The organism is Rarobacter faecitabidus (assembly GCF_006716265.1).
Classification (GTDB): Bacteria; Actinomycetota; Actinomycetes; order Actinomycetales; family Cellulomonadaceae; genus Rarobacter; species Rarobacter faecitabidus.
This window is the reverse complement of record NZ_VFOS01000002.1, coordinates 1-57,671: the sequence shown is the minus strand read 5'-3', so window position 1 is coordinate 57,671 and position 57,671 is coordinate 1. Positions and strand designations below refer to the sequence as shown.

44 protein-coding genes (1 of these 44 running past the window's edge) are annotated in these 57,671 nt (G+C 63.9%); 14 read left to right on the top strand and 30 right to left on the bottom strand.

The annotated features are described in order from the left end of the window. Window positions 1-546, bottom strand: partial view of a hypothetical protein gene (locus FB461_RS08265; RefSeq protein WP_142120995.1) — the 5' portion only. Its footprint begins 108 nt before the window's first position; only the first 546 of its 654 coding nucleotides appear in the window; it begins with the start codon at window positions 544-546; its stop codon lies off the left edge, out of view. A gap of 194 nt (window positions 547-740) precedes the next feature. On the opposite strand from FB461_RS08265, the gene FB461_RS08260 reads away from it, so the two are divergent. From FB461_RS08260 to FB461_RS08250, 3 genes are all read left to right on the top strand, one after another. Next, window positions 741-1,553 (top strand): fructosamine kinase family protein, encoded by an 813-nt coding sequence (locus FB461_RS08260; RefSeq protein WP_142120992.1) that lies wholly within the window; start codon window positions 741-743, stop codon window positions 1,551-1,553. A 132-nt stretch (window positions 1,554-1,685) separates the two neighbouring features. After that, window positions 1,686-1,931 carry a helix-turn-helix domain-containing protein gene (locus FB461_RS08255; RefSeq protein WP_142120990.1) on the top strand — a complete coding sequence of 82 codons (246 nt, stop codon included), beginning with the start codon at window positions 1,686-1,688 and terminating at the stop codon, window positions 1,929-1,931. Then, complete coding sequence (locus tag FB461_RS08250) at window positions 1,915-3,141, top strand: type II toxin-antitoxin system HipA family toxin (RefSeq protein WP_142120988.1); 1,227 nt, start codon at window positions 1,915-1,917, stop codon at window positions 3,139-3,141. Before FB461_RS08255 ends, FB461_RS08250 begins: the two co-directional genes overlap by 17 nt. Window positions 3,142-3,172: 31 nt before the next feature. Here the strand turns inward: FB461_RS08250 and FB461_RS08245 are convergent, their stop codons facing one another. Both FB461_RS08245 and FB461_RS08240 read right to left on the bottom strand, forming a co-directional pair. Next, window positions 3,173-3,712, bottom strand: coding sequence for a hypothetical protein (locus FB461_RS08245; protein ID WP_142120986.1), 540 nt, complete (start codon window positions 3,710-3,712; stop codon window positions 3,173-3,175). Between the two features lie 277 nt (window positions 3,713-3,989). Next, entirely contained in the window at window positions 3,990-4,730 is a 741-nt protein-coding gene (locus FB461_RS08240) for a hypothetical protein (RefSeq protein WP_142120984.1), read from the bottom strand. A 131-nt stretch (window positions 4,731-4,861) separates the two neighbouring features. Between FB461_RS08240 and FB461_RS08235 the strand changes: the two genes are divergently transcribed. Beyond that, a complete protein-coding gene (locus FB461_RS08235; RefSeq protein WP_142120982.1) occupies window positions 4,862-5,755 on the top strand; it encodes a hypothetical protein in 894 nt (297 codons plus the stop codon). Window positions 5,756-5,802: 47 nt separating this feature from the next. Here the strand turns inward: FB461_RS08235 and FB461_RS08230 are convergent, their stop codons facing one another. The 9 genes from FB461_RS08230 to FB461_RS12295 all read right to left on the bottom strand — a co-directional run bounded on the left by FB461_RS08230 (window position 5,803) and on the right by FB461_RS12295 (window position 14,274). Next, a complete protein-coding gene (locus tag FB461_RS08230; RefSeq protein ID WP_142120980.1) occupies window positions 5,803-6,693 on the bottom strand; it encodes an HNH endonuclease in 891 nt (296 codons plus the stop codon). 174 nt (window positions 6,694-6,867) lie between these two features. Continuing rightward, window positions 6,868-9,414, bottom strand: a complete 2,547-nt coding sequence (locus tag FB461_RS08225) for a serine hydrolase (protein ID WP_142120978.1) — start codon at window positions 9,412-9,414, stop codon at window positions 6,868-6,870. A gap of 459 nt (window positions 9,415-9,873) precedes the next feature. Beyond that, window positions 9,874-11,553 carry a hypothetical protein gene (locus FB461_RS08220; protein ID WP_142120977.1) on the bottom strand — a complete coding sequence of 560 codons (1,680 nt, stop codon included), beginning with the start codon at window positions 11,551-11,553 and terminating at the stop codon, window positions 9,874-9,876. Window positions 11,554-11,764: 211 nt separating this feature from the next. Further along, window positions 11,765-12,610, bottom strand: a complete 846-nt coding sequence (locus FB461_RS08215; RefSeq protein WP_142120975.1) for a GIY-YIG nuclease family protein — start codon at window positions 12,608-12,610, stop codon at window positions 11,765-11,767. Window positions 12,611-12,638: 28 nt separating this feature from the next. Then, window positions 12,639-12,938 (bottom strand): type II toxin-antitoxin system TacA family antitoxin, encoded by a 300-nt coding sequence (locus tag FB461_RS12005; protein ID WP_170222672.1) that lies wholly within the window; start codon window positions 12,936-12,938, stop codon window positions 12,639-12,641. A 137-nt stretch (window positions 12,939-13,075) separates the two neighbouring features. After that, window positions 13,076-13,303: a hypothetical protein gene (locus tag FB461_RS12000; RefSeq protein ID WP_170222671.1), complete on the bottom strand. Its 228-nt coding sequence runs from the start codon at window positions 13,301-13,303 to the stop codon at window positions 13,076-13,078. Continuing rightward, window positions 13,281-13,667: a HepT-like ribonuclease domain-containing protein gene (locus tag FB461_RS08205; protein ID WP_142120971.1), complete on the bottom strand. Its 387-nt coding sequence runs from the start codon at window positions 13,665-13,667 to the stop codon at window positions 13,281-13,283. Before FB461_RS08205 ends, FB461_RS12000 begins: the two co-directional genes overlap by 23 nt. After that, a complete protein-coding gene (locus FB461_RS08200) occupies window positions 13,667-14,137 on the bottom strand; it encodes a nucleotidyltransferase domain-containing protein (protein ID WP_142120969.1) in 471 nt (156 codons plus the stop codon). Before FB461_RS08200 ends, FB461_RS08205 begins: the two co-directional genes overlap by 1 nt. 32 nt (window positions 14,138-14,169) lie before the next feature. Beyond that, window positions 14,170-14,274, bottom strand: coding sequence for an ATP-binding domain-containing protein (locus FB461_RS12295; protein ID WP_246046153.1), 105 nt, complete (start codon window positions 14,272-14,274; stop codon window positions 14,170-14,172). A 404-nt stretch (window positions 14,275-14,678) separates the two neighbouring features. Here FB461_RS12295 and FB461_RS08195 point away from each other — a divergent pair, with 404 nt between their 5' ends. Then, complete coding sequence (locus FB461_RS08195) at window positions 14,679-15,992, top strand: ATP-binding protein (protein ID WP_142120967.1); 1,314 nt, start codon at window positions 14,679-14,681, stop codon at window positions 15,990-15,992. A gap of 51 nt (window positions 15,993-16,043) precedes the next feature. Here the strand turns inward: FB461_RS08195 and FB461_RS08190 are convergent, their stop codons facing one another. Both FB461_RS08190 and FB461_RS08185 read right to left on the bottom strand, forming a co-directional pair. Further along, complete coding sequence (locus FB461_RS08190) at window positions 16,044-16,268, bottom strand: DUF433 domain-containing protein (RefSeq protein ID WP_142120965.1); 225 nt, start codon at window positions 16,266-16,268, stop codon at window positions 16,044-16,046. Between the two features lie 55 nt (window positions 16,269-16,323). Further along, window positions 16,324-18,480 carry a nuclease-related domain-containing DEAD/DEAH box helicase gene (locus tag FB461_RS08185; RefSeq protein ID WP_142120962.1) on the bottom strand — a complete coding sequence of 719 codons (2,157 nt, stop codon included), beginning with the start codon at window positions 18,478-18,480 and terminating at the stop codon, window positions 16,324-16,326. A gap of 128 nt (window positions 18,481-18,608) precedes the next feature. Between FB461_RS08185 and FB461_RS08180 the strand changes: the two genes are divergently transcribed. Further along, complete coding sequence (locus FB461_RS08180; RefSeq protein ID WP_142120960.1) at window positions 18,609-19,115, top strand: hypothetical protein; 507 nt, start codon at window positions 18,609-18,611, stop codon at window positions 19,113-19,115. A 12-nt stretch (window positions 19,116-19,127) separates the two neighbouring features. On the opposite strand, the gene brxL is transcribed toward FB461_RS08180, so the two are convergent. The 8 genes from brxL to FB461_RS08140 form a co-directional block, all read right to left on the bottom strand. After that, entirely contained in the window at window positions 19,128-21,245 is a 2,118-nt protein-coding gene (brxL, locus tag FB461_RS08175; RefSeq protein WP_211349883.1) for a BREX system Lon protease-like protein BrxL, read from the bottom strand. Between the two features lie 4 nt (window positions 21,246-21,249). Then, entirely contained in the window at window positions 21,250-24,297 is a 3,048-nt protein-coding gene (locus FB461_RS08170; protein ID WP_142120958.1) for an RNA-directed DNA polymerase, read from the bottom strand. Between the two features lie 3 nt (window positions 24,298-24,300). Further along, window positions 24,301-26,796, bottom strand: a complete 2,496-nt coding sequence (gene pglZ, locus FB461_RS08165; protein WP_142120955.1) for a BREX-1 system phosphatase PglZ type A — start codon at window positions 26,794-26,796, stop codon at window positions 24,301-24,303. A gap of 123 nt (window positions 26,797-26,919) precedes the next feature. Continuing rightward, on the bottom strand, window positions 26,920-27,510 hold the full coding sequence (locus tag FB461_RS08160) for a hypothetical protein (RefSeq protein WP_142120953.1): 591 nt from the start codon (window positions 27,508-27,510) through the stop codon (window positions 26,920-26,922). Next, window positions 27,503-30,985 carry a BREX-1 system adenine-specific DNA-methyltransferase PglX gene (gene pglX, locus FB461_RS08155; RefSeq protein ID WP_142120951.1) on the bottom strand — a complete coding sequence of 1,161 codons (3,483 nt, stop codon included), beginning with the start codon at window positions 30,983-30,985 and terminating at the stop codon, window positions 27,503-27,505. The genes FB461_RS08160 and pglX overlap by 8 nt, the downstream gene beginning before the upstream one ends. Window positions 30,986-30,997: 12 nt before the next feature. Further along, on the bottom strand, window positions 30,998-34,510 hold the full coding sequence (gene brxC, locus FB461_RS08150; protein ID WP_142121348.1) for a BREX system P-loop protein BrxC: 3,513 nt from the start codon (window positions 34,508-34,510) through the stop codon (window positions 30,998-31,000). Window positions 34,511-34,515: 5 nt separating this feature from the next. Beyond that, entirely contained in the window at window positions 34,516-35,115 is a 600-nt protein-coding gene (locus FB461_RS08145; protein ID WP_142120949.1) for a DUF1788 domain-containing protein, read from the bottom strand. Next, window positions 35,112-35,732, bottom strand: a complete 621-nt coding sequence (locus FB461_RS08140) for a DUF1819 family protein (protein WP_142120947.1) — start codon at window positions 35,730-35,732, stop codon at window positions 35,112-35,114. Before FB461_RS08140 ends, FB461_RS08145 begins: the two co-directional genes overlap by 4 nt. A gap of 454 nt (window positions 35,733-36,186) precedes the next feature. Here FB461_RS08140 and FB461_RS08135 point away from each other — a divergent pair, with 454 nt between their 5' ends. After that, window positions 36,187-37,272: a DUF2075 domain-containing protein gene (locus FB461_RS08135; RefSeq protein WP_246046152.1), complete on the top strand. Its 1,086-nt coding sequence runs from the start codon at window positions 36,187-36,189 to the stop codon at window positions 37,270-37,272. 261 nt (window positions 37,273-37,533) lie between these two features. Here FB461_RS08135 and FB461_RS08130 read toward each other — a convergent pair whose 3' ends face one another. The 3 genes from FB461_RS08130 to FB461_RS08120 all read right to left on the bottom strand — a co-directional run bounded on the left by FB461_RS08130 (window position 37,534) and on the right by FB461_RS08120 (window position 41,046). Then, window positions 37,534-38,802, bottom strand: a complete 1,269-nt coding sequence (locus tag FB461_RS08130) for an ATP-binding protein (protein ID WP_142120942.1) — start codon at window positions 38,800-38,802, stop codon at window positions 37,534-37,536. Window positions 38,803-39,203: 401 nt separating this feature from the next. Further along, window positions 39,204-39,989: an SGNH/GDSL hydrolase family protein gene (locus tag FB461_RS08125; RefSeq protein WP_142120940.1), complete on the bottom strand. Its 786-nt coding sequence runs from the start codon at window positions 39,987-39,989 to the stop codon at window positions 39,204-39,206. Window positions 39,990-40,035: 46 nt separating this feature from the next. Then, window positions 40,036-41,046 (bottom strand): hypothetical protein, encoded by a 1,011-nt coding sequence (locus tag FB461_RS08120; RefSeq protein WP_142120938.1) that lies wholly within the window; start codon window positions 41,044-41,046, stop codon window positions 40,036-40,038. Between the two features lie 205 nt (window positions 41,047-41,251). On the opposite strand from FB461_RS08120, the gene FB461_RS08115 reads away from it, so the two are divergent. Then, window positions 41,252-42,640 carry a hypothetical protein gene (locus tag FB461_RS08115; protein ID WP_142120936.1) on the top strand — a complete coding sequence of 463 codons (1,389 nt, stop codon included), beginning with the start codon at window positions 41,252-41,254 and terminating at the stop codon, window positions 42,638-42,640. A 39-nt stretch (window positions 42,641-42,679) separates the two neighbouring features. Here FB461_RS08115 and FB461_RS08110 read toward each other — a convergent pair whose 3' ends face one another. Beyond that, window positions 42,680-43,054, bottom strand: coding sequence for a DoxX family protein (locus FB461_RS08110; protein ID WP_142120934.1), 375 nt, complete (start codon window positions 43,052-43,054; stop codon window positions 42,680-42,682). Window positions 43,055-43,193: 139 nt separating this feature from the next. Between FB461_RS08110 and FB461_RS08105 the strand changes: the two genes are divergently transcribed. Then, window positions 43,194-43,442, top strand: coding sequence for a hypothetical protein (locus tag FB461_RS08105; RefSeq protein WP_142120932.1), 249 nt, complete (start codon window positions 43,194-43,196; stop codon window positions 43,440-43,442). A gap of 218 nt (window positions 43,443-43,660) precedes the next feature. On the opposite strand, the gene FB461_RS08100 is transcribed toward FB461_RS08105, so the two are convergent. Then, window positions 43,661-46,189 carry a hypothetical protein gene (locus tag FB461_RS08100; protein ID WP_142120930.1) on the bottom strand — a complete coding sequence of 843 codons (2,529 nt, stop codon included), beginning with the start codon at window positions 46,187-46,189 and terminating at the stop codon, window positions 43,661-43,663. 180 nt (window positions 46,190-46,369) lie between these two features. Here FB461_RS08100 and FB461_RS08095 point away from each other — a divergent pair, with 180 nt between their 5' ends. Continuing rightward, window positions 46,370-47,767: a BTAD domain-containing putative transcriptional regulator gene (locus FB461_RS08095; protein WP_142120928.1), complete on the top strand. Its 1,398-nt coding sequence runs from the start codon at window positions 46,370-46,372 to the stop codon at window positions 47,765-47,767. A gap of 46 nt (window positions 47,768-47,813) precedes the next feature. Then, entirely contained in the window at window positions 47,814-50,225 is a 2,412-nt protein-coding gene (locus FB461_RS08090; RefSeq protein WP_142120926.1) for a GAF domain-containing sensor histidine kinase, read from the top strand. Between the two features lie 24 nt (window positions 50,226-50,249). Here the strand turns inward: FB461_RS08090 and FB461_RS08085 are convergent, their stop codons facing one another. After that, window positions 50,250-51,587, bottom strand: a complete 1,338-nt coding sequence (locus FB461_RS08085; protein WP_142120924.1) for a hypothetical protein — start codon at window positions 51,585-51,587, stop codon at window positions 50,250-50,252. A gap of 299 nt (window positions 51,588-51,886) precedes the next feature. Between FB461_RS08085 and FB461_RS08080 the strand changes: the two genes are divergently transcribed. The 3 genes from FB461_RS08080 to FB461_RS08070 all read left to right on the top strand — a co-directional run bounded on the left by FB461_RS08080 (window position 51,887) and on the right by FB461_RS08070 (window position 55,240). Further along, window positions 51,887-53,287, top strand: a complete 1,401-nt coding sequence (locus FB461_RS08080; protein ID WP_170222669.1) for an FAD-binding oxidoreductase — start codon at window positions 51,887-51,889, stop codon at window positions 53,285-53,287. Window positions 53,288-53,478: 191 nt separating this feature from the next. Beyond that, window positions 53,479-54,720 carry a PD40 domain-containing protein gene (locus tag FB461_RS08075; protein ID WP_170222668.1) on the top strand — a complete coding sequence of 414 codons (1,242 nt, stop codon included), beginning with the start codon at window positions 53,479-53,481 and terminating at the stop codon, window positions 54,718-54,720. 34 nt (window positions 54,721-54,754) lie between these two features. Continuing rightward, entirely contained in the window at window positions 54,755-55,240 is a 486-nt protein-coding gene (locus tag FB461_RS08070; protein WP_142120917.1) for a GNAT family N-acetyltransferase, read from the top strand. 93 nt (window positions 55,241-55,333) lie between these two features. On the opposite strand, the gene FB461_RS08065 is transcribed toward FB461_RS08070, so the two are convergent. Both FB461_RS08065 and FB461_RS08060 read right to left on the bottom strand, forming a co-directional pair. Further along, complete coding sequence (locus FB461_RS08065; protein WP_142120915.1) at window positions 55,334-56,590, bottom strand: MFS transporter; 1,257 nt, start codon at window positions 56,588-56,590, stop codon at window positions 55,334-55,336. A gap of 171 nt (window positions 56,591-56,761) precedes the next feature. After that, a partial coding sequence (locus tag FB461_RS08060; RefSeq protein ID WP_170222667.1) for a family 49 glycosyl hydrolase occupies window positions 56,762-57,671 on the bottom strand: 910 nt, incomplete at its 5' end.

Genomic DNA, 57,671 nt, shown 5'->3' with positions numbered 1-57,671 from the left:
CGTTGAGGTCTGCGCAAGATCCTCAATCGACGAACCGGCGACCGCCATGCAACTCGCCTGGCGAACCTTCTCGGAGTAATAGCCGTCTTTCACGCGTTTGCGTGCCGTCTTCAGGACATGTTTCTCGAGTTGCTTCACGGTCTTGGCACGCGATTCTTTCTCAATAGTCGCCTCTTCTTCCTTCCGCGCTACCTCAGCAGCGGCGACCCGTTCCTCCTCGGCGACTCTCTGAGCCTCGTCCACCCGCACTCGCTCGGCAGCGGCGATCCTTTCAGCCTCAGTCACCGCCGCTGCCGCAGCAATGGCTCGACGGTCAGAGCGATCGGACAGGATGATGTACGCGGTGGTACCGCAAAGCACAACGACAACGACGAAAGCAACGAGCGCGAGAGCCCTGCGTGGCGGCCTCTTGCGCGCAACGATGGGTGCCGGTTCACCTTCACCATGTGCAGGCACCGCTGGCGTCAACCATTCTTTGCCATCCCACAAGCGTGTTACCCCATCGGCGTTCGCGTACAAACCGGGAGGAATCTGTTCTGAGGTCACTGCCATCTCCATTCTGAATTGGCACCAAGGCGCCCTGTTGAGGTTTGGTATCTAACACGCACATAGTCACATCACCCTCTGACACGTGTGCTCGTGGTCGCGATTTGCCGCTGCGCTCAGGCCCTGCGCGCTCGCGCGGCCTACTATCGTGTGTGGGGGTGATCGCAGTGCCTAGCAGTCCCGAGGGCCGTTCGATGAGCAACGCGTTCGTCAAGCACGCTTCCGGGCCGGACGACAATCTGCCCGGTGAGGCCGCCGGGCTCACTTGGTTGCGAGACGCGCAGGCCGACGGCGGCGCACCCGTGGTGGACGTGCTGCGAGTGGGCGGCGGAGAACTCGTCCTTAACCGGCTCTCTCCCGGCCCGCCCAGCCCCGAGGCGGCCACACGATTCGGGCGCGCGCTCGCGCATACGCATGCGAGCGGTGCCCCGTGGTGGGGGTGTCCACCGCCGGAGTGGCCCGGGCCGATGTGGCAGGGCTCCTCGCATTCGCCGATGGCATCCCGGGACGAGGCGCCCGCCACCTTCGGCGAGTTCTACGCGCGGTATCGCGTCGAGCCCTTCGTGCGGCGCCTGTTCGACGAGGGCGCAATCGACTCGGGTTCGCGAAGAGCGTTCGACGTGCTGCTGGGACGATTGACGGCGGGAGAACTGGATCACGACCAGCCGGCGCTCGTCACCAAGAACGGTCATGCGGTAGCACGACTCCATGGCGACCTGTGGACAGGCAACGCTTTCTGGGCGCAGCGCGAGGGCGGAACCGAGGTCGTGCTCATCGATCCGATGGCGTACGGCGGTCATGCGGAGACGGACCTCGCGACACTGTCCGTGTTCGGCTTCGATCACTTGAGCGAGGTGTACGCGGGCTACCAGGAGGCCTCTCCCCTGGCGGACGGATGGCGCGAGCGGCTCGATCTTCACCGGCTCGCGATCGTTGTGCTGCACGCTGCAGTGTTCGGCGGTTCCTATGTGCCGAAGGCGGCGCGGCTGGCTTCGGCGTATCGGTGAGAGTGTGGGTTGTCGGTGATCGAGTGCCTTACCCGCATTCCATCGCCGATATTGCTATTTCACAATAGGTAGTGGCTATTGCGAAATAGCAATAATCATGCGGTATCGTGAAATCACGATAGGAGGTCAGCCATGGCCCAACGCACCGCCCGACTACGCACGCCCGCGGACTTCGGGCTCGCCATCCAGCAGGCACGCCTAGCCCAGGGTCTGTCACAAATGGAACTGGCAGAGGCCCTCGACATCCCGCAGAGCACCATTAGTCAGTTAGAAAGCGGGCACTCGACTATCTTTCTGCGCCGGTTTCTGACGATCGCACGGGAGTTAGGCCTCGATCTGGGCGCCACATGGGAGAGCAACGATGCGCCTCGCGATTGAGCTCTACGGGACGATCGTCCGGCACCTCGGTGGGGATCGACGCACCTTCGACTTCACGCCCTCAGCCGAAGGGATGGAACGCTTTGGCGGAAATAGCTCTGTCCTCTCAGTGGCGGTGCCGCTCCAGCACAACCTCCCACGTCACTTTGCGGGTCGGCGTCGCAATTGGTTCATCGAGTTGCTCCCCGAAGGGGACCAATACGAACACCTCCTGAGGCAAGGGAACCTACCTCGCGGCGACACACTTTCGTTTCTCGCGCGATACGGACGGGATGTAGCGGGTGCACTCCAGATTTGGGACGAGGACGATCCCACCGAACCTCCGACGCCGACGTTCGAACCGGTGACGGACGCGCAGATTCGAGAGCTTCTGGAAGATCCCATTGGCTCCCCGCTCGCCAACACCCCAGGCATGGGCAAGACGTCGCTGAACGGCGTGCAGCCCAAGATCGTTCTTGCCCACGATTCTCGCGGGTGGTCGCGGGCACTCGGCGGAGTTCCAAGCACGCACATCCTCAAGCCGCGGCTCGATGGCGCGCGAAGCACGATGGTCTTCGACGAGGAGTACGGCGCGCAGTTCGCCCGCGCGCTCGGACTCGCCGACTTCGACACCCGCATCGTCGACTTCGCTGGACTGCAAACCCTCATTGTCGAACGCTATGACCGCGTTGATGGTACGAGGGTGCACCAAGAGGACTTCAACCAGGCATTGGGTGCCGCGGCCGATCAGAAGTATCAGGAGATGGGCGGAGTTGTCTCGCTGCGGCGAATGGCCGCCGTCATCTCCGCTCACACCTCCGGAGAAGAACTACATCGGCTCGCCCGGCTTACGGTGCTCAATGTGGCACTCGGCAACCTGGACGCCCACACGAAAAACTTTGGACTCGTCCATCTGGCCGATGGCCAGATCACGTTGGCGCCCGCATACGATGTGGTCCCACTGGCCCACGTCGGGGATTCGGACGGGCGACTCGCTTTGAGCGTCAACGGCCAATATCAGCATGCTGCGGTCAGTCGAGATGACCTTGTGGCTGAGATTGCGAGCTGGGGTGTTCGGCGTGCCGAGGGCACGGTTGCGACCACACTCAGTGACATTCGGGAAGCCTTAGAAACGCTCTCACCGCTCGATGGGGCTCACGCCCACGTCGAAGACTTTGTCCGACGTTTCGCCACGAACCTCGCATCCGGACGCGCCGCTGGCGATGTCTAGTTCCTTAGCCCTTGTGGTACCTGCGCAACACCTATTCGCCGTCGCGTGGCGGGAACAGCACGGAGCCAATCTGAGCGCCCGGCTCCGAGGTTGGGGGATCTGAACACTCGCGCAATTCGACCCGTCCATTGCCGACTCGAATGTCCCAAAGGTGAACATGTTTCTCCGTGGGCCGAACGATCTCATCGCTTTCGCGGCTTTCGATCGCCTCGGCACGACGCAGGTCGCCTTCGATTCGGAGCCGAAGCGCAATCTGAGACTCGATCCGATCCGCTAGATCGTGGAAGCAAACATCGCCCGCAGCCCTGACCGCAACTTGGGCGGTGAGAACAGCCCGCTCAAGATCGCCGCATTCAATGACGACTTCAGCGCGACGCGCCTCGGCTTCCGCCACATCTGCCACGTGCCCGCGACCCGCGCGCATGGCTTGGACGAGTTCGTCGGCTATTTCGAGCGCCTCCTGACTAGGGATCAATTGTCTAGCCAACTCGCTGTAGAGACGAAGCGTAGAGGATTCGATGATGCCCGGAAACTCTCCATGATCGTGGGGCACCTGGCGAATGAGTTGCACTCCTCGTTGAAGGGCCAGGAGTCTAAGGTTGGGGTCAAGCTCTACCGGGGCATCAAGGTGAGCCATTCGCATGCCCGAATCAGATCGATGCGGACGACCTGCTCTTCGGTCGCCACCAGAATTTCTCGCACCTCGTGAGCCAAGTCATCGTCCATGACGCTCACCCTAGAGCGAGCATCGGACATGCCATCCCGAGACGAACCGGATGCCTGGCCGCCGGGAGGTGGAGGTCATGGCACCCGTCATTGCTGACGCCGGCATTGAAGGCGAGCCCGTTCTACTTCGAGTCGAGCGGCGAGGTGTAGTAATTCTGCGAATCTGGTCCCGCGGCCGTCTCTTTGAGACCCGACGCTGACGGCGGCACGAGGGCGAGCGACAACCAACTCGGCCATTCAGCCTTTGTCACGCGTGCGGAGTCAACGCAACTGGACTGTTCCGTGCTGGACTTGAACTGACTGTTTGTGCGTAAGTCGTCGCTGTTCTTCGGTTTGGTTTCCCTCTCACGGAGCGCTTTCAATCTCGCTGGCCGCACCTTGGCCGAGCCACTCCGTTTCGGGTTCTTACTCGCTTCGCCACGCTCTTTGGTTCGGGAGCGCCGATCTGGCGATGCCGGCACTCCTTGACTCACTTGCAGCGCCAGAATCTGAGCCCGACACGCGCGCAAGCCTCGCTCCAAATGGTCCAGGACCCGCAGGTCGACGATCACCGCTGAGTCTTGGCTGCCAGCAACCAGGTTCCGCACCTCGCACAGGTAGGTCAGAGCACGTTCAACGATCGGGCCGGACGCAATCTCACCAGTGCTGCCCCTCGATTCAATGGACGCAATCTGCGCCGACACACGAAGCCATTCAGCATTAATGAACCCGACATCATGCGCGCTGAGGTGTCCCTTTTCCGAACGGACCTCCACGTCAGGCAGCCCAGCCAAGCCGCGCCAGTAGCGCCGAACCGAGACTATGCACTTGCACTGCCGCCCATTCGGGCACTTATGCCAAACCGAAACAAACTCAATGGCCATTTCGCCACCTCCTTGTGGTCGACCTGTTTTAATCCTGGTTTCGATCGTCCCACGACGGTCTGACACGGATTAATCACCGTGCGCACGAGCGCGGAAGCCACGTGTCCGACAGCGCATCTAGAGTCGATTTCATGGATGAAGAACTGACTGAAGATCAGCGGCTGGTGTTCATGGCGCTGGACGCTTTCAAAGCCACAGGGCTGGCCTACACCGTCTTGATGCGTCATGGGCAGTACGGCATTCGCGTTGACTCGATTGGACTTGAACTTTGGCTCACGAGCTTGATTGAAGACGCGCTTGAGCTCCCGGAATCGGAGTGGCCGAACCGAATCGACTATTGGCTTGCGACGGTCGTGGAAGTCATCGAACACGGTCCGAACCCCAGGTATTCCGAGGATGAAGTCCGCACGGCTATCCGCACTCGCCTCTTCCGAGCTGACGAGGACCCTGAGGCCTTCTCCTACGCTCGACCATTTGCGGACGGACTAGTGCTCGGACTGGCGCTGGATTCGCCAAGGACTGTCGCCAACGTAACTAGCAAACTGCTCGGCACCCTGCCGCTGGGCGTTGACGCACTATTCGAGTTGGGGCAGGTCAACACGGATCAGGAGACGATTGACGATGCCTTCGAGATCGTCGAAGAGGAATGCCACGGTTTGATTGGCGACTCGCACTTTGTGGCGTCCCGAGCCGCCAACCTGCCATCGCTCCTGCGCGACTACATAGGCAATGCCCCCTATGGCGTTGCGTTCGGCGTTCCCAATCGTCATACGTTGCTCTATCGAACTCTCGACAAAGAGACCTGGCCCGGAGTCACTGGCATCGCGTCGCTCGTCGATGGAATCGCCCACCGCGAAGGTGACCCTAATCCAGGCGGAGTCCTGAGTTCCCATCTGTACTACTGGGCTCCTGAATGCACGATAGAAACTCTCGCTGGCCGGTTCACGGACGTCGACGGGAAAACGACGCTCACCATTCGCCCAGGCAACGCCTTCACTCAGTTCGTGATGCGCGGTTTCGGCTGAGGCACGCAACTCGGGCTGTGCGCGAGTTCATCACGCCAGCGGATTCTCTACGCCCGCGCCAAGAACCGTTCAAATCGCCACGCCAATCGGTCGCGATCCGGACGATTGCTTGCCCCGTGGGGGACCATAAGCGTCCGGCCGTGCATCTCCTGCAGGCCGTGCTTCAGCATCGGGCCGTCCCGCTCGGCCAGCAGATCGTCATCGACGACCACGCGAGAGTCCGCCGAGATCCCGATGAGGTCCTGGTCGTATGCGGCGTGATGGATCTTGCACAAGGCTAGGCCGTTGGCGACCGTCGGCGCGCCGGCTGGTTCGGAATCGGGGACGATGTGCGCCGCGTCAAGCAGCGACCCATGCGCGAGCGAGCAGATGGCGCACCGCTGCGCGTAGGCGACGAGGACACGAGTGCGGAACGCCGGCTGATGCAGGCGCACCTTCGCGAGGCGGCGTGCGTAGGCTCGTTGCGGTTCACTCAGGTGTCGCACGTCCGGAATGAACCGGAAGGCCTCGTCCAAAGCGATGAGGAAGACGCGGCTGTCCTCGTAATCGTCGACCACGTAGACCGGTGCGATCGGGGTAAGGATGTTCGCCTGCTCCTTGCGGAACAGGATCAGCGGGGCACCGCTCTCGATCGCGCTCCGTAGTTTAACGTTTGACCCGCCCCACGGGTCGCCGGATTGGTAGGCGTAGTGGAGCAGGCCGTCGTCCGATTCGGTGTCGTCGTACGGACCGTGCGCGGACTGGACGATCGACAGCGTGGAACTGAATTCCACCGGATTCCTGATCCCACGCGAATAATCGATAATCGGGAACCTGCGGTCGTCGATGTGGAAGTCGAGCAACTCGGCGCGATGAAGGAAACCGCCATTGGACTCCGCCCGGGCAGTCACCCACTCGATGATGCGCATGCGCAGGGCGTTCTCGACGGCGGATTCCACGTGGCCAGCTTCTCACAGGGTGGTTCGAGCGGGTAGGTGTGCGCGGACAGGATCAGCGGCACTGCCGATGCAAGATCAACCACGGCATGCTCTAACAAACGCACCCGGCACAAAGGACGAGGACCCCGCGCAATCGCGGAGCCCTCGTCCATGACAACCGGCGGACCGGGCTAGCTAGCCAACCCAGGTCACCGCGTGGAATGCCTGCGGCCCGAGGAAGAGCGACAGGATCTGGTTCGCGGACTGCTGCCCGTTGGCGCTGTTCCAGAAGATCGCGATGCTCTCGTTCCGCTCTGGGTAGGCGATGAAGAAGGCCTTGCGGTCCCCGTTGTCTCCCCAGTGCCATAGTGCCTTGCCGTTGGCGTTCGTCTGCAGGCCGACGCCCAGGCCCCACTTGATGTAGGGATTCGCCCCGTTGGTGGCGGAGCGCACCGCGTCCGAGGACTCCGTGGTCCACAGCGCGTGAGTCTCCGGCTTCAGACCCTCACCGCCCAGAAGGGCGTGCTGGATGAACTTGTCGTAGTCCGTGGCCGTGGTCTGCAGCGTGTAGGCGGTGTTGCCGTTGACGTAGTTACTAACCGAGCCGGCGACGCCTGCCGCGCTGTGACCGACGATCGTGCGGCTGAAGTTCTCCGGCAGCGTCACGAGCGTGGAGTTGGTCATCCCGAACGGCTCGAACACCTCCTCCTTCATGGTCTGAGCGAACGACTTGCCGTCCAGGTGCTCGATGGTCTGCTGCAGCAGGAAGAACCCATCGCCGGAGTAGCCGTACTTGGTGCCAGGCGTCCACTGCGGTACCAGCGGCGTATCGCTGCCTACGGCACCGGCCCAGTTCGGGAAGCCGGTCGTGTGGTTGAGCACCATACGCGCCGTCACCGTCTTGGCGAGCTCGTTCCCGGCGGTGCGGGGCGATTCGTAGTACTCCCACAGCGGGGTGTCGAGGTCGATGACTCCCTGATCCACGCGCTTGAGGAAGATGTACGAGCCGACGACCTTGCTCAGCGATGCGGCTTGGAAGATCGTGTCCTCCTCAACCGGGATGCCCGTGCGGGTGTTCTGGACGCCGTACTCATACTTCTCGGTGACGCCGTTCTTGGTGTAGACGACCTGGGCGCCGGGGATGGCGCGGCCCGCGAGGATTTCCGCGAGGGTCGATGCCTTGGACGAGACGCCCTCGAGTGCGTCCGCCTCCAGGCGCAGCGACTCGACCTCGGCGAGCAGGCCGTCGAGCTGTGTGGTGAGGCTCGCGACCTCGGTCGACAACCTAGTCTGCTTGTCGGTCAACGTCTTGAGTGAGGCCTGCGCCCGGGTGAGGGTGGTCCGGGCGGTCTTCGCAGCGGAGTCGGCCGTCTTCTGCGCGAGCTTGGCGACGAGCAGGGCCTTGCTCTTTTTGGCAGCCTTCTTCTTGGCCGTCTTCGCGGTCTTGTTCGCCTTGGTCAGTGCCTTCTTCGTCTTAGCCGTCTTCACGGCCGCGTACCGCTTCTTGGCCTTGGCGGCCTTCTTCGTGGCGGCGGCCTTCTTCTTGCTCGCCTTCTTCGCGGCGCTCTTCGCTTTGACTGTCTTCTTGGCCGCGGTCTTGGCCGCCTTTTCGGCATTTGTGGACGAGTTCTTCGCCGCCGTGAGAGCCGCCTGCGCGTCCTGCACGCGAGCCTCGGTGGCGATCAGGTCCTTGTTGAGGGCGGTCCGCTTGTCCTCGGCGGCAGTCGCCTCCGTGCGCTTCGCGGATTCCGATTCGCGCAACGCGGCGATCTTCTCGGCGTTCGTGGGTCCGGCCTCCGATAGGGGCGTCCGGGCGAAGTCATAGACGAAGGTGGCCGCCCGCTGGACGTAGACGTTCGCCTCGGCGAGTGTAAAGGGGGCGGAGAATGCAGTGGTCGCGGTCAGCGCGACCTCGCGACCGTCGATGAGGATGTAGCCGCTGTCGTGCGAGGCGTCACCCAGTTCGCCCGTCTTATTCGCAAGCACGTCGCGGGGGATGACAGCGCCGAACTTGGTGTTGACGAGCTGGCCCTTCATGAGGTCGATGATGTGCTCGCTCGAGGACGCGCTCAGGAAGTCGTGGTCGTACAGACGCACGAGGAAGTCCGTGACCTCGCTCGAGTTGAGCCAGTTCTCCTGCAGCGGTGGTACGGCCGTGTGGATCATCTTGCGGCCCAGCCACATGGTGTCGTAGCCGAGTCCGTCGATGTACTCGTTGATCGCGTCGAAGCCGCCGGCGCGATCGATGAGGACGTTCGTGGCCGTGTTGTCACTCACCTGAACCATCAGTTCCATGAGTTCGCGCACGGTGATGTCGAGCGGGAACTCGCGCAGGCGCAGCGTGCCGGACCCGCCGACGATGTTGCTCGAACCCGCAGGAATCGTGACCGACTCATCGAGCGAGAGCTGGCCCTTGTCGGCGAGGTCCATGAGGAGAGCGAGCAGCGGCAACTTGATGACGCTGGCAGCCTTGTACGGCTCCTGATCACCGACCGTGATGGTGTCGCCGCCTACGACATGGGCGAGATCCGTCACTGAGATGCCCATGCGGACGTTCTTGGTCGCGGCCTCGTCGACCAACCCCTGCAGGTCACGCTTGAGCAGTGTGAATGCCTGCTCGGGAGTCGGGTCGGCGGCGCGCGCGGGCACGGCACCTGCCAGCAGTGCAGCGATAAATGTCAGGGCCGTGAGAAGCGCAATGTGAGCGCGTCTGTCGCGGCCGATGATTCCGTGCAGGAACATTCGATCTCCTCAGTGGGTCATGGGATGTTTACGCGAGCCTGATAGTGCCCCGGTCTATCAAGGATTCGGATGCTCGGGAGACTCGCCCTCATCCAGGCAGATCTAAACGATTCGGCTGGATTGTTTTGAACACTATCGGCACATATTCACGTAGCCGTTGCTGAAGTGTTTCGTGCGGGTTTCGACCGAATCGGGACCGCTTGCGGGGCGGGGCATCGGCCGCCCGGTGGCTCCCGGCAGGCATAATTCGATCGCCGACGCGACTCGATGGCATAGCCGACCGCACCGACGACACAGCCGCGCCAGGGACGCCGCTGCTCCTACAGATAAGTTCCGCGTCGCACCGAGCCATGCACGCTCGACCACAACGATGGCGCGTGGAGCCAAACTATCCAACCCTCCAAATGAAAAGGCGGGTGGCCACCGGGATTCTTCCCAGTGGCCACCCGTCCCTCACCCTCAGCGGGCTTTCTTGGTGACTAGCACCTTCTTCACGCTCTGGTACCCAGCCTTCTTCCCCGTCATGGTCACCCGCAGTTTCTTGCCGCGGTCGCTTGCCTTGACCTTGTAGGTGGCCTTCTTGCCGCTCTTGACGGCCTTCCACTTTCCCTTGACCAGGTGGGCCCAGCGGTAGGTCAGGCGGGTGCCGCTCGTCCATGACTTGGTTTTCGCCGTCAGCTTCTTGCCGACGCGAACCTTGCCCTTCACCGTGACCTTCTTCGCCTTGAGCACGCCGAGTTTCACCTGCACGCCGGCGGACGTCTGTGATACCGCAGCGGCGTTCGTCGTCTGCCCAGTGACGGTCACCGAAATGGTCTTCTTCGCATCGGCGGCCTTGAGCAGGTAGGTGGCCTTCGTGGCACCCGCGATCGGCTTGCCCGCTCGCTTCCACTGGTAGGTCAGTTGTGTGGACGAGGGCTTCCACGTCCCTGGCTTGGCGGTCAGAGTGCTGCCCACTCGCGCCGTGCCAGCGATAGTCACCTTGCCCGGCGTGATGGTGACGACGGGCGGCTCGCTTGGCCCCTCCGGTGCGACCTCGATGGTTCCCAGGTCAATGACATCCGTTGAGGTGATAGGAATGACGGGAGCGTTCGCCTCCGTCGTGCCGCGGGCACCGCCAATGCCAACCCACGTGGTCGCCATGGGGACCGTGCGGTCAACGGTCTCACCAAAGGCCGCTCCGAGGTCGTCATAGAACTTGAGCTTCATCTCAGTGCCGGTCGTCACGCACTGCTTGTACTCACCCTGATCGTCGGTTCCGAACGGGCCCATTTGCGGTAGCTCGAACTCGCCGCTGCCCCTGTTCGTGTAGGGCACAGCACCCAGGAAGTCGACTGGCTTTCCTGCCGGATCCACCACGGTGGCGATGATGGAGGGGTTGTAGTGCTCAACCAGAGTTGAACCGGTCACGGTTTGTCCGGGCGTTAGCACGCCAAGATCGTTCTTCGGGGCCGCGTAGCATCGATCGTCCTCGTCATCCCACTCCCGGTAGAAGTCCAAGGAAACCCCGACACCCGAGGGCACCCCGCGGATCTCGAACGTGCCGTCCGGGGCAATCGGTGGCGAGGGATTGATGTTGGCGGATCCGCCGCCTGGGCGAGCCACATCCACGCTCACGTATCCGCCTGTGGCCGCGGTCCCGTCTGCGAGGGTGACCGATCCCTTCACCGTCGCGCCGATGCGGATGCTGTGGTCCTTCTGGACGCTCGCGCCGTCGCTCAGCGTGAACGTTTCCGCGTCGCCGATGTAGTGGGCGCCGCCGAGCCATTCTTCCGGGTAGTCACTGCACGAGGGAGTGGTGTACGGGCAGTAGTTGTAGAGCACCGAGAATCGGTCGTTGAGGCTGCCCCAGGTCGCGCCTGCGTCATTCGCGGGGATCGAGAACTTGCCATTGTCATCCGTCCACGCGGTCCCGACAGTGTGGTTGGTCGCCGCGTCGCGCAGTTCGATCGCCGCGTGGGCTAGGGGAGCGGTGTCGCCGTTCGCCGCCTTGCCCGTCAGCGTGCCGGTGACCGTGGCGGATGCGGCCTGCGCCGGCGGAGCCGCTGCGACCCCCGCGACAAGCAGCGACGCCGCGGCGGCGATACTCAGCGCGCGCGACCTGGAACGGACTCGTACGGGTGGACTGGTTTCTCGCATGGTGTTGCCCCTCCTGCAAAACGTGCGGCGGGCACGCGGCGCCTTGTGAGGCGCGAGCCCGTTGAGTCATCCAGGCTAGGCCCGCTTCGTGGGTGCCGCGACCGGACGCGTGGTCTCAGGGCGGGGTGCGCCGGTTTGAGGACGAGAGCCCTCGGCTTGGCACTCAAGCATCCCCCACCTGCGCATCGACCTAGGGTCGCCGTCGTACGCGCTAATTTCGATTCAGTCCGAACTGCCGGGTCAGCAACGCTCGCTTGAAGTGCACTTCCGCCATGTCCACCTCGGCTTGCGGCACGTGTGGACCGAATACGCGCAGCAAACTGAATTGGTACTGCTCAGGATGGGCTGGGTCGAGGCCTGCGGCGTCCCTCATAGCAGCGTTGTATCCGTGACCGGTGCGCGCGTAAGCGGCCCACCGCGCCCAGATCCTCTCTTGGCCATCTGCCTTACCGACATACAGTTGCCCAGTCCCCATGTGGGAGATCAGGTAGATGCCTTGCACCGCACTCAACGCAACCTGCCAGTCAACGTATCGGCTGTCGTTGATGATCTGCTTTAAGTCAGGGAAGGTGATAAGCACGTTGTCATAGCCAGGGAAGGGTACCCGTTCCCTATCCGCGATCTCGAGCACGGGGAAAGATGCTGCGGCGGTCCCTAACTTCGCCCAGTTCACCGGGTCCGGCGACCACCGAATCACCAGACGATCCTTGAGTGACCTTGCGGTGTGTGCCTCCGTTAACGCAAAGTACCGCAGCCGGTCGGTGCGTTCTTCGAGAACTTCACCTGCATTCCGGTACACGGCGATGAGTCGCGAACGAAGCCCGGCCTCGCCCAAGAACACGAACCACCATGGCGGCGGCGTGGCAGGAACCTTGTTCACAAGCGACTGCTCGCGCGTGTACCTCAAGAGCCGCTCTGGGGTGAGATCCGTCGGGCCCGTCAGACCCGTTGCGCTGTAGGTGTGTCTGACGACCAGCACCTCCTCCGGTCGCAGCCCCACTGCCCCGAGGATGTCGCCGAAGGTGAGCACATATTCGCCGTCGATGGCAGAAGTCATGCATTAACGGTAGCGGCCATCATTCGACTCACTGCACTCGCTGGCCGTTGGCCTTTCGGATCGCGGCAGCAAGTTCCGGAATCGCATGGGCAGGCGCGTCTAGTGCCGCATCGATCTGCTGCTCTTCCGCGGGGGTCAGCCGAAGGAGCAGATCCTCCATGAGCACGCTTCGCGCTCGATCCAAAGCCGCCCCGAGCACAAAGGAGGTTACGTCTTGCGACTGGGCAGCGGCAGCCTCTCGTAGCGTCTCTAGAGCCTCCGGAGTAATGCGCATGTTGAGGCGCGCGGAGCGGTCACTCACTGGTGACGGTGATGTGGGGGTGGTCACGGTGTCCTCTTTCATATGCGCCCTGTCATATGCGCCTTGTGCATTTTGGCGCCGCCATCTCGTTGTGCATCCACTGTGCGTACATTGGCGACCAGGAGTCAACTCGATTCCGTGAAGGTTGCGCGAAGATCCGCCGTTCACACCACTCCGACCCAGAGGCCGTCGCAGGCGCGGGTGATCGCGACGTAGAGTTCGCGCCTGAGCAGGGTCTCCTTCTCGCGGGTAGCCTCGTCCTTCGCGGTCTCGACCTTGGGCTCGTCGACCGCGGCGGATACGCCGGATTGAGGACGAGCGCCCCGTCCCAACCATTCCGCCCGCACATTGCCGAGCACCCACCTGTCATCACGTCGGTCGCGTATGGCCATCCGATGGAGTGCCAAGATCAAGCGCGGCGGCAGCCTGCGCGAACAGTGGGTTCAGCGCCGACGCCCACTGGGGAAGTGAAACTGACAGCGTCTGCCAGGTCACCTGACGATCGGTGATCGAGTAGTGGTGGGCGAGCTTCTCCCTATTCTTCGCCGCTTCGCTCCAGTTCACGCTATTTGGTGCTTCCAGCCCTCGAGCGGCAAGCGTCTTTGCGGCCTCACCGATCTTGATCATCAACGAGTCGCCAGCTTCCTGTGCGACTTCGTCGGCCTCGTATGCCTCTTTGCCTTTGGCGACGATCGATGCCGAGATTTCCAACCAATGCTGGATGTGTAGCAGTTCTTTCGCGACCCGAGTCTCCATCACAGCAACACCAGTTCACGGAGGATGTCGCGGTCGAGTCGCGAATCGAGCCCACCGTAACTCACTAGGTCGACCTCACGACCGAGGATGGTTTCGAAAGCCTCCTCCAGCCGGATCATCGCAAAGAGATCAGCGCCCGCCGGTGGCTGCACAAGCAGGTCCACGTCAGAATCCGCCTGATCATCGCCGCGCGCTGCCGAGCCAAAAACTGCAAGGTCTGTGAAACCGCGACTCTCGGCTACCTGGCGAAGGACCGCGCCGCCTGCTGCGATGAGATCACTCGGTCGCGCGCCATCCGTACGCTCGCGAGCAACCTGGTAGCTCACCGCGGGCTGCGTCACCCCTAGTTGTTTCGCGAGGTCGCGCTGCGACTGTCCCTCAAGGAGCATCGCGCGCGCAGCGAGCACGCGCCGCAGTCGCGCCCGTTCTGCGTCGCGCGTGGCTTCCTCATACTCCAGAAGCAGGGTCATAAAACGATTTTATCACTCGGTGCTATTGCCGCTCACACGACTCCGACCCACAGCCCGTCGCGGGCGCGGGTCATTGCGACGTAGAGTTCGCGGCGGAGCAGGGTTTCCTTCTCGCGGGTGGCCTCGTCCTTGGCCACCCGTCCGTGGGTGCGCCGGCCGCGGCGGGTGCGCCGTGTTGAGGACGAGCGCCCGGTCCGACCATTCCGCCCGCATCGGCGAGATCCTTGGGGTAGCCGCCCCGCCACTCATCACCAGTACTGCAACTACCGGCCGATCGCCTGCTCGGAATGCTGCAGTGACTGTTTTGCGAGTTGAGGTCTTCCAGAACCTTCAATTTGCAAGACAACGACCCTTGTTCACGCGCCAGGCCATACATGGAAAAGCGGGCAAGGCGTCAACGGCTCGCCGGTTGCGCCTCGCCGGTGAGGACGAGTTCTTCTCCACAGCCACGGAGAACTCGTCCTCGCTGCGCATGCGAAGCGACCGCCGCTCGAGGTGCGCGATGGCGCTGAGGCGATCGTGAAACTTCAAAACCGATAGCGTGAATCTGCAAATTGCGTGGCGTGAATCTGCATTGTGTCGATATGCTCGGCATGTGAATTCACCGCAGCCCTTCAGCCGCCACCTCGAGCCGCAGCTAAGCGAGGCGCTGGCGGATACGCCGGTGATAGTCATACAGGGTGCCCGACAGGTAGGCAAGAGCACGCTTGCGGGATGGCTGGCCGACCAGCGCGAGTCAGTTCTGGTCACACTCGACGACCCTGCGGTTCAGGCGGTCGCATTGTCTGACCCGGGATTCTTTGTCACGCAAGCTGATGAGCGGATGCTGGTGGTCGATGAAGCGCAGCGGGCACCGGGGATCATCTTGCCGCTCAAGGCTACCGTTGACCGCGATCGGCGGCCCGGTAGGTTTCTGTTGACCGGTTCTGCCGACCTGCTGCAAGTCAAGGGGATCGGCGACTCGCTCGCTGGCCGAGCAGAGGCATTCGATCTTTGGCCGCTAAGCCAAGGAGAGTTGGCCAGGCGTACAAACCCTGAAGATTTCGTCACTTGGCTACTCGAAACACCAGCGATTGCCGATTCTGAACGCCTTGTACCCGAGGTAGTCCTACGCGGCGGTTACCCCGAGGTCCAAGGGCGCTCTGAAACGCGGGCTCGCGCCTGGTTCGAATCATACGCAACTCGGCTCGCCGATCACGATGCGCGTGAACTCGCGGGTGGTGGCTACAGTGACCAACTCCGTGCACTGTTGTCGATTCTGGCGGCGAGTGGCCAGCACGAAGTAGTTCGAGCACGCCTCGCGCGGGAACTGAGCGTCGCCGAGAACACGGTTGCCGCCTATCTGCGAACTGCCACGATCATGCGCCTCATCACCCACGTTCCATCATGGGGGCGGAGCCTGCGCGGGCGTGCGGCGAAGCGCCCCAAGACTTCCCTCAACGACACCGGGTTCGCGGCCAGCTTGACTGGGTTCACCGCACGTCATTCGGTTTCGATCGGTGGCCGGGAGTTCTACGGCGCCCTGGTTGAGCAGTTCGTCGCCCTAGAGATTGCGAAGCAACGTGCCTGGAGTGCCACTTCCTACCGAATCCACCATTACCGGGACACCGATGGGCTTGAAGTCGACCTTATCCTCGAACTTGCCGACGGGCGCCTGGTGGCAATCGAGGTCAAGTCCGCTACCGACATCAACGAGAAGGCATGGCGCAATGTCGAGCGCTTTCGTGACCGTTTCCACGACAGAGAGGTCATCGGAGTGTGCCTATACGCCGGAGACCGATCTTGGCGGTTGCACGACTGGCTCCATGTCCTTCCGATCACCTCGCTGTGGCAACACGAAGGGGCTACTCCATGAGCGAACTGTTCCCCGGGGGAAGCAGTGCGTCGACGAGGAAACGCATCTGATTCAAGAAGCGCGCACTATGGTGTGATCGGCTTGCGCTGCGGCGTAGTGAAGGCAGGCGCGAACGTCCTCGCTGGTCAGGTAAGGATAGTCTTCGACGATCTCTTGCTCGGAGGCTCCTGCCGCCAGAAGCGACAGCACGTCCGATACCCTCATACGAGTTCCGTGAATAAACGGGCGCCCGTGTACCACCGCGGGGTCAACAACGATGCGATCCATGTGCGCCATCTGTCAAGCGTACCCATGTAATCCCTGCCTGGGTAGGTTATTGACAACCATCCCGTCACACCACGCCGACCCACAGCCCGTCGCGGGCGCGGGTCATCGCGACGTAGAGCTCGCGGCGGAGCAGGGTCTCCTTCTCGCGGGTGGCCTCGTCCTTCGGGCTCTCGTCCTTGGGTTCGCCGGAGGAGGCGGTTGCGCTCGTTTGTGGACGAGAACTCCCAGCCAACCATTTCGACCGCACATCGGCGAGCAGCACCTGCTTGAACTCAAGTCCTTTGGCCCGCTTGATCGTCCCCACCTTCACCGCGTCCGAACTGCTCCCGTCGTAGTCCAACAGGTCGGCCGAGGCGATCCCGGCACGGTGCAGATCCTCGCGCACGTCCGCAGCCGCACCGTTGCCCACACACAACACGGCCACATCCCCCAGGTTCGTGCCCACATCGCGAGTCACCGCCCGCACGCGCTCCACGACAGCGTTCCGCCGCGCCTTCCACGACCCGAATTGCACTACCTCCGGCACGGGCCCGCTGCGGGTAACCTGCCCGGCCACATCGGCGGCGTTCAGCACCGGCTGGGACGCTACCTCGTCGATGTCGGAGAACTCGTCCCCCACCACCATCCGCCCGGCGAACTCGATAATCTCGCGGGTGTTGCGGTAATTGATGTCGAGGACCGCGGCGCGCCCGGTCACGGCGATACCAAGCTCACTGAGCGTGTACCCGCCGGGGTAGATCGACTGCTGGCCGTCTCCGATGAGAGTGAGCCCGTCGGGCGCGTCCCCGACCAGTGAGTGCAGCATGCGCACGGCCGCGGCGGACAGGTCCTGGGCCTCGTCCACAATGACTGAGGCGTAGTCGCGGCATGGTTCGCGGACGAGTTCTGCCGCGGCGAGCAGGATCATGTCCTGCCAATCGCGCGTGCCGAAATGGCGCAGGTTGTCCTCGTAACTGCGGTACAGGTCCCACACCTCGCGTCGCTGTTCGAGGGTGAGTCGGTGGCGCCTGCCCGTGCGAGCGAGGTCAGCGTACTGGTCGAAGCGGGTGATGCCGCGGGCCTTGATGACGGACGTGACTTCCTCGCGCCAGTAGTCGGTGGTCACGCGCGCCTGGGCGAGGCCGGACTCACGGCCTCGATCGTTCCACGCCTTGTTCCAGGCGTTGTCGATCAAGGTCTTGTTGAGGTGGATGTCGATGCCGCGCTCGTCCAGGATGCGGCGCGCAAACTGGTGGACGCCGCTGAATTCCACGCAGTCTGCCACGTCGGGAGCCATGCGTTCCAGAAGCGACCCGAGTACTTTAGGCAGGGTCCGCACGTAGGTGGTGACCAGGACTTTGCTACCCGGGCGCGTGCGCGCCAGGTACGCGGCGCGGTGCAGGCCGACAACGGTTTTGCCGGTGCCCGCGGCCCCGCGGATGCGCGACGGGCCGTGGTAACTGCGGCGCACGATCTTCGCCTGGGCCGGGTGCAGGAATGTCATCCACTGTTCGATCGGGGCGGCCATCAGGCCCTCGAGCAGTGCGGCTTCGATTTCTTCTTCGCTGACGAGTTCTCCCTGCTCGATCGCTGCAGGTGGCGCCTCGATGACCGGCTCGGGTAGAGCCGCATTGACGGGCGCTGGGGCGCCGACCGGCGGGAGAAAATCAAGCGCTGCGGCCAGGACGGTGTTCACTTGGAGGTCTGTCAGCCGCTGGCCGCACGAGGCGATGTGGCGCAGGATGTCACCGTCGCCGACGACCTCGACCGGGCGTACGCGCGCACTAATCCCGGAGCGGCCCGCGAGCGCGATTGTCGCGTGGACCTCGCCCGGCGCAAGACCGACCTCCGCAAGAGCGCCCTCCACGTCGTTTGCGAGGTCAGCAAGCTTCATGACGTCGTCGGTGACGTCCGCCTGGCCGCGGTAGATGCGGTCGCCGGCGTTCCCCGAGACGATCTGCACTTCGGCCCACGCCTTGGTGTCAACGATGAACACCCCTCCCGGGCCGATCACGACGAGGTCCACCTGCGCACGGCGCGAGCCCAGCCACTGGCGGTCGGCGAGGAAGTGGTAGCCAGCGGCGGCGAGCGGGGCGAGTTTGCGGGCCGTCTCCTTCTCGGTCACTGCCGCAATGCCGTACTTGGCCGCGGTGGCGCGCGCCTGCGCGGCTGCCTGCTCGTGAGCGGCGGCAAGCGCGAGTTGGCGCTGCGCCTCAGTATCGGCTGACTGACCTGCGGACATGAGTTGGGGCCTCCCGTCTCCTGAGGTCGATACTATGGCGGGAGGGCGCGGCGGAGAAACTCGTCCACATCCAATCACCGACGGTTGAGCGCCGATCAAACCATTCGAATCCAATCGAGGTACTACCAATGTCACTCAACGAACGCGAAGTGATGAAACAACTCGGTATCGAGTCCTGGCGCAACTTGTCCAAGGACAAGATGCTCCGATTCGCGGCGCTGATGCCTGATATGGACACAGAGGTCGCCCTCAAGATCGTCGACAAATTCCCAGTGTTCAAGGATTTCGCGCTCGAAACCGTGGCAGAAATGGAAAGAGCACACGAATCGACACTCCAGTCAAATGACAAGAGCCAGGACCAGGTATACGAGGCGTTGCGAGAGATTCGCGAGATCCTCAAAGGTGAACTCGATAAGGATGATCTGAGTTGGGACCAACGAAAGTTCATCATCGAGCAGATCCAGGAGAACGGCCGACTCGTCTTCCAAAAGGATACTGAAGGCAAGCACTTCCTCAATACAGTGCTCGGCAAGGTTGCGGCTTACGGACTCGGTGCGCTCGCTCTCGGCGTTGTCTTCGTCGGAGGGAAGTTGCTGGCAGGACAGAAGGACGAGTCAGAGGAAACCGAGAAATAGAAGACCCAATGTTCAGCCTGCTTCGCGGACATAGGTGACACCGAAGGCGACGACTTGACGGAACTCCTGGCGGCGGGAACCAATGTCGAACTGGCTACCGGAACCCTTCTGGAAAATATCGAGGCCGCGGCCCAGCAGAATCCGCCAGCCGGCGTCGGTGCGGATGGACCGGTCGTGGATGGTCTCATCCCAGGTGACCGTGAAATGGATGCCCACGGTCGCAGCGCTGTCCTGGATATCCTTGAGCATCAGTAGGTGCTGCTGGGCGTACTCGCCGCGGTCTTCCTTGGTTACCAGCGTCACGGTTACCTCGTCGGCAGGGTCCTTGGCGGCGGCCAGCAGGGCCAACAGGTCAACGAGGTTGCGGCCCTGGTGCGGCAAACGAATATACGGGTCGACAATCGTGATCTCTGTGGCTCCACGCAGGTAGGGCATGAGCAACGTGTCATATGACACTCCCCTCTGGTTCTCTTGGAACTCTCGGTGACCTTCGAATAGCGGCACCGCCGCCTCAGTCACAGATGGCACCGCAACAGCGACTTCCGCTGCTCCCTGATCCGGCTCCGCGAGCAACTCGGTGACGCCGTCACCCTCACGGCGACGCGCATGATAGTAGGCGGGGTACTCGTCCTCTTCTAGCGTTGTGACACCGCGCCAGTCACCTGACCGGTCGGTATAGCCAAAATTGACTGCGGCCATTGTGGTGTCGATCCGGAGGATCTGGTCTTTGACGCGCTTACGTCCCTCGATAGCAAAGCGGAGCAGCTCCTCGATTTCCGCAGGCGTGGCCTCGCCACCCGGGTAGATAAGTTTCATCAGTCCCGAGAAGGTCTTGTGGATTCCGTCCCGGTCACGTGTGGAGATATCCGACCCGAGCGTGAAGTGCTGCTGGTAGCGATCGGAGTAGTCAGCATTGCGCAGGTACCGCAACACTTCAGCGATGTAATCGACCACGAAGCCATAGCCGCTCGAGAACATCTCGCTGCGGATCGTGTCTACCTCCCAGCCGGGGATGTAGAAATGCAGCCGGTCAAGGTAGGCAGCATCGTGGTATGCCTCCGGCAACTCATCAAACAGGTCCGAATGCTTCAGCATGTACGCAACGTTGTGCGAGGTATTGCCCACGAACACCATCGACGCTTCCGCCCCGAGCGTCTCGATTCCGCGGGAGAACGACTTGTTGGCCATGTAGTTCTTCATGATGTCGACCAGCGCCTTGTCGGTGCGCTTCTTCTTGCCGGCGAACTCATCAAACGCCACCACGTCCCAGTAGCCGACCAACCCGATGCGCCCATTGGAGTTGTTCACGAAGAGCTTGGGAACAGTGACCTCACCCCCGGAGATCAGCATGCCGTGGGGGGAAAACTCTGAGTAAATGTGCGACTTGCCGGTGCCTTTGGGCCCGAGTTCCACCAGGTTGTAGTTCCTTTCAACGAATGGAATGAGGCGAACGAGCTGCAGCAGCTTAGCCCGTCGTCCGAAAATCTCAGGGTTGAACCCGATGGACTGGATCAGCAGGTCGATCCACTCTTCGGTGTTGAACCCCTTCCGCGACGCAAGGTATCCCCCATAGTCGAAGCTAGACATCTGGATGGGCTTCAGGCTCCCCAGAATCCAGGGCACGACGCGAGCGTCGTCGCTGTGGAAATACTCGATATCGCAGATGCACCATACGCCGCCGACCAGCAGCTTTGGGTTCGCCTTCACCGTTGCAGGTTCGACGATGACGCCGGTGAGCCCGAGGTTGGCGAACGAGGCCTGGTACACGTCCTGCTTGTCGTTCAGGGCCACGGTGACTTTGTCGATGATCCGGTGGCGGCCCTTCTCGCGGATGGTGGACTTCACCAGTTCTGACTCGTTGCGGTGCACATAGTGGTCGGCGAGAATCTTGCGTACCGCGTCGATACCGGCCTGGATCGTCGCTTCGTCGTCGGATGCGGCGTACTGGCCGAGCAGGTACTCGAGCACATAGGAGGGAACGATCGCGTTGCCCTTGACCGCCTTCACGAGGTCTTTGCGCACGACCGAGCCCCCGAACAGCAGGTTGATCTTCCGGTCGAGGTCGCTCTGCTGCGGTGAGCTCATTTCGGCCGTGCGCTCCGCGTCAGAATGGTCTTCAAGTCTGTCCATGTTTCTACATTCCTCGTGGAGTCGTCGGACGAGTATGTCGCAGTTTGCTTGCGTCGAACCCGTCAGGCAGGGGCTTGAACACGTTGTTATCCGGGGAATGAGAGTTATGGTGAGCCCTAAGTGCTTGAATATCAAGGTCCGTTATGGCCACGTAGTTCTCGACCCCTCCCCGAAGGCGGAGCAGGTCGCGCCGCCACTCCTCTCGCATCGGTCCCCGAACCCGGGAGTCTCCGTACGCACGATCGTTGGCGAGGATGACATATGCGTGCATGTCGAGAGCGGCGGATTCGACAAGCGCGCTAAAGGTGCTCAAGTCACGGTTCCACGCGGGCGAAACAAGGGCATCGACTCGTCCACGCAACTGCGATCGGTAATCGATATTCGTCAGTTCGCTACATACAAGCAACGCGAAGGCGAACCCCTCGTGATGGATGACAGGAACTTCATCCCATTTCGCTTCGGGAGCGAGCGTTTTTCCGGCCACCTGATATAGGTTCTCTCGTTCGTGCAGAGCAGCCTTTTGCTTGTCTTGCCGGTGCAAGAAAGTCATGGGAAATTCACCACGTGGAATCGGGAGTGAAGCCCAAACTTGGTTTCTGACGAGATCTCCTTCGGTATGAAGGTACTCCACGCCAGCGATGAGTCCGATGTTAAGAGTGCGGAGTTTATAGGCATATCGCCGGAACCAGGGAGCGGGCACGGAGAGCTCCGGCAGGATGAGGTAGTCAACGCTCCGAGGCGACCTAAGGACATCGCTCAATGTGTCATTTAGAGCTTTGTACCTCGTATGACTACGATCTGGTGTCCCATTAGCGGCCGCTGTCCACGCACTGCCCGAAGTTTTGATCATTCCCAGCGCCACTCGCTTACGTCCAGCAGGAATCTCGGTCTCGGCCGCCAAGACAAGGTCGTTCTTTCGGCAATTCTTGCTGGGAATCTTGGGCAGCAAGCCATCGACATTGTAGCCACGAAGTGCGAGTATTGCGCTCTCAATCAAGCGGAGATCGGCGTCGTACTTCTCCCAGTCGCCGTGGAATGGCTGCACCGAAAGAAACAGGTCGTAAATGCCGAAGGGTCGTGTAGCGAATGTAAACGCGTTGGGAACTCCGACATTCCCTCTGCCTCGCGAGGTCGGATAGTGCCCGACGAGTTCAACCAAGGCGCGCAGGTGTTTCTGAAGATCGAGGCCGAGCATCACGACGAGCTCTGAAGTTTCATCAGCGAGTGACGAGTCCTCCAGATTCGTCTCGACATCGCGCATGTACTTCGCGCGAAACGGGATCTGCGCGAGGTCGGACATGAATAGTCTCTGAAAGAGAGCTTCAAGTTCGTCTACGCTTCGACTAAGCGCTGGGCTAGGCGCTAAAGTAGCGGCTGCATCACGTATCTTTTGCAAGTCACCGGACTGGGGAGCCACGAAGGCTGCGGCGGCTAGATCTTCACCGAATTGATCGACTACTTGTTTCGCCCAGCCACTTGCAACTCGAGCTGCCGAAAGGGTGCTCTTTCGAGCACCCTTCACCTTGACACTCTTCGCGTTCTTGATCTCACGACGGACTTCCGCGAGCTGGTTCAGGATGCTCACGACATGTTCGTAGTCTTGACACGCCACGGCCATTCGCAAGACCCGCGGTACATACTGTGCAAGCTCAAAGTAGCCAGGCAAGGTGACAACGTAGTCGAGGACTGCGTCAAAGAAACTCCATCGGATTCGGGACCACGTCGAGGGTTCGAGGTCTGATGCGTAGGCTTCGTAGTCGCGTAGCCGAAGTGCAAATGCCGAGCGTCGAGCAGTCATCACGTCCGCTCCCCTAAACGAGTCAGCACGCTCGCCGTCGGACTGGAAGACTTGAGCTATATCGACTGAGATTTGAGATGGCTCGTCCGGTATGGAAGGCAAGGAGCGCCACTCGCTTGAGCGCTCTCGAATCGCGGCTTCTATCGAGCCAATCAGTGCGAGACCCGAGCTACCTGACAGGTGGAACACCTTGGTCTTTTCCTGGGAGAACTCTATGCGTGAACCCTGCAGGTAGGGTCTCTCAATTGTCTTGGCGGATGCTTTGAGCTTCAGCATCCCGTCGAGTCGCGCATCGATCCAATGCCAAGGATCCGATCCTTCGACCCCGTGGGGGTCATCTCGCATGACCAGAATGATGTCATCAACGTATCGCCCGTAGTAGAGCGGCTTTACCTCTGATTCCACAAGCCGATCAAGTTCTATAAGCGCGAGATTGGCTACGACCCCTGAAGCGGGAAGACCGACGGGTAGGCCATCAACTCGGAACCCGAGCGCCACTCCTGCGGCTTCTGGCCAATGAAGCAAAGCGTCAACGAACCAATTATGGAGGAGTTCTTCACTAGCATCCATCTGAACGTCCAGGAGAGCTTTGTACTCCGGTTGCAGCAAAAAACTCGGATCGATGCTGTGGTAGTAAGATGCCATGTCGGTAGTAATGACCACGACATTCTGCTTCCCACCTAGCGCATTGCGAGCAGCCTCGAGTCCTTCGTCTCGCCACTTTCGGTACGGTTGAAGATAAGGTCCGAAGCTTCCCGACGCCCAAAGATTGAACTCCTGCGTGACGGTCCGACGCAAACGGTTACCCCGCGCAGACTCCGGTAGCTTCGCTTCAAGCTTGGATCCCACTTTCGCGATCCATAGCGAAGACAGCACATGAAAGTCGATACTACATTTCGCCATCACTCTAAAGGACAGCTCGGGCGTGCCTGCGGTGTATTTCGCCTTCTGCCAATCTTGTCGAGGGTCGGACCAGCGGGCCGCCACGGCATGATCAGTCTCATTTGCGGATTGTTTGCCCGAATCGGTAGCACTCTTGGGCACCAGGTAGGCACCTCCGAGAAACTCGTGGCTCGTAAGCCAGTCCATGTCATTGGCATCGAGTCGATCCAGCAACTGCTGAAGGTTCCATTCAAGTTTCGATTCGTAAGTAAGGAGATCGAGCCTGCGTGCGTTAGATGAGTAGAAGAGGTCGACCTTTGCCTTCCGGTAGGCCATAGCAAGGTCTTCAATCGTGAAGTTCGTCGCGCTCATCTCCTAGAAGTCAAAGTCCGACGTGAATGAGCGCTTGAGCAGGTACTGAGCCCGCTGGTAGACGCGCCATTGGGTAGTGTTGGGTATCTGCTCTTCGAGTCGGAACTCGACCGTGCGGTTGTTGAACTCGTTGGCGTCCTGGCTGAGCAGCATCCGTGCACCCTGGTAGCGGTCGCGCTTGTCCTGGGATGGCTGGTCGAAGATCAGCTCGGTCTGGTTCGAGATCAGGGTCTCGCCGACGTAGATGCCCGCGCGCAGGGTGCGCGGCTGCACCTTCTCGCTCACTGGCTCGGACTGGAAGAGCTTCACGACAAGTTGCCCGGTGGTGATCTTGTCTGTCTCGGGCAGTACCTCGACGTTGACGGGCCGGGTGTCGCTCTTGCGCTTCTTGTTGACCGTGACGACCGGCACCACGACTTCCTGGAGCGAGGCTCCGCCGTGGACGAACCGTGAGCCAGCTCCTGGGAGCTTGAGGCGGTGGATTGACTTGGGAATCTGTACCTCAAGGTCGCTGCTGAGACCCACCTGTTCGGGCTCAAACGTCCGGAAGGCCGGATCGTCCTTGAGGCCCCGCCCGAGCACGTATCGACGGTTGGTGACCACGAGGTCGTCGCCCTGCGGCTTGGTCGAGAGGTACGAGGCGTCGGCTAGTGCGGTGTCCTGGAAGAGGAAGCCGTGGTCGGCGGTGACGAGGATGTTCGTGGCGTTCGCGTTGGTCAGCCGCTTGATCAGGTCCACCAGATCGCGCAGCGCGTCGTTGGCGGCCTCGAACACCTGCCGCTCGGTGGTCGCCTTGTCGCCGATTGCGTCGATCCGGTCGTGGTAGACGTACAGCACCTGGTGTGCACCGTAGAGTTCGCGCAGCTCACCGCGCGGCATCGACAACACTTCCTCGGCCCGGATCGCGAACCCACCCACTGGAGCCAAGACCTTGTTGCGGTTCGCAGTTCCGTCGGAACGCTGGCCGTCAACGAGCACGGGATCGCCACCATGGGAGTGGGCCAGGGTCTTGTGTGGAAGCAGGGCCGCCATGCCTAGCTGGGTGTAGCTCGGCAGCACACCCAGCATCGCGTCGAGTTCCGCGTCGAAGCGGTCTTCCTGCCGGATGCGGGAGCGCAGTTCATCGGCGATCTCGTAACGCAGCGCATCGGAGATGATGACGACAGCCTTCCGGTTGCCCTTACGGATGATCGGCTCAACGTGATCGGTGAAGAACCTGGTCTGCGGGCGTAGCGTCACGGATCGCCAGTCCTGCACAGCGTCGACCTGCTGCTGCCAGGAGTTGCCGAGCTCATACAGGTAGCGGTTCGCATAGTGCTTCTCCACCTCGACGCGGAGAGCTTCCAGCGGTCCTGCATACTCGGTGGTGCGAGCAGCAAAGTGGAACTGTCGATAGAGCTGGTCGATGCGGAACCACTGCTTGCGATAGCGGTCCAGCCCTTCGTCGAACGACGCGATCGCGAAACTCGCGTTGGAGAGTTCGCTCAGCAGGTCCGAGGCGGCGCCGAGCGCCGTGTACAACTCCCGATACCCGTCCACCCAGATGCTGCTCTGGCGCGCACGGATCGTCTCCGAGACCTCCCGCGCGTTCATCGTCCGTTCACCAACTGCCTTGGCGAGGAGACTGATGACCTTTCGTTCTACGTCCTCAAAGAGGTCATTGCCAACAAGGTCGATGAGTTCGGCGTCCTCTATACTGTCCGAGTAGCTCAGGCTCTCCGCTGCCCGCCGCGCCAAGATAGCGAGTGCGTCGGCGCTGCGCCGGTCATTGCGCAGGCTCGCGAAGTCGAGCTGAATGTTGCGCAACGCACCCGGAACCTCCGTGGCGAACCCGTCGGCTGCCTGGCGGAACATCCACAACACGAAGTCATCGACGCTGGGCTCGTTTGCTTCGTAGCCGTAAATCTTGGCAACCCCAGCCCAGTGGAACCCATCGAGCCCCTGCTCAACCAGAGCCTCGTACTTGCTCGCATCACCGCGGGCGTTCTCGATCAGCAACGTGCGAGTGAGTTCCAGCATGCTGTGCTCACGCTGACCAACCAGAACCGCGCACATCTTGGCGCGCAACCTGTCCGCATCGTCGTCGGCCGCGAGTAGGGTCTTGAGGGTCTGCACTCGCTTGGCCGCCCTGAAGAACTTCTCGTGGTCGCGAACCACGTCGTCGATTCCGGCGCCATCGAGCCCAAGGTCCTGTCGCACGAGCGCCGGACGGTCGGCAGTGAACACGCCGTAGGCCAACTCAAGATCGAGCAACCAGTTACCGATGCCGGCGGGAACGCCACCTGCCCGGTAGATGAGGAACTTGCCCGTCGGTTCGTCATGAAGTACGCGATTCTTCACCGCGTACTCGTTGTTCTCCACGCGCAACGTCGTGACATCCCCGAGGTCGAGCGCATCGAGTTCTGCGGCGTACTCGCTCTCCGCGTCGTGCCAGAACACGAGCCGCTGCGACTGGAACCTCTCTTCGACGTAAGGCAGTAAGGCGCTGACCGAGCTCATACGACTACCCCTTTCCACGGAAACAGCTCGCGTAGTGGAAGCCGACCGATTTGTCGCCTCTGCGAGACGACAATCTGCGCAATTTCACTCACTGAGCACCCGCTACCCAAGAAAGCGCTCGAACTAGGACACTGAATAGGTCGCTTCATACGGCTCCCCCTCCTCCGTCCACTGAACTCGAACCCGTGAGAGGTAGGGATCAGCGAGGCTCCGATCCATACTCGCTTCGATACCGTCATGGACTGGCACATCGTGCGGGAGGGAATCATCAAGTAGGAAGAACCCACTTCGCCCCTCGGGGTTGGTTACGTCATCGACGTGAACATCGCTCGCGGTCGCGGACCCAACGTTCACAATCCGTCGCTTAGACCTAGATACCTCTTCGACCTTCCACGCAACCTGCGCTCCGCTTCGCTGACCTTCGCCATCCTTCACAGCAGCTATGTCGCCCACCGATCGTTCAACCTGGGTGGTCCGCTTGCTTGTCTCGTAGATCGCGACGAGCGCCGCCGGACCACCAATACCTGCGAGCCAAAACGGCAGTGTTTGTGTGATTGCGGTCTTGAGCCCACCCTCCATCGCGTAGACAACGATCCAGACAAGCAAACCAACTGCCGCAATGCAGAAGAGGGCATATGCGAACCAGCCAAACCAGCCCAGATCACGATGCTTCCGCACAAACCAGTTTGGGCGTTTGGGGTCTATCTCACTCATCGACGGCCTCCAACCCAGTGATCTTCTTGAGGGCCGGGTAGAACCTCGGGTAGTTCACCTTCACCCCGTCGTCGAGGTCGATGGCGATCTGCTGCGACGCCAGCGGGTAGAGCACGTCGTGCTCATACTCACCCAGCTCCAGCAGCACCTTGCGCAGCCGCTCGGCTTCCTTCAGCGCTGCGGCCTTCTCACGTGGGGTGCCATCCCCGGCGGCGAGACGCTCCTGGTGCTGAAGGTTCGCCTCCAGCTTCGACTCAAACTCCCGCAGGTACTCGTTCAGTACCGTCGAGACCGTGGACGGTGTGTAGCGATGCATGTAGATCAACGCGTTGAACGAACCCTTCGGGCTGGAGAACAGCCAGTAGATCGGGCGCTTCTTGTAACGCTTCACATGATCGTCGTAGAACTTGGATCGCCCAGCGCGGGTAACGAAGTACTCCCGCAGAGCCTTGACGCCGAGCGACTCCTCAACGAACCGCAGATTCTCCTCGAAATGCTCCTCGCCGAACGCCGCCCGCAGGAACTGGCGGAACCGCGCCACAATGTCGTCCTCGAACCAGTCACCATCAACGATCGGCAGCACGTTGTCCGCATCAGGAACGAACGTCGGCCGCGGCACCTTGGCGAGGTAGTCCTGGACTGTCGCGCCTTGGTCAGCGAGAATCAGGCCAGGCTCGTCGAGGCTGTAGCGGCCGAACATGCACCCCACGGCGAAAGAGACAAGGTCAGCGATGATGTCGCCCACCTGAGCATTCCGCTCAGCGCGATCTTGGGCGTCCACTACAAGGTTGTTCAGAGTGACCTTGAGTTCGCCGGAGGACTCCAACCCGTAGGACTTAGCTATGACCGCATCAAGTGCCTTCTGAGCCTCGTCGACCTGTGCAGAGTAAACTCGCCAATCCGCGATATGGCCGTCGACCAGACTCCCAAGGCGGCCATCCCCGCTCCGCTTGACTAGCGCATTCACTTCGTACCCAGGCGCAGACTCGCTCAAGTTCCAGTCTCGCCGGTGAAAGTCAACCAACAGTTCAACCAGCGAAGATATTCGCTCTTTGTCGTCCGCCGGAATCTCCGCAGGCAAGGGTATCTCCCGCAGGGAACCTACGTTGAAGTCCATCGTTGCACCCATGAACTCGAGGAGCTGGCGCGCCACTGACGAGTTCAAGACGGCCAGTGTAAGCGAGCGGGAGTAACTGTCCGCCGGAAACGCGCACGCACCCTTTGCGCTGAAGGTACTGCCGACGCCCGCATAACGCGCGCCGAAGTCGGACGAGGACATAGCCGACCACGTGACTGCATCCTTGAAGTAGAGGTTCCGTGAAGGAAGCTTGTTCCCGAGCTTCGAGAGTTCGCTGAAGTCGTGAGGATTGAAAGCCACGACGTACTCGTCGTTGCCAAACCACTTGCGCAGGGGGCCGCCCTTTAGGTACGGAGCGAATCGGGCCCCACTTGCGTGAAACTCCTCCGTCGACTCGGCGTCGAAGGTCACGCGCCCCCAGGACACTTCGTGCCAGAAACGCATGAAGCGGTCATTGTCTCCTGTCTGAAACCCCTGGCGTACCGGCGCAGCGCTTTCGACAGTTCTCCCAGTTTGGAACGTGGCGCGAAGTGCCGAGGATGCCCAGTAGGCGATGGGGCTTCCCGGAATAGAACTGAGCTCTCGAAGAGATACCTCAGTGTGCCGCGAGTTTGGCACAGGGAACACTCTCGGCTTATCTCCGTCAAGATCAAGCGTCGAAACGAAGGAGAAAGATGAGTTTCCCAAACCCGTGGTTGAACGCCAGACGGCTGCCGCCGTGCCAAACGCTATGCCCATGACTCCGTTCCCCATGTGGACCATGCATTCCAAGTGGCGGTCATTGAGCAGTTGCCGGCGAAGCTCGGCATAGGACTTGAGAAACATCCAGGACTGCATGGTAACCATCGCCGAGAGCCCTCCCGGCTTCACGAGGTCAAACCCTCGCTCCATGAACATCGCGAACAGATCAGATTTACTGTCGGGGAACTGTCCAGACGCGAAGTCGGCGAGCGCGGCTCCCATGTTCTTCGAGCCCATGTAGGGAGGGTTCGCGACAACAACGGCATAGCGGCGCGACAATGCCGTCGCTTGATCGAGCACCTTTGACGCTCGGTCGAGAGCGTCCGACCAGATGAGGTCATTTGCTTCGCTAAGTGCTTCGAGGCGGTGAGACAGCCACTGGGTTGACTCTGGGTCGGATTGGATGAGCGCCCCGAGCACGTCAGCTTCGGCGAACTGATTCCAAAGTGCTTCCTCCGCGCTCTGGTCTCCGTTCCTCGTGAGTAGAAAGCCCAGTTCATCTAGGGTGAACGAGATGGGATCGATGACCTTGATGCCCGGCGCGAGCCGCTTTGTCAAGAACGTTCGCTGTTTGGAGCGTGCTTTCATTGTGAGTGCGAAAGCGGCAAGTGCACCCGCGCGCGGGTCGATCTCGGTGCCACAAAGGTTGTGCGTGAGGATCAACTCGGGAATCTCGGACGGAGCGTATCCCTCTTCCTCGTAGATCGAGTAGAGCAGATCAAACGCGTAGGTGAGCATGTGTCCGGAGCCGCAGGCCGGGTCTATGACCGTCAGTTCTTCAGGGCTGCTGATCTTGAGGAAGCCGGCTTCTTCGCCGACCGGCGCGATGTAATAGTCCATCTGGGCAACGAGTCTGGATGAGGGATGGTTCAGCATCCAGAGCCGGCCAACCGAGTTCTCGACGAGGTAGCGGACGATCCAGTGCGGGGTGAAGAGCTGGGTCGCGGCAGGAATTTCAGCGGCACCTGCCTTCTTGCCTCCCTTGAATCCGTCGAAGACTTCCTGCTTCCGTTCAGAGATGTAGAACTGGTACAGCCAGCCGATCACTTCAACTTCGCGACAGACCTCTTCGGTGAGAGCAGCGGCCGCGCGCGTGAGGATCGAGTCCGCTGCGAGGAGGTTCGCGGGGATGAGGAGTTCGGTGTAGTCACCTTCACGCTCGAACATGAACGGCATGGAGCGGTTCCAGTAACGGCAGTACTCAGCGAGCAGGAGTGTGTAGACCTCACCCTGAGCGTCTGCACTGGGTCGCGTCCCGTCGAGGAGTCCGGTGATCGTGTCGAGGGCGCGCTTGTTGGTGATGACAGCGGGGTCGATGCTGCCTCGCTTCGCGTCGGCGAGTATCTCGGGCTGCCCGACCCGCTGGCCGTGCGCAGGTGAGACTACGCCGATACCGGTGTAGCCGTTGGCGTCCATGAAACGGAGCGCGATGATGCGGTTGAACCAGGTGTAGGCGACCTTGTCGGCGATCGCGTCCTTGCCCTTGGCGCCGCCCCCGGCGGCTGCGATATCGCGTTCGAGCATGGCGACTGCGCGCTGGTTCTCGACCCGTTCCGGTGAGGAGGGGGCGAGTACTGCGGTCAGCCGGGCGCTGACCTGGGTGATGAGTTCGCGCCTAGCCCAGGTGGCGAAGCTCTTCAGCGGTGCGGTTTCCATGTGTGGTGTCTCCTAAAGCGCGATGCGCTTGTCGTCGTTGAGGGCATGGAGCAGCGCGGTGCGGAGCGCATCGAGGTAACGGTCTACGTCGTCTTCGGTCTCCAGTACGCCGTGGATGCCGATGGCGCTAATGCTCTTGACCGAGACGGTCTGCTTCACAGGAACCGGCGAGACCGCCGTGTCGTCGTCGCGAGGACGGGGGTTCTCGGCTAATTGGTCGAGGATGGTCGGGTAGGTGTGTTCCTCGAAAGTGTTGGCGATCTCGCGGACGACGGCGATCTGGCTCTCTCGACCGATCCGGTCGAGGATCGTGTTGACTGTCTGGGTCGCGTTGCGCTTGGCGGCGTCAGTGGCGTCGAGGTAGATCGTGCTGGTCTGGAGGGGCGCCCAACGTGAGTCGATCTCCAGGAGCGCACCGTCGCGGTTCGCGAGAAGCGCCTCGTCGATGCGCGCCTCAAGCTCGACTGCGGCGGCTTTCAACTTGGTCATCCGGTTGCCACGGAAGGCTTGCGGGTCTGCGAGGAGTCCGGCCACCTCCTGGCTGCTCCCAGAGGGCAGATAGTTGAGGTTGTTGGCGTTGGTCGCGAGGAGTTCGCTTGCCTCGTCGTAAATCTTGCGCTGGGCCCCGCCGAGGAAGGCTTGTATGGGGTCGATGATGCCTGTCTTCGCGTCGAGCAGATCATCGGAAGCGGCGAAGTCGGTCAGGTACCAGTCATCGGGCTTGCCCACGACAGAATCCAGCAGCGCGATCGGAGCTTCGAGCTGAGTCACGAAGGGGTACTTGGAGCCGCTGACTCGCGCCTTAAGCTCTTCACTCTTGGCGCGGAGGCGCTCGCTTGTGTGCCGGGCCAGTTCGAGCGGGTCTTTCGGCACGGCGGGTTCATCGAAGAAGTCCGTGCAGAAGGCCCGAAGTGTGGCGACCTTGCGCTGGTCGAAAGTCTTCTGAGGTGCGACGACGGCGTGGGAGTGCTTCTGTGTGTTGCGCAGGGCCGCGGCGACTTCGCTGCGCTTGAGGATGTTCGAGTCGACCGTGAGAGTGATCTTCGAGGTGCCGACGAGCCAGGCGACGACGCACTCGATGGAGGCGAGGTCCCATCCGTAGGGCTTGGCCTGGAAGTGATCGACGATCTTCTTGACGGTGATCTGCTCCCCGAGACGGTCGCGCTGCAGCACGTACGACAGCACCTCATCTGCCGGGGCCGCGAGGGCGTGGATCGCGGAGTCGTCAATCATGGCGGCCTGGTCGGGGTTCGCGAACCCGGCAACCTGCTGCTCGCTGTAGGTGCGTCCACCGAGCAGGCTGAGCTGCGTGTAGGTACGCGCGATGAGGTCTTGGAACCCCTCGGTGATCCGTGTGACTGCTTCCTGCGACCCGGATGTGAGGTCTGCGGCGTTGATCACGAGATCGGCTCGCCCGACGGCGCGGCGGATTCGCTCTACGAGCTCCTTCTCCCGCTGCGCGTTTTGAGTCGCCTTGGCGCGCAGAATCTGCTCCTCGACCGGCGAGAGCGAACTGGTCTGCTTGCGCTTGGTGTACTTCTCGGTCTTGATCAGCAGCCGCAGGTCGGCCAGCACCCGGTCGTCCGGGGCGAGGACCACGCGCAGTTCGTCCTTGCCCGCCGAGTGCATGCGAATCTCCTCCGGCCCGTAGGGGTACTCGGGAGTGATGAAGTGCAGCGAGAGCTCGCGCTGCTGACCGAACGCTTGGTCGTCGAGCTTGTATCCGAATGGGAAGTCTTGCCCGTTCTTCGCGTACCGGAGCTTGGAGGTCTTGACCACGTCACCGGAGAGAACCTTGTTCAGCCGGGTGGAGACCTCAGATGAGTCGATCTCGACGTTCTTGATCTCTTCCTCGATCACCTGCTCTTCGTTGGTCAGGTACTCGTAGACGTTGCCGTTGCGCTGCACGTACGTCTGGGTCTCCAACAGTGTGAGTGCGTCCTGGACCTGCTTGGACAAAGCCGGCAGGTCAAGTCCGAACCGGTCGTAGACCAGAACGGTCAGGTTGCGCGGAGTGGCCTGGAAACTCTCGACGTACTTCACCAGGAACAGCGCCTTGAGCAGTCGCACGGCGAGCTTGGTAACCGACGAGCCGCTGTCGGGCAGGTCGCGCTCGGCGCGGTCAATCGAGCGCTGCGCTGCGGACTTCAGCGACGCGCGGATGCCTGCGAACATGGCGTCGAAGGTGGCAAGTGAGCCGATCTCGACGTCGCCGATGTCCTTGGCGACCTGTTGGACGACGCCAAGCATGGAGCGCTCACCGACGGAGCTGTTGCGGCCTTCAAAGACGTTGTGGTCGGAGATGCCCTCAATGGCTGCTTGGAACAGCGGGAACTGGTAGCTGACGAACGGGTAGGTGCCGACGAAGTGGGTTTCGTCGGTGAAGTTGCGGTAGGTCTTCGCTCCATCGACGAAGTCGAACAGGGTCTTGAAGTTCGCTGACTCCTGCGCGTAGACGGCTTCGAGCACCTGGGTGCCCTTGTCGTTCTTCTCCAGCAGTCGCTTGCGGATGACCTCTTCGACGTCTGCGGAGGTGAGTTTCACTCGGGTCTTGAACCGGGCCTGAATCTTCGAGAAGTCGTTGCCCTGCTGCTTGGTGCGGTCGCCGACGACCTTGTCCATGTCCTCCTGTGAGGTCACGAACACCCAGGCCCGTCCGCCGCACTTCGTGTTGAGCGACTCGGCGATCGTCTGAAGATTCAGCATCAGATGCGTGTTGGAGCCGATGAACTGGCCGACCTCATCGACGAAGAAGTTCAATCGGTAGCCGGCGGGCTGCTTGTCCAGCCAGTCGCGGACCTCGTCGGCAAAGTCCTCAATCGAGACCGAGTACGTGTCCTGGTAGGTCTTCAGGATGTCCGGGGCGGTCGATGCGTCGAGCCCGGTGATCTTGGCGTACGCCTCGTTGACCTGCTTGCGCACAGTCGGAAGCCCGAAGCTCGGCCGACGCTCCACCCAGTCCCGGCCTGACACGGCAAGGAAAGCACTCTTGAACGCGTCAAGCTGACCCTCGTCGTCGAGCTGGCGCTCGAACCGAGCGATATGGCCTTGGTCGCCGTAGTAGCCGCGAGACTCATCGAAGACCTTCACGAACACGCGCAGCAGCGCGTCGGTCTGATCCTTGCTGATCAGGGTGGCCTTCTGATCGATGTTGAACAGCAGGCTCTTCGCAGGGATGCGGTCAGCCTTGTCGAGAAGGGGTGGCAGAAAGGCGTCTGCGGCCTTGGCACGGAAGCTCTCCGAGACCCGCTCGCGCGGGAAGTTGTCACCCTCCACGTCGCCGAGGAGATGTGCGAGCATTTTCAACAGGTGAGACTTACCGGAGCCGAAGAAGCCTGAAATCCAAACGCCGTTCGCGTTGGTGTAGTTCGTGTACGCCTCAAGCAGAAGCTCCAGTCCCTTGGCTGCTTCATTGGTCAGGACGTACTCGTCGACCTCGGTGCCCAGGTGGGCAACGTCATCAGCCTTGATGACGCCCTCGATGGGCCGCTGGACGTCCTTGGCGAAAATCTCAGTGAGGTGCATGGCGGTCACGGTTCCTGTTCCAGAATGTTCTTGGCGCGGTAGTACTGGTCGTCCTTCAACCTGCCGAACAGCACCAGCGATGAGCCGAGCGTGTCGGACTGCTCGTAGCGGCCGGGAAAGAACATGAGCATCGGTCGGCCCACCACGACGCTCTGCAAGTTGTTGAGCACGTTGTGAGAGCGGATGTAGGGGAAGACCTCGCCGATCCCGGTCAGGAACACGATGTCGAAGTCGCCGTCTGCGAGTCGTGCTCGGATCGCTGGTGCGAGGTGCTGCTGCGGGTTGAGCATGGACTGCAACATTTCGGTGAACTCGACCTTGTCCAGTTCGGGCTCGACCTCAAGCACCTCGTCCCAGTCTCCACGCGCCTTGAGCACCTCGACCGAAAGGTCGTAAAGGTTGATCTCGCGGACCTCGATGCCGCTGCTGGCCAGACGGTTCTTGACTCGCTTCTTCGCCTTGGCCACATCGAGAGCATGTTCCGGCTCGTAGGGGTAGATGAAGAACGGGACCTCGTTCGACAATCCCTCCATCTTCAAGAAGCGATCGCCACTGAGCACCGCAAACAGATGCTCTTCCTGGCGGGAAAGTTCGTGGGGCGTCACTCCACTGCCTCGTTGCTGTCACGAGTCGGAAGAAACCGCACATCGTCTGGGCGATGAGCCTGGATAGCACGGCACAGATCGTCGGACATAACGGCACCAAGAATCTCCGTTTCATACAGCAGGCCCGCTTCCTCAAGCATTCGGAAAACGGTCGCACGAAGCTTCTTCATCGTCGACTCACGCAACTCAGTGAGTTCTGGGTGCCAGAGCATCTTGCCGCGAACGAACCTATCGAAGTGCTCATATCGCAAGGTCGGGGTCAGCAACAGGTAGCGCTCACGCACAACTTCCTCCGCGAATTCTCCGATCAGTTGATAGCGTCGACAGGTTGCCAACCACATGACGTAACCACGCTCGGTCGCTACGCTTGAAGACAACAACAGAATCTCAGTAGGTGCTAGAGTCTCGAGTCTCTGAACCGTCTCTCGCACGCGACGGGCTGCAGTCGCCAGAGTCCGGGCACGGAGCAAGTTCTCTGCCCTCGCGACTCTTCGCACTTCGCCCCAGTCGCCAAGCGTCAGGTATGTCTCCGCCAAGATGCTGCCTTCAGGGACCAAGAGTGCGCCGGATGTGAACGACAACGTGTAGCGCGTCGGACCACTATCGCCGTTACCCACAGAACACCTCCTCGTCTTGCAGCATCGGCGTTACTAGGCTACCTCGGGCCTATGACACTGACGCGCTTCAGGCTTTGACGAAACGGGCGACGCCGTCGCATCGTAGTGGGGCGGAGACCAAACTTCACTCTCCGCCCTACGATTACTACTTGTATCCCAATCCAGACAATGGAGTTGGAGGCAGAGGCGCGTCGGTCTCTGACCAACGTTCAATCCCCACAAACGGCGCCCCTGAGGGATGAACCATCGTGTAGTAGCGGGATTCCGGTGCGCGCATACCGGGCTTCAAGCGAATTGGCCGTCTTGTCATCAAAGCTCCTTCTAAGACTCGGACACGCGCAGGACGGCATTGATGGCTTCGGTAGTCACTCAACAGAAACGCCCATTGTCTTGTGCCGTTCAGTCCCATGAACTCACGACCTCAGCAGCGTGTCACAACGCCCCTGCTGGGGTCGTGGTCGTTACCGGCGGGCCGGGCAGCGGCAAGAGTGTGATCGCGCTGTCGCTGCTGGGGGAGTTGTCCCGCCAGGGCCGCACCGTCCTGCACGCCACCGGCTCGCGCAGCTTCACCCAAACGCTGCGCAAGGTCGCGGGCAAGGGCTCAACCCGCACGCAGGCGCTGTTCAAGTACTTCAACTCCTTCATGGACGCCGACCGCAACGGCATCGAGGTGCTCATCAGCGACGAGGCGCACCGCATCCGCGAGACCTCCGCCAACCGGTACACGCCCAACAAGATCCGCGAGCGGGCTCGTCCACAGATCGAGGAACTGCTCGACGCCGCGCGCGTGCCCGTCTTCCTCCTCGACGAACACCAGGTGGTGCGCCCCGGCGAACTCGGCACGGTCGCCGACATCCGCGCCGCCGCGGCCCTGCGCGGCATCAACGTCCGCCAGGTCGACCTCACCGCCGAATATCGCGCCGGCGGCTCCGCCACCTACATCACCTGGGTTTTACGCCTCCTTGGTCTGGCGCCCGGCGGGCCGCTGACGTGGGAGGACGAGCCCTCCTACGCAATTTCCATCGCCGAATCCCCGGAGGAACTCGAAGCCACACTTCGCGCAGACCTCAAGGCGGGACGCACCGCCCGCATCACCGCCGGCTTCTGCTGGCCGTGGTCGGATCCCAATCCTGACGGAGGGCTCGTCCACGATGTCCGCATCGGAAACTGGACCAAACCCTGGAACGTCAAGGGGAACCGCGCCATAGGCGATGCACCGCCCTCGGCGCTGTGGGCGACCAACCCCGGCGGATTCGAGCAGGTCGGCTGCATCTACACCGCCCAGGGATTCGAGTACGCGAGCAACGGCGTGATCCTCGGCCCCGACCTCGTGTGGCGCGGGGATGGGTTCGTCTCCCGGCGCAGCGAGAACCGCGATCCGGACTTCCGCTCCGCCGCACGCGTTTCGGACGAGGACTTCGACCGGCTCGTCCGGAATGTGTACAAGGTACTGCTCACGCGCGGAATGGAGCGCACCGTGCTCTATTCGACCGACGTCGAGACTCGCGCGAAACTGCGCGAGCTGGTGAACCCGGGGTAGCGGCACCGGGCACGACCACAACTAAACACTGCGGAACGACAGGCTTCCGGAAAGGACATGCCTCCCCCGCCCTTCACAGGGACGAGGCATGTCATGACGAGTTGGATCCTGGCGATCGACGCCGACCATCCCCAACACTGGGACTACGCAAAGCGCGACAAGGTGTGGGATCTGCGCGTCAGACCGGCCGCACCCAGAACTGTGGGCAGGTCACAATGCGGGGTGTGCGTGGCTGACCGCAGACGAACTATCGCGCACACCTCACGGCCCCAGCAGCGACAGCGGTACAACACCGATCCCGTCTGGGCGGCGGTAGGCGGCGGGGCCGGTGTTGACAATGATCGCGTCCAAAAGGCGCGATCCTAGGTGTTGTCTCAGCCAATGCAGGTGGCGCGTGTCAGTGTCGTCTACGGTATTGGCGAGCTTCACCTCGATCGCCACCACGCTGTCGTCCTCGCGGACGACGACGAGGTCGATCTCATGGTCGCCGTTCTTGGTTCGCAGGTGCCCAACCGTGGCTTCAGCGGCCTGAGCCGATACACGGACGCAGAGTGTCACGAGCGATTCGAACAGATTGCCGAGCATACTGCCCGTGCCTGCAACCGGACGCCCCACGCCGTCGAGCAGTCGCTCAGGTGTCAATCCCAGCAGGTGAGCAGCCAGTGCCGGATCTGCAAGATGATGTTTCGGGTTGGCTCCCAAGCGAGTGAACGGGGAATGTGTCGGCGTCCATGCTGGCACCGGATCGAGCAACCACATCGAGGCGAGTGCATCTCGATACGCAATGGCAGTGGACCGCGCTGGCTTGTCGTCCTGACCCGGCGTTGCTGCGTCAAGAATTTGGGAGTAGCGGGCCGTCGTGGCCGTAGCCGCGGCATAGGATCGAAGCCACGCCAGCAGCGTGTCGGGCTTGCGAACAGTCACGCCCAGTTCCTCAAGATCGCGATCGACCGCGTTCCGAATGTATGACTCAATTTGGAAGCGCCGGGCCCTCGGGGTCAGGGGGCGGATCGCAGGCAACCCCGAACTGACCACTTCCTCGACATAGTCGGCCAGGTCCGCGGACGAGTTTCCCGCCAGATTCGGGCTGCCTCCCTGAAGCAGACCGGCAAGACTAACGGTCGGGATGGCGCTTCCCCGCTCAACTAGCGTCATTGGGCGCATGCGCAGGCGGCCTATCCTCCCGGCGCCGGAATGCGCTGGCGCATCAGAACGTGGGGTCGCGCTGCCCGCGAGCAGGAACTGGCCACCTGTCGGATTCGAGTCAACCGCACGGCGCACCACGTCCCACACGGCGGGGACACGCTGCCATTCATCAATCAGAAGCGGTCTTGGACGGTCGAGGATCCGCTCTGGGTCCGCGGCAATGACTTGTTGGACAGCACGCGTGTCGAGCCTTACTTGTTCGCGCGCTCGTTGCTCCGCCGTCGTTGATTTTCCAACGCCCTTGGGGCCGTCGATGGCGATTGCCGCAACATGGGGGAACAACTCGTCCAACTCAGTATCGATGGTTCTCCGCATGTATCCCATGCCCCTATGCTACATCTAGCAGGACTTCTATCAGACAACTAGCAGCATTCCTATTGGACGTTTAGCAGGACTTCTATAAGACAACTAGCAGGTTCTGATGAGGTGTTCCCGGCGGCGGTCGAATGGCAGATGGCGCTGAGATACTCTCGAAGCTAGATGGGGCATACCCCGCATCAGCCTTGAAATAACAGGCCGTCAGAAAACGCGGGCTAGTGTCCCATCGCTTTGCCCGCGAGATGTCCTCTTCGAGTCACCCGCCATCTCCGAACACAACACCCAGTCGCACGATGCGGCGCGCTCCGCGCTTAAGCGGGGATGGCCCGACGCGCCACCCGGCATCCGCCCTTCGCTCCCACACCCAACCACCCCGCATGGCACCATTCCCCGTTCGCGCACCCGGGTCACTCGTCCGGCCAGACCTCACCAGCGGAAACCTCAGTCCACTGTCCGCGCTTCGCAACCCGGCCGTCGCCAGATGACCGCCGCCGCGCTCGACGTGTCAGCCACGGCAGCACGTGTTCCCGGTAGTAGCGCAGTTCCGCAGTAGCGCTGCGGAGGGGATCGGACGAGTCTCCCGCGACGGGAGCCGCGACAGGAGCCTCGGCCGTCACGCCCATGCCATTGAGAACCCTCGCCGCGACCCGACGATGTCCCAGCGCATTCAGGTGCAGCCGATCCGCGGACCAATACGGTGCCTTGCGGGTCTCGGGATCGTTGAAGTTGTCCACGAACGAGACATGTCCGTGAAGTTTTGACTCAGCCAGCAGGCTCGCCGTCAGCGCCTGCCCGAGGCGATGCATCCGCCGCCCCGAGGGCAACCGGTCCGAAGGGTCCGGTCCGCTGATGATGACCAGGGCGATCCCCGCGCTGGCCGTTTCGTCGATCACCCGCTGGACGAGCCCGAACAGACGATCGGGGCGGTATACCGGGCGGAGCATGTCGTTGCCTCCGCCGTTGAAGGTCATCACCGTCGGAATCGGGGACAGGGACAACGCCTGCGGCAACTGCTCCGCCACGATGGGCCCCATTCGGCGCCCTCGGATTGCGAGATTCGCGTAATGGATCGGCTCGCCCGCCGCACGTGCCAGTCCCTGCGCCACCAGGTCAGCCCAGCCGCGAACCCCGCCGCCGGGCAAATCGTCGCCCACGCCCTCCGTGAAGCTGTCTCCCAAGGCCACGTACCGCATCAATTCAGCGTAGACCTCGGCGGTCGTACCGGTTCTCTTCCGCGGGCTATCCGACCCGCCCGCTCCCCTTCGCCCGCTTCATGCCGGACGTATCAACGGCCTCGAATGCGGACGATGGAATCGTCTTCAAATCGCTGATCAGCCGCTCGCCCCACCGCTCATCGGCCTCGCCCTGGAAGTACCAGGGCGAGCCGTTGTCGGCCAGCACCAGCCCGTACTTCTTCATCGCCTTGATGACGACCTTGGCGTCGCGCGAATACCCCTTGGTTGAAAAGTTCGCCTTGAGTCGGAATCTCGCGCCCATGGGCGGTCTCGTCTTCGCGGAGCCGGAACCGGCGTCGTGGCGCGCGGGCCAGATGTGCCGCGCCGCCGTCGCGGGCGCGGTGAAGCGAATGGCGTGATCCACTCGTCCGGCCTTCACCTCGCTGTACCGCAGCAGCCCGGGCAGGATCGGCAGCCCGGCGGCGTCGGCCGACGTCCAGGTGTCGGGCCGCAACTTGTTGCTGCGCAGCGACCACGTCGCACCCGAGCCGGCCGTCCACGTGCCACCCCTCTTGCGCAGGTCGTAGAGCTCGTACAACCGGCACGTCTTCGCGTTGACGATGATCGCGTGGCGGTCGCCATCGGCGTTCTTGCCGCCCTCGATCCGAGTCTTCGCATTGAGCGGATAGCGCACGCGGTCGCTCTCGTCCGCGTAGTCGAACCGCACCTTCACCCCGGCCTTCTTGCCCGAAACGACGGTGATCGGGATGCCGTAGGGGACCTCGCCTTTGCCCGCGGGCCCGAAGTCGGGGTGCAGATCACGCTTCCCGATCGCCTTCTTCCACCGCGCGCTATACCGGTGCACCGGCAGCTTCGAGACGTCCGCATTCCAGTAGTTGTCCGCCGGGAAGACGCTGCAGTTCGTCCCGGCGACTGTCGCTCGCCCCGTGCCCTTGGCCGGGAGAACCGCGGCCGGCGCCGCTTGCGCATCCGCCGGCGGGCCAGGCTGGGCGACCAGTGAGAGCCCGGCGGCCAGCGCCAGCGCGGCCGCCAGTGTGATCACGCGTCGTTGCATGCTTCGCTCCGTTCGGTTGGGGCGCGGGGATTCATGGACGAGTTCTCCGTCGCGAGCCTACGACGTCATTATCCTTGCGCGAGGCCTCCCGCACCTCGAACGCCCGTGGCTGGCATCGCAGCGAAGACGTTGGGCGCGCTGATCCCGCCACCAAGCCGGCGCGGATTCCTCGTCCACAAAACCGCGCGCCTGGAACAATGGCCGCATGTCTATCTCCTGGGACACCATGCCGCGCGTCCCCGCCGCGACCCTCGCGTCGGTGCTGGAGACCGTCACCATCCTGCCGTTAAATGTGCTGCGGCCCCTTGATGCCGACCTGGTGCCCCAGATCATGGAATTCCTCGAGGAGCATCGCATCCTCGCCTTCGTGCGTAGTGGAAACGGCTTCGGGATGCCCACCGCCGACCTGATCGACCTTCCCGTGGACACCGCCGCAGGGCGGTGCATCAACGCAGACGCCTTTGGATGGACGAGGCCCGCCATGCGCCCGAGCGAACTCGCGCAAGGGCTGGCAGACCGGCTGGGGCGGCTCGTCGTCACGGACGAACTGTTCGCGTCGATGCCGGGCGGCACCACCGTCGATCTGGCCGCTCGGCCCGAGCACTGGTATCAGGTGTGGCTGGGGCGCCGGCCCACGGAGTTGACCCGGCTCGCACGTAAGGCCGCCGAGCCGGCGCTCGGCACCGGAGTCATGGACAGTTCGCGCTGGGGGTGGCGGCGCGAAATCGGCAATGAGGGGTTGCCTGCGCTCCTCGCGCGCGTATCCGGCGCCGACCTCGTCGAGATGCAGGTGCGCGACCTGACGCTGCTGGCGACCGCGTCCCGGCCGCTCGCCCTGGCGACGGGCGTCAGCGTGCCACCCGAGCGTCGCCCCGTTTACGAACTCCACCGCACGGCGGCTTCCGCGCTTCTGCTGCGTAGCGATCCCGAACCCGGCCGCGACGTCCTGGTCCGGCTCAGCGCGCATCCGGGGCACCACATCAGCGTTCCCCCGGAATCGCTGGCGTCGCGCATCCTGTTCGCGTTGCTGTTGTTCAACGACGTCCCCTTCGCCAGAACGGGCGGCGAACTGGAGGTCAGGGTCGCCGACGAGATCCTGCGCGTGCAGCATGGCCTGCCCCTGGCCGGCCTCCCGGCGCGATTGGCCGCGATCTGCCGGGTCATCGACGACTTCCCCCACGAGATGCTCGCCGAGCCTCCGCGCAACGAGGGCAGCGCTGTCACCCACTTGGCGCCGCGCGATGAGCAGACGGGCAGCCCCGTCGCGGATCCGCGAGCGCAGTGCGCGCCTCGGCCGTATCGGTTCCGCTACGAGGCACCCAGCGGACTGAATCGCCTCGTGCGCCAGGCGACGATCACCGCCGCCTTCCTGATCGGCACCACTTTGCTCCTCGTCTGGTTCCTCTGGGCCAACCTGGAAAGCCCTGGCTGCTACGCCGGATACACCTGCGACCAAAGTCAGTTGGCGTTGTGGACCATGCGGCTGCTCGTCGCGTTCGCCGCCTACCGGGCGACGGTCACCGTGGGTAAGGCGTGGCGTCTCTGGCAGATCTGGGGTCGATCGGGGAGGAGTCCCTACCCGTTCGAGTTCTGACGGGAAGCCCTCTGACGGCGAACGCTCTGGCCCGCCCTCTCAGCGCTTCTTGCGCGTGGACCACAGGGCGGCGGCTACCAGGACCGGCTGGAAGAACAACCGGGCGAAGAGCTTGGTGTCCGTGTCGAGGCCGAAGCCGTCGCGGTGGTGGAGCCACTGCGACACATTGCCGGGGAAAACGGCCGTAAAGAACAGTGCCGCGACTCGGCCGATCGCGGAGCGCCGCTTTCGCGCGAGAAGCAGTGCGCTCCCGAGGGCTATCTCCACGACGCCCGACGCGACCACGGTGGCGTCCTCGTCCAAAGGAACGAACTCCGGCACCTGCGCCTGGAATTCGTCCCGGGCCACCGTCAGGTGGCTCACGCCCGCGCCGACTAGCAGTCCGCCCAACAGCACCCGCACCAGAGATCGCATACCACCATGGCATCGCGCTCTACTGCGATGCGCAACCGGTAGGCGGATGGCGGGCCAGTCCGGGTGGCGGGTGAGGACGGAAGCGGCCCGCCGCCCGCGGCGGCGCGTCTGCAGGACGGCGCCGCCTAACCGATCCATCGTGCTGTATTCCACGCAGACCCGGAAGGGCAAGAACACGCTCGTCTATCAGCTCATAGCGGCCGATGGCAGAGTGCTGAAGACGAGCAAGTGGAAGAACGTTAACTTCGCGCTCACGGCCACACCCGTTGTGGCGGGCAACCGGCTGGTGTGGGTGGATGGCGAAACGTACTGGTCAGGCAATTCCGGCAAGTACGTCTGGTTCCTGTACTCGGTGGACATCAAGAATCCCGCCGCACCCAAGTTCTAGGCCCGCTAACCTCCTGCGACGCGCGGCGGCAAGTCGATCGACTCCCTCGGAACCGGCGCCAAGGCCCGGCCGAGCCTGCGTCCGACTGGACCGGAGATCGACCGGGTCGCACGCGCGACCGACCTCCGCGCCGGCGGGGTACCACCCCCCGCGGGCAAGTCCTCCCCCGGACCAGGCCCCGGCCCGGTCCGGGGGAGTCGTCCACCGTCAGCGGCCGCCTAGCGGACCTTACTCGACTTCACCGACCACACGGACCGGCTCGCATACCCGGGTGCCCCGTAGGTGACTTTCACGCGCAACCTCTTCCCGCGGTCTCCGCTGCGCACCTTGTACGAGGCGACCGTTCCGCGCTTCCCGGCGATTTTCTTGCCGCCCCGATACCACCGATAGGTCACCTTGATGCCGGCGATGCGAGGCCGCGCGGCGCGCACCTTGACCTTCTTGCCGGTCTTGGCCTTGCCGCCGAGTTTCGCGCGCTTCAGGCCGGTGAGATTGCCCTTGACCACGCCGCCCGTCGGCGAGGAGACGGACGACACGCTCGCGTACCCAGCCTTGGCCGCGGTCACGCGCACGGCGATCCGCGCCCCCAGGTCGGCCGCGCCGAGCTTCAAGGTCCGCCCCGTGGCGCCCTTGATGGGCGCGCCACCGCGAAGCCACTGGTAGGTGAACGTAGCGGCCGGCTTCACTGCGGGCGGGGTCGCCGTCAGCACAGACCCGACACGGGCCGTTCCCACGATCCGAGCCGGCGTCTCAGCCTTCAACACCGGCTTGGTGCCCGGATCCGGATCATTAGGTTCCTCGCAGGAATCGTCGCCCGCGCCCCCGCCACGTCCGCCTACCCCAACGTCACACGGATCCTCACCGGGATCCGGATCCGCGGCAACCACGGGACTGGTCGTGATCGACCCGACGAACAGATCGGTATAGCCGTCCTTCTTGAGCGCAACGTTCAGCGTGATCTCGTGCCCCAGCGCCTCGGCGGGCACCACCAGCTTCCCGTCCCACGTCGTCTTCTGGTATTTGCCATCCCAGTGCCAGTCGGACCATATCGCGTCGGGCACGGGATTGGACGTCAGGGTCATCGTCAGCGTCTTGCCGACCTTCGCCTCTCCCTCCAGGCGTAGATCGCTCGCGGTCAGCACCCCCGGCATCACGACGATCTGCGGTGACAGCGGCCCCACATCGGATGTATACCCGTCCAGGACGGCGCGCGTGGTGAACTTCAACGTCTTGCCCACGTCGGCGGCAACCGGGGTGTAGGTCTGACCCGTCGCGATGGCGACGTTGTCCCGCCACCACGTCCCGACCTTCGTGGCCGGGTCGATGGGCTTGAACGTGGCCCACTCGCCCGTCAGCGGCTCTCCCACCCGGCCGCTACCCGAGATGGCACCGCCTGTGACGATTTTCAACCGCGGCACGCCGTACAGGGCGAAGCCCCTGCCGACAGCCAGATTCTCCGGCATGCCACTTACGGCAGGCGGCGTGCCGATCGTCCCGGTCTTGTCGCCGAACACCCGGGGGGTGGAATAGCGCGCGCTCATCGCCACCGACACGTCCACGCCGGCGGCGATCCGGTAGAAGGTGTCATTCCCGTCCGTCGGCACGTTCAACTGGCCGTGCGAATTGCTTCCCCAGGCGTGGATCTGCCCGTCGTTGGTCAGCGCGAGGATGTGCTGCGATCCGGCGGCGATCTGCGTCACCGTCTTGCCGGTGAGGCTCGCGGGCACCACCAACTGCCCGGCGTTGCCGTCACCCCACACTAGAACGCGGTGATCGGCCGTCATGGCGACGTTGAAGTCCCAGCCCGAATCGAATGCGACCACGCCCGCCTGCTGAACCCAGTCCGGGATCGAGCCCTGCTCGTAGTCGTTGTTGCCCCACGCCCAGAGCTTGCCCGTGTCGTCCATCGCGACCGCGTGCCGCAGCCCCGCGCTGATGGCGACGACGTTGCGGGTGGCGAGCGCAGCGGGGACCTTCAGGACATTGCTGATCGGTGAGCCCCACGCCAGCACCTTGCCGTCCTCGGTCAGCGCGAGAGAGAACTGCGCCCCGGCGGCGACCGCCTTGAACTTGCGCTGGGCGATGTCCTCCGGCACGCTGCCCTGCCCGTACGGGGAGTCACCCCAGGCCCACAATTTCCCGTCCGTCGTGACGGCGAGCGCATGGTCGCGGCCCGCCGAGACGTCGGCGATCAGCCGGCTGGCATCCGTGAGTGCCGCCGGGATGGCCGTCGGGGCAGTCGCACCCCAGCCGCTCAGCACCGTGGAATAGACCGGCTGGGCGGCGGCCGTGATGGACGAGTTCTCCACCGCGATCCCGCCTGTCGCTCCCGAGGGTGAACCGGCGGCCTGCGCGACGACGCCTCCCGTCAGTGCCCCTCCGATGCCGATGGCGGCCGCGAGCGCCAAGGTGGGGACGGATCGTGCGGCGCGACGCAGGCCTCGTCCCTGAGCGGCCAGCCCATCTGCGCCGACCTGACCAGCGATGAGCGCCCTCTTCGTCCTCAGCGGGCGAAGCCATGCGGCGAGCCGGCCCCGCGGATTCGTTGCGGTCCGCAGCGCACGCGGCGCCCGCTCCAGGCGGGGCGCGCGGTCATCGCGCGGTAACCCAGCCACTCCGCCCATGCCGGGCAGATCCGGCACGTTCCTGACGCTCAGGTTCTCGCGCAGGCCGCGCTCGAACTCGCCCAGCTCCCACCTCTCACCCGCCGGACCGGTGTGAGTGGCGCCCCCTCGACGCATTCTCATCTCGTGTTCCTTTCAATCGCCGCGCATTGCGCAGAATCTGCCGTTGGTAGCGATCACGCTAGGGTCGGGCGCCGCAGGGCGGCTTAGCCCCCACTTGAGTGCCACTGGCTCCTGACTAAAGAAGTCGGCGAACGGCCTGTGGATACCTTTCCGGGATGCCCTAGAGCGGATACGCTCGACATGGTGAACCTAGGAGTGCTCGGCCCCCTCGTCGCGCAGCGCGATGACGGCTCGACTATCGATCTCGGCGCCCGCAAGCAGCGCCGCCTCCTCGCCGTGCTCGCGATGCATCGCGGCCATTCGCTGTCGATCGGCGCGATCGTCGAGGCTATGTGGGACGATCCGCCGGCCAGCCACGCCGTCGTCCTGCAGGGCTACGTCTCGGGGCTGCGCAAGGCGCTCGAACCATCCCGCGCACCGCGCGCCGAGGCCCGCCTCATCGTGACGACCTCGACCGGCTACATGCTCACACTGGACGCCGCAAACACGGATGCCGGGCGATTCGAAGCCGCCGTGGAGCAGGCGCGCGCCGCGTTCTCCGCCCCTTCCAACCGTCCCTGGCAGCCCGCCACGCCGCCCGATCGGACCGAGGTCGCGCTCGCCGCATCCGCCTTGGACGACGCCCTGGACCTATGGCGCGGCGAACCGTACGCCGAACTCGACGATTCCCTCGCCGCGCACGGCGAACGCTCGCGCCTCGAGGAACTGCGCGTCCAGGCGCACGAACTGCGCGCAGCCATGCGCATCGCCCTCGGGGACGCGCACGGTGCCATCGCAGGACTCGAGTCCCTGGCGAGCGTCCAACAGCACCGCGAATCCCTCGCCATGCTGCGCGCCGTCGCGTTTGCGCAGGCCGGACGCCAGGTTGATGCGCTCGCCACCCTGCGCGCGTTCCGCTCGGACCTGCTCGATGATCAAGGACTGGATCCGTCACCGGCCATCGCCGCGCTGGAGGAGCAACTGCTCCAGCAGCGCCTCGGGGAACTCGTCCTTCCCGGAAGCCACGAAACCGCGGGTGGGAACGGCGACGCCCCGACCGGTATCGCTGGCGCCGTTGCGCAGGGGAGTGGGAAGGGCGCGGCGGACGAGGCCTCCGCCGCTCCTCCCGCCCCCGCATTGGCCCAGGCGGACGCCCCCACGCTCAAGGTCGGCATCGTGGACGACCATCCGATCTTCCGCATGGGGATGGTCGGGTTGCTCGAGAGCCTGCCGGGCCTCAGCGTCGTGGTCGATGCCGACGGGCCGGACACCGCGCGCGAGCAGGTCACAGGGGAGGTGGATGTTCTGCTGATGGATCTCGACCTGGATGGAGCATCGGGAATCGAGCTGACGCGCGAACTCCTGGGCGTCCATCCCGGCCTGAAAGTGCTCGTCATGACCATGCACGACGAACCCGACTGGGTCGATCGCTCGCTGCACGCGGGCGCACACGGCTACCTGATCAAGTCCGCGCAAGCCGACGAGATCGAACGAGCCATTCACACCGTCGCCCGCGGCGGATTCGTCGTGGACAGGGTTGCCGCGCGCGTCGTGCGCGAGGCGCTGTCGGGCCGCCAAGACGACGGGTCGAAGCGGTGACCCGGCCCACGGCGCCGGCTGACGCGCAAGACGACGGGTCGAAGCGGTGACCGGATCTCCGGCGTCAGGGGAGGCCGCGGCGCACCGTCACGCGGACACGACCGGCGAATCGGCGCGGCCGACTCGCGGCTGGACGGTGGCCGCGTGGGCGTTCGCCGGCGTGTGCTGGGGGCTCGGCGCAGCGGCGATCGTGCTGCATCTGGTCACGGGCGACGTCCCGGACATCCTCGCGGACTGGATCATGGACCTGACCGTCACCGCGATCTACCCGATCGTGGTCCTCATCCTCCTGCCCCGCGTGCGCGCCGCGGCGGTGTGGGTGCTCATGGCGCTCGCTCTCGGCTGCGCGCTGGTCGCGTTCGGCGAGCAGTACGACGCGCTGGGCGGCCGCCCCTTCTCCCTGCCGGGCCAGGGCATCTTCGCCTACGGGCGCATCTGGATGTGGATGCCCGGCACCTACGGCCTGATCGCGGTCCTCCCGTGGCTTATCCGTGGCGGCGTCCGGCACCCATCGGCTCCGGAGGCCCGCCCCGCCGAACCCGGCGCCGCGCTTCCGCACACCGAACCCGGCACCGCGCTTCCGCACGGCCGAGCCGGCACCGCGCTTCCGCACGGCGAAGCCGGCATCGCGCTTCCGCACGGCGAAGGGAGACTGCAGACGCGCTCCTGGCGCGAACGTGCGCGAACGCTCGTGCCCGCTGCGGCGTTGTCGATCGCCGCCGTCGCGATCGTGCTCGCCACGGTACGCAACGCGACTATCCTCCTGCCTCCGCCCTCCCCGCCAAATCCCCTCTCAGTGGCCTCATGGCAGGGCTTCACCGGACGCCTAGGCCTGTGGCCCGAGTGGGTGATCACCGGGATCGGCGTCCTCGCCCTCGCCTACCTGATCTCGTGGTGGCGAGCGGAGCGCGCGGCCGGTCGGCCTCGCACCGGCATCGGCTGGCTCATCGCGGCTCAGGCCCTGCTGATCGTCGCCTTCGTCCTCTTCTTGTGGCCCGTCGGCCCCGAACTGGCGGACGCCGCCGCCGAGGTGTCCGGCACCGCCCTCATCATCGCCCAGGCGTTCCTGCCCGGGGCCGTCCTGGTGCTCGTACTCGGGCGCAGGCTCTGGGGCGTGGACGCGACCGTGAGCCGCTGGCTGACCTGGACCGTGATGACGGTGATCGTCGTCGCAAGCTACTTCATCATCATCGGCTTGGTCGGTGCGTGGCTTCCCGTCGACTCGTCCGTTTCGGTGGCCATCGCCATCGGCGCCGTGACGCTGGCCATCACCCCCGCGCGGCGACGCGTTCAGCAGCGCGTGGACCACCTGGTCTACGGCGCGCTCGCTACGCCGCGGCGCGCAAGCACGGCAGTCTGGTCAAGCCTCGACGACGGCACCGGCGACCTCGGGGTGATCGCCGAGTCGCTGCGGGACGGAATGCGGCTCGCGGCCGTGCGCATCAATCCCACGGGCAGCGCGAGTGTGCCCAGCGCGCAGGACGAGGACTCCCTCGCGCTCGTCAGCCGCGGGCGCGAGGTCGGCACGCTCGTGGTCGCATCGCGCCCCGGTGAAAGGCTCGATGCCCGCACCCTGTCGGCGCTGGAACAGGTGGCGCGACTGCTCGCGATCGTCGTCGACCTGCAGCAACTCAACTCGTCGCTCACGACCGCCCGGGCACGACTGGTCGACATCCGCCAGGACGAACGCCGCTCGCTACGCCGTGACCTGCACGACGGGCTCGGTCCCGCCATCGCAGGGCTCCGGCTCGCGGTGGGCGCCGCGATCAACCAACTCGCCGCCGACCCGGACAAGGCGCGCGGCATGCTCGAACGCGTGCACGACGAACTCGCCCGGCGCGGCGACGACATCCGGCTCATCAGCCGCTCGATGGCGCCAGCCGAGCTCGAGGACGGCGACCTCGCGGGGGCACTGGCGCGGCTCGCCGACCGGTTCAGCAGCGGTGCGCTGCTCGTCACCGCTCACGTTGCGCCGGGAGCGGAGCTACCCGCGAGCCACCAGGTGGCGATCTATCACATCGCCGCCGAGGCGCTGATGAACGTCCACCGCCACTCCGGCCCGAGCCGCTGCGAACTGCGGGTGCGCGGCGTCCCCGGTGGCGATGACCTCGGCAGCTCGGTCGTGGTCGAGGTTCGCGACGACGGCCACGGCTTCGCGGACGCGAACGCGGGCGTCGGCCTGAGCTCGATGCGCGAGCGCGCCGAGGAACTCGGTGGCACCTTCGCGATCGTGTCGACCGTGGCTCCCCCCAGCACTGCTGACCCGAACGGGACGCAGGACTCGTCCAATAACCCCCGCGCCGCGAGCATCGGCGCCGAGACCCCCCGCACCGCATCGGCCGGAACCACGATCCGCGTCACGCTCCCGGCTCAGGCTCGAACCCAGGCCCAGGTTGGATCCCCCGCGCGCGAACGAAGCCCCGGGCATGACAAATCCCCCGCCGCGCAGCTGAGCTGACGCGACGGGGGACTCGTCCGGCCGCTACTTGCGGACCTTGACCGCCTTGCTGAAACGCGACTTCGAGGCGTAGCCCGCCCGCTTGGCCGTCACCTTGACCCGGATCTTCTTACCCCGATCCTTCTTGGTGAGCCGGTACGCAGCCTTGGTCGCGCCCTTGATCGGCTTCGAGCCGCGATACCAGCGGTAGGTCACGCTCGTCGGCTTAACGCCCCACGTGCCCTTGCCGGCAGTCAGCTTGCGCCCCACCTTCGCGGTGCCCTTGATCTTGGGCGCTTTCTTGGATGTGATCTTCTTCGCGCCCGTGCCGGCCTTGACCGGTTTGTACGGCTTGATCGTTGCCGCGGACCAGGATGGCTGAGAGCCGCCGGAGATCACGAGCCGCGCCTTGATCGTGGTGCAGTCGCCCGGATTCAGTTGATCGACCACCCAGATGCCGTCGGGTTCCTCCCACGCGAGCGCCTTCGAATCGGCCGAGAACGTGGGGTTCGCGAAGCCCTGTGCCGTGTTCGTGACGCATACCGGTGTCGGGATCGGCGGGCGAGCGCCCGCTTTCGGGTTGCCCGTCACGTCGTACCAGATGATCGAGGACTCATCGAACTCGCCGCGCACGGCGGCCGCGTGCTTGCCGTCGGGGGAAAGCGCCGGATCGTTGAGGATCTTGTCGTCGGGGGTGTAGGAATCCTCGTCGAACCAGAAGAAGTCGCCGCGCGCCAGGTCGTAGAAGCGGATGATCTGCGTCAGCCAGCCATCCACGATCACGCGGGATGGCGACACCCACTCCGGGTTGTCGTAGTGCGTCACCCCATACGCGCCAGGCGGGGAGACCTTGGTGGACGAGGTGAAAGCGGTGACGGCCCGCACGTAGCAGCCCCAGCTGCACGAATAGAAGTGGTAGGTGTACGCGATCAGCGTGCCATCGTGCGAGATGGCGAGCTTGGCCGGGGCGCCGTCGAGCAGATTGCCCGCGGAGTCCTCCAGCGCGGGCAGGTCGAGCGTGTTCAGGACGTTGCCCGATTGGTCCATCCGGTAAACCAGTGGTCCGCGCCCGGCCACGACGATGCCCGCGTTGGACTGCGTCGGCGAGTACCAGGGGTTCGATGACGTGCCGGTCGTCGTGACTGCGCGCGCGTTCCTGCCGTCGCCGTCCGCGATCCAGACGTTGGAGTTCTTGACGAAGAGGATCGACCCGCCGCCAGTGGCCGCGGTGGCCGGCGCGCTCCCGGTGGCCAGGGCGAGGGGCAGGGCGATGACGAGGGCTCCCACGGCCGCGATGAAACGGCGAAAGCGGGTGAGAGTTCCGTCGGAGCGCGGCCGGATCGGCGGCTGCGCGGACGAATGAGATGCGGGAAGGTCTGGCATGTTTCCTCCTTGTTGGTCGAAATGGCTGGCGCGGCAGGTGCCGGTGGGCCCAGTGGCCGGCGACCGCTCGCGAGCGCCGCGGAATATCGGCACCCGGCCGCGGAGCGGCATGTGGTTTCGATCGTGACCGGCGCCGCTATGACGCCACTACAGGCCCGCTTACTCCCACCGGCCACCTCGCTGAAGCGCGCCTCTAGCGGACCTGAAGTTGCAGGGGCGACAACTGATGCATGACCGCCAGGCGCCGCCTCACGGTCAGCCATCAACAGGCCGCGAGGCCACCGACGAGAGGAAGCACCATGACATCGCTGTGGGAGAAGGTCCGGGGACGCGCCGGTCGAATGCAGGACACACCGGGAACTGCGACCCTGCAAGATGCGGGCGGGCGCACCGAGAGCGAACGCGGATTGCAGGCAGAACTCGCGGCGGGTTTTCACACCGGTTTCGAGCACACTCCGGCCGCCGTCGCCGCGCCGAGCGACGTGACCGAGGTCGCCCAGGTGCTCGTCCGCGCGCGTGAGGAAGGGCACCGCGTCACCGTGGTGGGCCGGGGGCACGGCCATCTCGGTCCCATCCAGGACGGCGTCGCGCTGCTGACATCGAGGCTCGCCGGAGTGACCGTCGATCCGGTGGCCAAGACGGCTCGGGTGGGGGCGGGCTCCACCTGGGCGGAAGTGATCTCGGCCGCCGCAGCGCACGCGCTCGCCCCCGTCACCGGCTCGGCGCCGGGCGTGGGCGCGGTCGGCTACACGCTGGGCGGCGGCCTGAGTGTGCTGGGCCGAACCCTCGGCTGGACGAGCGACACGGTACGAGGTTTCGAGGTCGTGACGGGCGAGGGGCGAATCCTGACGGTGTCGCAAACCGAGCACCCGGACCTGTTCTGGGCGCTGCGCGGCGGTGGCGTGCGCGGGGTGGTCGTCACCGCCATGACCATCGACCTGTTCGACATCGCGACGCTGTATGGGGGTGGCCTCTACTTCGGCGCCGACGACGCGGAAAGCGTGGTGCGAACCTTCGCGACCTGGTCGGCGGACCTGCCCGACGAGTTCAACACCTCATTCGCCCTGCTGCGACTGCCAGACATCGAGGCGATTCCCGGACCGCTGCGCGGACGCTTCGTGGTGCACGTGCGGGTCGCGGCGCTGCTGGGCTCCGCCGAGGCGGAGCAGATCCTCCGCCCCGTTCGCGCGGCAGGAACACCGCTCCTGGACACGCTCACCGACATGCCCTTCTCGGCCATCGGGTCCGTTCACGCTGATCCCGATCAGCCGACCACGTCGATGACCGGCGGCATCCTGCTGAGCGACTTCAGCGTCGACGCGGCCGAGGCGCTCCTCTCGGTGGCTGGTCCCGCCTCGCCGCTCCCGCTTCTCGGCGTCGAGATCCGTGTCATGGGCGGTGCGCTGTCACGGGCTGCCGCGGAACCCAGCGCGGTATCCGGTCGCGGTGCGGGTGCGCATCTCTTCGTGGTCACCCCGCCGATCGCAGACCCAAGCGCGGAACTGCCCTTCGCCGGGGCCGCAGGGGCCGTGTTCGTGGCTATGCAGCCGTGGGCGACCGGAGGGACGAACGCCAACTTCCACGGCATGCTCACCGAGCGCGTGTCCACCGCGCGGCCGTGGGACGAGGAGACCGAAGGGCGACTCGTCCACATCCGCGACGCCTACGACCCCGAGGGCCGCATCGCCACCCGGCTATGACCCTCGCCTCCCTGGATGCGGCTGGCCCTGCGCGTCGCGAACGCGCGGCGACGCGCGGCGGGCGTGGCGAGGCGAGGCGTGGCCTACCGGATCAACGTGCGATGAGCGCCTTGCATCTCCATCCACCAGTAACAAACGTGAAAGGGAACTACGTCATGCATCGAAAAGGTTTGCCCGCCTCCTTAGGCTCCATGCTGGCATTGGCGGTCGCGGCAGTGGTCCTCGCCGTGATGGTTGTCGCCAGCGCCGCTCAGGTCGCGCATGCAGCCGCCGGGAGCGGATCGATCGTCTACATCAAGGGGTATAACGTCTGGATCGCTCGAGGCGACGGTTCGGGCCAGCGGGCCGTCACCACGGGCGGTTCGTTCGCCAGCCCGTGGCATTCACCCTCGCAATCGGACGCGGGGCTCGTCGTGGCCGTTCAGGGTTCGCTGGTCTATCAGATGGACCAGTGGGGCACTGTCAAGCGGACACTCGATCCGCCGCAGTTGACCAATTCCGCTGGTCAGCCGATGGACGGCAACATCGCGCAGGCCACGATCGCGCCCGACGGCAGCAAGATCGCGTACACGTACACGCAGTACACCTGCCCCATCGGCGCGAGTTGCCAGTGGCGCTCGGTCACCGGCTACACCGACACGACTGCACTCGTTCCGGCGTCGAAGTACGGCACCACCTACTTCGACGATCCATCGTGGGTGACGAACAGCCGTGCGCTCGTCAGCGGTGGCTACCTGTTCCAGATCAACCTGCACGACCTGGGACGAGGCCAGGCATCTCACTGGTTCGATGATTCGGACATCTACGCGGACGACACCGACCTGGGCAACGCGGAGGTTTCGCGCGATGGTCAGCTGCTCGCCGCAGTGCGTGGGTACGGCGACGATCAGCAGATCATCTGGTACCGGGTCGAGGGCAATGCGCGCACGGGCAGCCCCGGCCTGCCCGAACCCATGTGCTGGACGCAGACCGGCCGTGGAATAACCAACCCGACGTGGTCCCCCGACGGGACCGCGCTGGCGATAGAACAGCCGGAAGGCATAGAGATCACGCGCGACGTCCAGCACTGCGGAGCGATCCCGATGGCGTTGCCTGGCGGTTCGGAGCCCGCCTGGTCGAACGCACAACTCTCCACCAGACGTCCGGTAGCGCCCACGACGATCAAGCGATTCACTGCGAAGAAGAAGCCCAAAGTGATCGGCAAGCCGAAGGTCGGTAAGACACTTCGAGCCACGGCCGGTTCATGGTCACCGTCGCCGAAGTCCGTGACCTTCCAGTGGACCCGCGACGGCAAGCGGATCGCCGGCGCCACGAAGGCGAAGTACAAACTCAAGAAGAAGGACCGCCGTCACCGCATCGGCGTGCAGATCACGATCAAGCGAGCGGCATACGTGACGGTCGTGAAGACGATCAAATTCAAGCGCATACGCTAGGCCTGGCATCACCGGCCACGATGGCAAGGAATGAATGATGACGAGTACCGAGAACTGGCTGCCCGCAAGTTTTGTGCATCCGCTGCGAGTCGACTTCAGCGAGTCGATTTACCTGCGCCCCATCCGGGCGAGCGACGTCGACATCGACCTGATCGCAGTGCACGCCAATCGCGACATGTTGTGGGAACAGTACGGCGAGGCCTGGGGCTGGCCGCCTGTGGACATGACCTTGGACGAGGATCTCGCCGACCTCGCCCGGCACGCCGAGGAGATCGAGCGGCACGAGTCGTTCAACTATGCGATCCTCAGCGGCGCAGAGGGCGGTCCTGATCAGCGCCTGCTCGGTTGCGTCTACATCGATCCGCCGCAGTCGGACGAGCCGGGCGCGCGTCCTGAGGTCTCCTGGTGGTGCGTCGCCGACGCACCGCCCGCACTGAGTGCCGGCTTGGGGGACTTCGTGCGGTCCTGGATCGCGGACGAGTGGCCTCTGTCCGCCCCGGCCTTCCCGTTCAACGGCTGAGGCTCGCACCGCCTGGGGCAAGGCGCGTATTCCCTGCTGATAGGTGGGGAATACGCGCTGCTCGTCCTCGAGTCGCCCCCGGGCAGTGGGGCACTAAGCCAGCGCCCTGATCCGATAGACGGTCACCCCGACCAGGAGGCAGGCGGCCGAGCCGAGCAGGAACCACAGGGTGTAGCCACCCATACCCATGGCGACCCCGGCCGCAAGCACGCTCGTGCCGATCGCGGGGGCGAGCACCTGCGGCAAGACGGCCGCAACGTTCAGCATCCCCAGGTCCTTCGCCGCGTCCGCGGCGTTCGGCAGGACCTGGCTGCCCAGCGCGAGGTCCACGGCGAAGTAGGCGCCCACGCCGAGACCCAGCAGCCCCTGCGCCACGATGACGAACGGCACCGATGGAGCGAACGCCATGAGCGCCAGCGCGCTCGCCATGATGAGCCCGGCCACGGCGAGGAACGGCCGCCGCTTGCCGATCCGGTCCGACAGGGCGCCGGCGATGGGGCTGGAGACGATCATCGCGATCGCGGCGGCGATGTTCGAGTACAGCATGGTGCGCGCCACTCCGGACTCGTCCAGACCGAACGTGTCCGACAGGAAGTAGGGGACGTACGCGGCGATGCCGTAGTAGCCGAACATCGCGCAGAACCGCGTGAGCCACATCCACCCGAAGTCCGGGTTGCGCCGCGGATTGAAAACGAACGACCCGGCGAAGTACCGCAGCGAGAAGCGGCCCGCTGGACGAGTGGTGCGCGGAGAATCCTTCAGCCGTGCCACGAACCAGGCCGCGAGGCCCACGGCGACCAGGCCCGGGAGGGCGAACCGCAGACCGTCGGCCGCCACCAGGTTCACCACGAGCGTGCCGCCGAGTATCGCGAGCGGGCTCGTCATCCCGACCATGCCGGTCACTTTGCCGCGCTGGACGCCCGGAATCTGATCGGCCAGCGTCGCGTTAGTCGCCGCGAACGCCGCATTCACCGCGAACTGGGCCGCGCACCAGGCGAACGCCAGGAGCGGCACCGATGTTGTGAGCCCACCGAGCAGGAGCGCCCCGAGCGCCACCACGGCGCCGCCCAGGATCCAGGGCCTTCGCCGCCCGAAGCGGGACATCGTCCTATCGGAAAGCCGACCGGCGAGCGGGCTCGCCACCAGGGCGGACAGTGCGCCCAGCGACAAGATGAGCGAAAGCGCGGCGGTGGCCTCGTCCTGCGAGACGATGTGCTTCACCTTGAACGACAGCGCGACCATCGCGGGGGTGAAGACGGCGAGGTAGAGGCCGAAGCTCGCGGCGAAATACCCCCGCGCATAGCGATTCAGCGTGCGTGGCGCCAGAGGAGCGGTGGCGGGCGAACTCATGGCTGTTCCTCAAAGGCGTCAGTGCTGGTCAACGAGTGCCCGAGGGCACGCTTCGAACCTACCGCATGGCCGGGGCGGGAAAATCGGCATTCGTCCCCCGGCGCCGGTCGCGACGAACCCGGCGCCGCCCGCAACGAGTTGGCGACGCCGGGTGCCGGGGCGATGGTCGGCCTACGACCAGGAGTTCCAGTTCTCCCACAGCGAGCCGCTGAAGTTGAGCCGGCCGCGCTGGTCCGCCTGCCAGTTTCCGCCCCACTTCTCGATGCTGACGCCGCCCACGCGATACCCATTCAGCTTCAGGCCGCGGGACTGGGTGTGCTCGTTGCCGATCGTGACCGGTGTTCCTGAACCGTCCGTGTAGGCCTCGAAGCGCGAGAACTGGTTGCGGTCGGCTTCCGATCCGGACCGCACCGGGCGATCCCACCCATCGATCGACAGGTTCTTGATGAGGATGTTCTCCGTGTTCGACTGCGCATACACGCTGATGGCGCAGTTGACCGGCCCTTCGACGACCGTGTCCTCAATGGTGATGTTCTTCACCGTCTGGGAGCGGTCGGCGGTGTTGGTCGCGCCCATGTCCGCCCAATGCGAGGACGAGTTCACCACGCAGGTGTTGTACTGGTGATTCCATGGGTGCATCCGATTGTGGATGACCTGCGTTCCGCGCACGGTCACCCCGTCGATGTTGCGCGGTCCCCAGCCCCACTGGATGACCGGACCGTTCTCGAACTTCCACACCACGGTGTTATCGATCGATACGCCCGAATGGTAGATCTTCAGGACATCGTCGTTGGCGTTGACGAAGGAATCGGTCATCCGCGAGCCGGTGTACAGCTCGGGCCCGTCGGTCTGCCAGTACCAGGAGCCGACCTGCTTGAAGTGCTCGACGCGCATTTCGAAGGTGTTCTCGTCGCCGTGCACCACGAACGAGTGGTACGGAGGCTCGGCGATGGTCACGCCGTGCAGGTCGAGATACTGCTGACGGCCGCCCGCGGAACTGAACTGCAGCATCTTCACGCACGAGCCATGGCAGTTGTCGGAACTTTGCGCGCGCCGCTGATAGCCGTTCGCCAGGTCGGAC

Coding starts and splice junctions, on each gene's coding strand:
- FB461_RS08115 (WP_142120936.1), top strand. CDS start 41,252: ATGTCTATCTCCTGGGACACCATGCCGCGCGTCCCCGCCGCGACCCTC.
- FB461_RS08170 (WP_142120958.1), bottom strand. CDS start 24,297: ATGAGCGCGACGAACTTCACGATTGAAGACCTTGCTATGGCCTACCGG.
- FB461_RS08215 (WP_142120975.1), bottom strand. CDS start 12,610: ATGACTTCTGCCATCGACGGCGAATATGTGCTCACCTTCGGCGACATC.
- FB461_RS08070 (WP_142120917.1), top strand. CDS start 54,755: ATGATGACGAGTACCGAGAACTGGCTGCCCGCAAGTTTTGTGCATCCG.
- FB461_RS08075 (WP_170222668.1), top strand. CDS start 53,479: ATGCTGGCATTGGCGGTCGCGGCAGTGGTCCTCGCCGTGATGGTTGTC.
- FB461_RS08065 (WP_142120915.1), bottom strand. CDS start 56,590: ATGAGTTCGCCCGCCACCGCTCCTCTGGCGCCACGCACGCTGAATCGC.
- FB461_RS12000 (WP_170222671.1), bottom strand. CDS start 13,303: ATGGCCATACGCGACCGACGTGATGACAGGTGGGTGCTCGGCAATGTG.
- FB461_RS08180 (WP_142120960.1), top strand. CDS start 18,609: ATGTCACTCAACGAACGCGAAGTGATGAAACAACTCGGTATCGAGTCC.
- brxL (WP_211349883.1), bottom strand. CDS start 21,245: ATGGACAGACTTGAAGACCATTCTGACGCGGAGCGCACGGCCGAAATG.
- FB461_RS08160 (WP_142120953.1), bottom strand. CDS start 27,510: ATGAGTGAGATAGACCCCAAACGCCCAAACTGGTTTGTGCGGAAGCAT.
- FB461_RS08085 (WP_142120924.1), bottom strand. CDS start 51,587: ATGCCAGACCTTCCCGCATCTCATTCGTCCGCGCAGCCGCCGATCCGG.
- pglZ (WP_142120955.1), bottom strand. CDS start 26,796: ATGAGCTCGGTCAGCGCCTTACTGCCTTACGTCGAAGAGAGGTTCCAG.
- FB461_RS08130 (WP_142120942.1), bottom strand. CDS start 38,802: ATGGGATACATGCGGAGAACCATCGATACTGAGTTGGACGAGTTGTTC.
- FB461_RS08185 (WP_142120962.1), bottom strand. CDS start 18,480: ATGTCCGCAGGTCAGTCAGCCGATACTGAGGCGCAGCGCCAACTCGCG.
- FB461_RS08120 (WP_142120938.1), bottom strand. CDS start 41,046: ATGCAACGACGCGTGATCACACTGGCGGCCGCGCTGGCGCTGGCCGCC.
- FB461_RS08110 (WP_142120934.1), bottom strand. CDS start 43,054: ATGCGATCTCTGGTGCGGGTGCTGTTGGGCGGACTGCTAGTCGGCGCG.
- FB461_RS08100 (WP_142120930.1), bottom strand. CDS start 46,189: ATGAGAATGCGTCGAGGGGGCGCCACTCACACCGGTCCGGCGGGTGAG.
- FB461_RS08205 (WP_142120971.1), bottom strand. CDS start 13,667: ATGGAGACTCGGGTCGCGAAAGAACTGCTACACATCCAGCATTGGTTG.
- FB461_RS08220 (WP_142120977.1), bottom strand. CDS start 11,553: ATGCGAGAAACCAGTCCACCCGTACGAGTCCGTTCCAGGTCGCGCGCG.
- FB461_RS08250 (WP_142120988.1), top strand. CDS start 1,915: ATGCGCCTCGCGATTGAGCTCTACGGGACGATCGTCCGGCACCTCGGT.
- FB461_RS08125 (WP_142120940.1), bottom strand. CDS start 39,989: ATGCGGTACGTGGCCTTGGGAGACAGCTTCACGGAGGGCGTGGGCGAC.
- FB461_RS08260 (WP_142120992.1), top strand. CDS start 741: ATGAGCAACGCGTTCGTCAAGCACGCTTCCGGGCCGGACGACAATCTG.
- FB461_RS08255 (WP_142120990.1), top strand. CDS start 1,686: ATGGCCCAACGCACCGCCCGACTACGCACGCCCGCGGACTTCGGGCTC.
- FB461_RS08200 (WP_142120969.1), bottom strand. CDS start 14,137: ATGACCCTGCTTCTGGAGTATGAGGAAGCCACGCGCGACGCAGAACGG.
- pglX (WP_142120951.1), bottom strand. CDS start 30,985: ATGGAAACCGCACCGCTGAAGAGCTTCGCCACCTGGGCTAGGCGCGAA.
- FB461_RS08190 (WP_142120965.1), bottom strand. CDS start 16,268: ATGGCGCACATGGATCGCATCGTTGTTGACCCCGCGGTGGTACACGGG.
- brxC (WP_142121348.1), bottom strand. CDS start 34,510: ATGCACCTCACTGAGATTTTCGCCAAGGACGTCCAGCGGCCCATCGAG.
- FB461_RS08225 (WP_142120978.1), bottom strand. CDS start 9,414: ATGTTCCTGCACGGAATCATCGGCCGCGACAGACGCGCTCACATTGCG.
- FB461_RS08240 (WP_142120984.1), bottom strand. CDS start 4,730: ATGGCCATTGAGTTTGTTTCGGTTTGGCATAAGTGCCCGAATGGGCGG.
- FB461_RS08095 (WP_142120928.1), top strand. CDS start 46,370: ATGGTGAACCTAGGAGTGCTCGGCCCCCTCGTCGCGCAGCGCGATGAC.
- FB461_RS08080 (WP_170222669.1), top strand. CDS start 51,887: ATGACATCGCTGTGGGAGAAGGTCCGGGGACGCGCCGGTCGAATGCAG.
- FB461_RS08235 (WP_142120982.1), top strand. CDS start 4,862: ATGGATGAAGAACTGACTGAAGATCAGCGGCTGGTGTTCATGGCGCTG.